The sequence below is a fragment of the Acidobacteriota bacterium genome, from assembly GCA_038040445.1.
Taxonomy (GTDB): Bacteria; Acidobacteriota; Blastocatellia; order UBA7656; family UBA7656; genus Onstottus_A; species Onstottus_A frigus.
In genome coordinates this window covers 114,973-156,304 of record JBBPIG010000015.1, presented here as the reverse complement: position 1 = coordinate 156,304, position 41,332 = coordinate 114,973, and the positions used below count along the sequence as shown (strand labels likewise).

40 protein-coding genes (1 of these 40 cut by a window edge) are annotated in these 41,332 nt (G+C 57.1%); 15 read left to right on the top strand and 25 right to left on the bottom strand.

What is annotated here, in order from left to right:
- Window positions 1–139: 139 nt before the first annotated feature.
- Entirely contained in the window at window positions 140–1,807 is a 1,668-nt protein-coding gene (locus AABO57_17195; protein MEK6287481.1) for a CocE/NonD family hydrolase, read from the top strand.
- Between the two features lie 45 nt (window positions 1,808–1,852).
- Here AABO57_17195 and AABO57_17190 read toward each other — a convergent pair whose 3' ends face one another.
- Both AABO57_17190 and AABO57_17185 read right to left on the bottom strand, forming a co-directional pair.
- Window positions 1,853–2,770: a hypothetical protein gene (locus AABO57_17190; GenBank protein MEK6287480.1), complete on the bottom strand. Its 918-nt coding sequence runs from the start codon at window positions 2,768–2,770 to the stop codon at window positions 1,853–1,855.
- A 150-nt stretch (window positions 2,771–2,920) separates the two neighbouring features.
- Complete coding sequence (locus AABO57_17185) at window positions 2,921–4,210, bottom strand: AsmA family protein (GenBank protein MEK6287479.1); 1,290 nt, start codon at window positions 4,208–4,210, stop codon at window positions 2,921–2,923.
- A 391-nt stretch (window positions 4,211–4,601) separates the two neighbouring features.
- On the opposite strand from AABO57_17185, the gene AABO57_17180 reads away from it, so the two are divergent.
- Together AABO57_17180 and AABO57_17175 are read left to right on the top strand one after the other, a co-directional pair.
- A complete protein-coding gene (locus AABO57_17180) occupies window positions 4,602–4,937 on the top strand; it encodes a hypothetical protein (GenBank protein ID MEK6287478.1) in 336 nt (111 codons plus the stop codon).
- A 240-nt stretch (window positions 4,938–5,177) separates the two neighbouring features.
- Window positions 5,178–5,555: a hypothetical protein gene (locus tag AABO57_17175; GenBank protein MEK6287477.1), complete on the top strand. Its 378-nt coding sequence runs from the start codon at window positions 5,178–5,180 to the stop codon at window positions 5,553–5,555.
- Window positions 5,556–5,625: 70 nt separating this feature from the next.
- Here the strand turns inward: AABO57_17175 and AABO57_17170 are convergent, their stop codons facing one another.
- Window positions 5,626–8,316, bottom strand: coding sequence for a SpoIIE family protein phosphatase (locus AABO57_17170; protein ID MEK6287476.1), 2,691 nt, complete (start codon window positions 8,314–8,316; stop codon window positions 5,626–5,628).
- 394 nt (window positions 8,317–8,710) lie between these two features.
- Between AABO57_17170 and AABO57_17165 the strand changes: the two genes are divergently transcribed.
- Window positions 8,711–9,907, top strand: a complete 1,197-nt coding sequence (locus AABO57_17165; protein ID MEK6287475.1) for a M24 family metallopeptidase — start codon at window positions 8,711–8,713, stop codon at window positions 9,905–9,907.
- 31 nt (window positions 9,908–9,938) lie between these two features.
- Here AABO57_17165 and AABO57_17160 read toward each other — a convergent pair whose 3' ends face one another.
- The 8 genes from AABO57_17160 to AABO57_17125 form a co-directional block, all read right to left on the bottom strand.
- Complete coding sequence (locus tag AABO57_17160; protein MEK6287474.1) at window positions 9,939–10,208, bottom strand: CopG family antitoxin; 270 nt, start codon at window positions 10,206–10,208, stop codon at window positions 9,939–9,941.
- Window positions 10,209–10,260: 52 nt separating this feature from the next.
- Window positions 10,261–10,497, bottom strand: a complete 237-nt coding sequence (locus tag AABO57_17155; GenBank protein ID MEK6287473.1) for a hypothetical protein — start codon at window positions 10,495–10,497, stop codon at window positions 10,261–10,263.
- Between the two features lie 5 nt (window positions 10,498–10,502).
- Window positions 10,503–10,736, bottom strand: a complete 234-nt coding sequence (locus tag AABO57_17150) for a hypothetical protein (GenBank protein MEK6287472.1) — start codon at window positions 10,734–10,736, stop codon at window positions 10,503–10,505.
- A 76-nt stretch (window positions 10,737–10,812) separates the two neighbouring features.
- On the bottom strand, window positions 10,813–11,028 hold the full coding sequence (locus tag AABO57_17145; GenBank protein ID MEK6287471.1) for a DUF2283 domain-containing protein: 216 nt from the start codon (window positions 11,026–11,028) through the stop codon (window positions 10,813–10,815).
- 91 nt (window positions 11,029–11,119) lie between these two features.
- On the bottom strand, window positions 11,120–11,326 hold the full coding sequence (locus AABO57_17140; GenBank protein ID MEK6287470.1) for a type II toxin-antitoxin system HicB family antitoxin: 207 nt from the start codon (window positions 11,324–11,326) through the stop codon (window positions 11,120–11,122).
- Between the two features lie 150 nt (window positions 11,327–11,476).
- A complete protein-coding gene (locus tag AABO57_17135; protein MEK6287469.1) occupies window positions 11,477–11,887 on the bottom strand; it encodes a nuclear transport factor 2 family protein in 411 nt (136 codons plus the stop codon).
- A gap of 7 nt (window positions 11,888–11,894) precedes the next feature.
- Window positions 11,895–13,070 (bottom strand): agmatine deiminase family protein, encoded by a 1,176-nt coding sequence (locus AABO57_17130; GenBank protein ID MEK6287468.1) that lies wholly within the window; start codon window positions 13,068–13,070, stop codon window positions 11,895–11,897.
- The gene (locus AABO57_17125; GenBank protein ID MEK6287467.1) at window positions 13,067–13,975 is read right to left on the bottom strand and encodes a carbon-nitrogen hydrolase; all 909 of its coding nucleotides are present in this window, start codon (window positions 13,973–13,975) and stop codon (window positions 13,067–13,069) included. Before AABO57_17125 ends, AABO57_17130 begins: the two co-directional genes overlap by 4 nt.
- Before the next feature lie 268 nt (window positions 13,976–14,243).
- Between AABO57_17125 and AABO57_17120 the strand changes: the two genes are divergently transcribed.
- Entirely contained in the window at window positions 14,244–15,803 is a 1,560-nt protein-coding gene (locus AABO57_17120; GenBank protein ID MEK6287466.1) for a radical SAM protein, read from the top strand.
- A gap of 185 nt (window positions 15,804–15,988) precedes the next feature.
- Window positions 15,989–16,531: a peroxiredoxin gene (locus AABO57_17115; protein ID MEK6287465.1), complete on the top strand. Its 543-nt coding sequence runs from the start codon at window positions 15,989–15,991 to the stop codon at window positions 16,529–16,531.
- A gap of 223 nt (window positions 16,532–16,754) precedes the next feature.
- Here the strand turns inward: AABO57_17115 and AABO57_17110 are convergent, their stop codons facing one another.
- The 13 genes from AABO57_17110 to uvrA all read right to left on the bottom strand — a co-directional run bounded on the left by AABO57_17110 (window position 16,755) and on the right by uvrA (window position 29,136).
- Entirely contained in the window at window positions 16,755–19,922 is a 3,168-nt protein-coding gene (locus tag AABO57_17110) for a glycoside hydrolase (protein MEK6287464.1), read from the bottom strand.
- Between the two features lie 47 nt (window positions 19,923–19,969).
- The gene (locus AABO57_17105; protein MEK6287463.1) at window positions 19,970–20,245 is read right to left on the bottom strand and encodes a hypothetical protein; all 276 of its coding nucleotides are present in this window, start codon (window positions 20,243–20,245) and stop codon (window positions 19,970–19,972) included.
- Window positions 20,246–20,250: 5 nt separating this feature from the next.
- Window positions 20,251–20,499 carry a hypothetical protein gene (locus AABO57_17100; GenBank protein ID MEK6287462.1) on the bottom strand — a complete coding sequence of 83 codons (249 nt, stop codon included), beginning with the start codon at window positions 20,497–20,499 and terminating at the stop codon, window positions 20,251–20,253.
- Window positions 20,500–20,589: 90 nt separating this feature from the next.
- Window positions 20,590–20,826 (bottom strand): YlcI/YnfO family protein, encoded by a 237-nt coding sequence (locus tag AABO57_17095; GenBank protein ID MEK6287461.1) that lies wholly within the window; start codon window positions 20,824–20,826, stop codon window positions 20,590–20,592.
- 27 nt (window positions 20,827–20,853) lie between these two features.
- On the bottom strand, window positions 20,854–21,255 hold the full coding sequence (locus AABO57_17090) for a type II toxin-antitoxin system HicB family antitoxin (GenBank protein ID MEK6287460.1): 402 nt from the start codon (window positions 21,253–21,255) through the stop codon (window positions 20,854–20,856).
- A gap of 10 nt (window positions 21,256–21,265) precedes the next feature.
- Entirely contained in the window at window positions 21,266–21,514 is a 249-nt protein-coding gene (locus tag AABO57_17085) for a toxin HicA (GenBank protein MEK6287459.1), read from the bottom strand.
- 97 nt (window positions 21,515–21,611) lie between these two features.
- Window positions 21,612–22,391, bottom strand: a complete 780-nt coding sequence (locus tag AABO57_17080) for a DUF1444 family protein (GenBank protein MEK6287458.1) — start codon at window positions 22,389–22,391, stop codon at window positions 21,612–21,614.
- A 9-nt stretch (window positions 22,392–22,400) separates the two neighbouring features.
- Entirely contained in the window at window positions 22,401–22,721 is a 321-nt protein-coding gene (locus AABO57_17075) for a YbjQ family protein (GenBank protein ID MEK6287457.1), read from the bottom strand.
- 316 nt (window positions 22,722–23,037) lie between these two features.
- Complete coding sequence (locus AABO57_17070) at window positions 23,038–23,868, bottom strand: secretin N-terminal domain-containing protein (GenBank protein ID MEK6287456.1); 831 nt, start codon at window positions 23,866–23,868, stop codon at window positions 23,038–23,040.
- A 14-nt stretch (window positions 23,869–23,882) separates the two neighbouring features.
- Window positions 23,883–24,614, bottom strand: a complete 732-nt coding sequence (locus tag AABO57_17065; protein ID MEK6287455.1) for a zf-HC2 domain-containing protein — start codon at window positions 24,612–24,614, stop codon at window positions 23,883–23,885.
- A gap of 4 nt (window positions 24,615–24,618) precedes the next feature.
- Window positions 24,619–25,269, bottom strand: coding sequence for a sigma-70 family RNA polymerase sigma factor (locus tag AABO57_17060; GenBank protein ID MEK6287454.1), 651 nt, complete (start codon window positions 25,267–25,269; stop codon window positions 24,619–24,621).
- Window positions 25,270–25,522: 253 nt separating this feature from the next.
- A complete protein-coding gene (gene rpiB / locus AABO57_17055) occupies window positions 25,523–26,158 on the bottom strand; it encodes a ribose 5-phosphate isomerase B (protein MEK6287453.1) in 636 nt (211 codons plus the stop codon).
- A 134-nt stretch (window positions 26,159–26,292) separates the two neighbouring features.
- Window positions 26,293–29,136 (bottom strand): excinuclease ABC subunit UvrA, encoded by a 2,844-nt coding sequence (gene uvrA, locus AABO57_17050; GenBank protein MEK6287452.1) that lies wholly within the window; start codon window positions 29,134–29,136, stop codon window positions 26,293–26,295.
- A gap of 350 nt (window positions 29,137–29,486) precedes the next feature.
- On the opposite strand from uvrA, the gene ribH reads away from it, so the two are divergent.
- The 4 genes from ribH (at window position 29,487) to AABO57_17030 (ending at window position 33,292) form a co-directional block, all read left to right on the top strand.
- Window positions 29,487–29,951 (top strand): 6,7-dimethyl-8-ribityllumazine synthase, encoded by a 465-nt coding sequence (gene ribH, locus AABO57_17045; GenBank protein ID MEK6287451.1) that lies wholly within the window; start codon window positions 29,487–29,489, stop codon window positions 29,949–29,951.
- Between the two features lie 50 nt (window positions 29,952–30,001).
- Window positions 30,002–30,451: a transcription antitermination factor NusB gene (nusB, locus tag AABO57_17040; GenBank protein ID MEK6287450.1), complete on the top strand. Its 450-nt coding sequence runs from the start codon at window positions 30,002–30,004 to the stop codon at window positions 30,449–30,451.
- Window positions 30,452–30,629: 178 nt separating this feature from the next.
- Window positions 30,630–32,750 carry an ATP-binding protein gene (locus tag AABO57_17035; protein ID MEK6287449.1) on the top strand — a complete coding sequence of 707 codons (2,121 nt, stop codon included), beginning with the start codon at window positions 30,630–30,632 and terminating at the stop codon, window positions 32,748–32,750.
- 20 nt (window positions 32,751–32,770) lie between these two features.
- On the top strand, window positions 32,771–33,292 hold the full coding sequence (locus AABO57_17030; GenBank protein MEK6287448.1) for a chemotaxis protein CheW: 522 nt from the start codon (window positions 32,771–32,773) through the stop codon (window positions 33,290–33,292).
- 27 nt (window positions 33,293–33,319) lie between these two features.
- Here the strand turns inward: AABO57_17030 and AABO57_17025 are convergent, their stop codons facing one another.
- Complete coding sequence (locus tag AABO57_17025; protein ID MEK6287447.1) at window positions 33,320–34,606, bottom strand: rhomboid family intramembrane serine protease; 1,287 nt, start codon at window positions 34,604–34,606, stop codon at window positions 33,320–33,322.
- A 172-nt stretch (window positions 34,607–34,778) separates the two neighbouring features.
- On the opposite strand from AABO57_17025, the gene AABO57_17020 reads away from it, so the two are divergent.
- The 5 genes from AABO57_17020 to AABO57_17000 form a co-directional block, all read left to right on the top strand.
- Window positions 34,779–36,467 (top strand): S41 family peptidase, encoded by a 1,689-nt coding sequence (locus AABO57_17020; protein ID MEK6287446.1) that lies wholly within the window; start codon window positions 34,779–34,781, stop codon window positions 36,465–36,467.
- Between the two features lie 274 nt (window positions 36,468–36,741).
- Window positions 36,742–38,394 carry a S41 family peptidase gene (locus tag AABO57_17015; GenBank protein ID MEK6287445.1) on the top strand — a complete coding sequence of 551 codons (1,653 nt, stop codon included), beginning with the start codon at window positions 36,742–36,744 and terminating at the stop codon, window positions 38,392–38,394.
- Window positions 38,395–38,622: 228 nt separating this feature from the next.
- Window positions 38,623–39,807, top strand: a complete 1,185-nt coding sequence (locus AABO57_17010; GenBank protein MEK6287444.1) for an AI-2E family transporter — start codon at window positions 38,623–38,625, stop codon at window positions 39,805–39,807.
- Between the two features lie 27 nt (window positions 39,808–39,834).
- Entirely contained in the window at window positions 39,835–40,584 is a 750-nt protein-coding gene (locus AABO57_17005) for a ParA family protein (protein ID MEK6287443.1), read from the top strand.
- Between the two features lie 44 nt (window positions 40,585–40,628).
- Window positions 40,629–41,332 carry the beginning of a toll/interleukin-1 receptor domain-containing protein gene (locus tag AABO57_17000; GenBank protein ID MEK6287442.1) on the top strand. 871 nt of this gene lie beyond the right edge of the window, so 704 of the gene's 1,575 nt are visible here — the first part of the coding sequence; the start codon lies at window positions 40,629–40,631; the stop codon falls past the right edge of the window.

Genomic DNA, 41,332 nt, shown 5'->3' with positions numbered 1-41,332 from the left:
TACGCGGTCGCCCGATAGTGTCCTAGTCGACCAACACAAGATTAGGACACTACCCAACCGAGTTGACCCGAAGAGTAAGGCCTGCTATCAATCATGCGTCGCGGCTGCCCATTCTGAATTGCGAGAAGAGTGTGTCGTGATGTCGAAGTCAAAGCTGTTCAGCCTCGTCGTAATATCCGCTCTGTTGATTGTTCCTGGCGGGCCTTCTGCCTCTCGCGCTCATGCAATTGAGCTCGTAGATGTCTCCACCCATTTCATAGAAGTACCCGCAGGCTCCTTCGGTTCGGGAACGATCAAGCTTGCTGCTACGCTGTACCAGCCGCGTTTTTTTCCGCTTGCGCCCGCGGCTGTCTACATCCATGGGTGGGGCGGGCACAGGCTAACCGGCGAAGACAACCTCGCCTACTACATCGCGGCAGCCGGCTACATCGTGCTCTCTTACACCGCTCGCGGGTTTGGCGATGGTGAATCGGGAGGGCAGGCAACACTTGCCGGACCGGATGAGCTGAATGACTTGCGTCGAGTCATCGATTGGCTGACCACCGACCCCGATCGCGTAATCGGGCCGCGAGTGGCCAAGGTAGGAGTGCTGGGCGGTTCATACGGAGGCGGACATTCATTCCAGATCGCCTCTGATCCACGCGTCTCGGCGGTGGTGCCTCTCGTGGGGTGGACTGATCTCGAGCAAGCCCTCTATCCGAACGGCGCGATTAAATACGGGCTGGGAATAGCGGAGTTTAACTCGGGCCTCAAACGACATGTGGGCCAGGCTCCTTTCTTCAACTACAGCGAGCTTCAGTTTGATTTGTTGGACGCCGCCGCGGAAGGCCGGCTCCCGGACAGGAGCGTCAGGAAAGCGCTTCGGGAGCGCTCGATCTCCGCGCGCAACGAGAACGGGCAAGATATTCTGGAGTCGTCGAAGCAGCCTCGGGTTCCTACTCTCATCATTCAATCCTGGGACGATTATCTGTTTCCCGCCTCCCAGGTGCTGGATGTGTTTTCTCAGATCACCGCGCCCAAGCGGATTTATCTGGGGCGTCGTGGTCATCCGCCCGGAGGAAACCAATTCGAAGGTGAAGATCTCTACATCGCGACCGAGGTCCTGCGCTGGTTCGATCATTACTTGCGCGGCTTCGGCCCGACTGACCCGCTTAAGGTGATAAGTGCTCCCGCCCCGTTCTCAGCTCTTCCATTTACCGACACGGATTTTCCATCGGATGATATCGCTTCAGTCCCGTTGTTTCTGAAGCCCGGCGGGATCCTGTCGCGTAAGAAGAAGGGGCCGGTCGAGCAGGAAACGGCGGGCGGCATCTTTCGCCCCGAACGCATTCGAAGCTCACATCGCGGCGCCGACATACCCTCGACGAGTGACCTGCTCAGCGGCCACGCCGAAGCGCTTGCAACGGCGCCTCGTCAGTTTCAGTACACGTTCGCGCCGTTCGATGTACAAACCGAGATGATCGGTCTCAGCGAGTTCAGCCTCTTCGTCAGCAGCACAACATCGTCTGATATCGATCTGATAGTGCGAACCTACGACGTCGCTCCCGACGGAACCGAGACTGAGGTAACGATCGGTGCGATGCGGGTGCTGGGCTTATCACCGGGCGAAGTGCGCCGCGCCTCGTTTTACGACTTTGGAGACGACTGGGTATTTCAAGCCGGTCACTCGCTCAGACTCAGGGTCTCGAACATCGACTTTCCCGCATTCAGACCGCCGGGCGCTAATGACAACCTCCGATCGGAGTTCACGATCCACACCGGCAAAAAGTTTCCGTCCAGCATGCGAGTTCCGGTTCGCCAGAGATAGAGTCTCTCGAGCAAACCGAAGTCTCGCTCGCCGGCGATCGCCCAATCATCTACGGTTGGCGTTGCCGTTTGCCGGCGCCGGATTCGAGCTTGAAGAAGGTTGGCCGCCGGCGGCTGGCGTGGGCGCCGCCTGCTGCCGGAGATATGCGGCAAGGACTCGAACGGTATTGGCGAAACCCTGGACCTGTTGTTTCAATTCGGCTGAGGTGACCTTCTTCATCGTTGTGGGAACCTCAAACAATGATGGATCAGGAGAGAGTTGCAGACTCTCGGCAGCGGTTACGATTCGCGCGCCCGCGCCGCTTGAAGTGGTCGTCTCAATTTCAGAGCGCACAGGCAGCCCGGTTTCCTGATCCACATAAACGACGCTGTCCGCCTGAGCCGTGCCGGCCTTTGTGTGAGTATCAGCCGCGCCTCTGAACCGGTACTTGATGGCCGTCCTGCCATTCACCGTTTCAGTGCCCATTTGCTCGTATTGCGCGCGTTCCTTTAGTCGCTGGATAGCCGACGCAGGGCTCATCACCTCGCCAAGCTGGAATCCGAGTTCATTCGGATCGAGTTCGACATACTGATTGCGAGCCGGAAAGATCAGATATTTGAGCGGCGCCTTTTCAAGATAGATCACCTCGCCAACTGGATCGGGCACCTTGAATGAGATTCGACGATCCGTCCCTAACTTCGCGAACGAAAACTGGAGCGGAGGTATGTTAGCCTGAGGCGCATTGCCGGTCGGCTGGATGGTGATGGTCGTCGTCAGGCTGTAACGCTCGGGCTCCCGTGCTTCGAGAGCGGAAGCAGGCGAGGTCGGGGCAGCGGTGTTAGCGTTGGTGGTCGCCGCTGCATTTGAGTTCGTCGTGGTGACGGTCCCGGTATTGGTACATCCAATCGAACCAGCCACCGTGAGCGCTATCCCCGCGACGAAGACGTTCACCTTGTGTTGGTTGATTATTTCTGCGTATCTCATGGACTCCTCCTTTGAATGAAGTAACAGCGAGTCCTGTACGGGCGGTCCTCCGTGGCCGCCCCTTCTCACGTAGTCGTATCATTCGCGGCAAAGAGGGGCGGCCACGGCGGACCGCCCGTACAGGACTAGCAATTTCATGTTTACACTCCACTAGAAAATTCGGCTGACGTCCACCTGGACTTCCGGGTTGCGCACATCTCCACTGATGTTAATCGGCACCGAGACTCGGTTGTTCGTCTCGAGGATCGTGACAACAAGCCCAAGAGTCGAGCTCACCGACTTTACGCGTAAGGTCGCCTCTGGCGACAAAACGACCGTCGCTTCGTAGTTCACTGTTAGCGCGGACTCGATCTTGAAATAGCCGGTTGGTACGGTTGCATCTCCCAGCCCGTCGAGATGTTGTATGCGAAGCCCGGTCGTATTGAACGTACCCTCCGAAATTTGGAAGGCAGTTTCAAGGCTCGCCACCGCGGTGCCCGGGCTCATATCTCCGATCTGGTCGAGCTTCAGCGCTTGCGCCACTCGCTCGCTGAGGTTAACCGTGTGGATGACCAGGCCAGTAGCCCACATCTGGCCGTTGCCGGTCAACGGCGCCTCTCTGTTCGAATTGATCTCGCCATTGATAGCCAGCGCGCCAATACTGACGTTCTTCGTCTCGATCGGACCCGGACCGACTGAGCCGGTAACCGACAGCTTGGAGGCGTCGAGATCGTCTATCCTCAGGTCGAACGGCAGAGTAGCGTTGAAGCGATCGGCTTCGCCGTCTTCCTCCGACTGTACAACCAACTCGCCCTTGACCTGGCTGCCGCCTCGAGCGTCTCCACCAGCGTAGGGATTTAACGACGCATTCAAGACGATGTTCTTGTAAAGCACCTGTGAGGGTTTCGACCCAGTGTAGTCGATCATCTTCACAGAAGCGTTCTCGATCTTGATCTTCCGGAATGTCGGTTCCGATAGGTTCGCTCCCGGCGCGAGCGATAGAATTGACAAAAAGGAAACAGCCTCGGAAACCAAACGCGAAACCGGTGATTGTTCCGAAGATTGTCTTCCCAGAGTGGTCCAGCTCCAAACACCACCGGAATTCTTTACCAGATCAATCTGCGGCGACTTGAGCGTTATTGAATCGATGAAGATCTGACGAGTTCGCAAGTACTGAATGACGTCGAGGTCGGCGCGCACCTCGTTAGCTTTGAGAAAGGTACCTTCGCCAAATTCCGGGTCTTCACCCGCAGTCATTCCGGTAAGCGTAACGTAAGGACCGCCTATGAGGGTGAGCCTCGCCGAATCGATGATAACCCTGCGCCCGAGCGCCTCCGAGAGCTTGAGTTCAACTGCATTTTTCAGCGGAGCAAGACGCAGTAGCGGCGTCGCCACAGCCGCTGCACCGATGATTACCATCAGCAGCAACAGTTTGCTTAAACACCCTCTTGGTTTGGCCATTTAGTCTCCAGCGGAAGCTAAAGCGTCTCGTCGTTAGAAGAACGCCTCTTCCTTGCAGCGGTCGGCATAAGCTGGATCAGTCTTCATCCGACAAACCGGGTATGGGCGAAATCTCATTGATGAACAACACTGATGCAGAAACTTCATGTCGGTTTTCAATACACAGCGCTCTCCCGCCAGGTCAATTAGGCAACTCGCGGGCCAGCAAACAGCTTGTTCTCTGTAGACGTGAATCAATCCTCGCACCCGCTCGGAGGCATCCAGTTGCGAGGTGAGTTGTCTTGCGCTTTGCTTTGAGCTTTACACCGGCTGAGCTTTCCTCGTAATATCAACCGGCGATCCGGACAAACGACAATTTCAATCGGAGTACTCTTTCCAACGGGAGTAGTAGATGAATGAAACCAAGATCGCCGCGCCCGCCGATGCGTTAATTGCTCTGCTCACATCCTCACTTAACGCCAGCGGAGCGCAAGCCTTCGGACAACTGGTTGTGTACACCTCGTTCGGGGTTGTGAGGGGCCGCATCGGGCTCGCGTTTTCTCAAGGACTGATCAGCAAGGAGGGTGGCGGAACGGAACCAGGCTCGGCCGATGCGGTGGTCGAGATCAACGATGTATCCGTCGAGCACTATTCGAATCATCTCGCGAGCGCAAACTTCGATCGATTGTACGTGAGGTTGTCGGACGTGCTGGGCTTCGCGCTGGTTGGGACTCAAGGGCAGGGATAACGAACATTCGTCTCTCGCTTCTGTCTCGTCTTATCGCTGGGTTCCTAGTAGTTGGGTAACTGATTAACCTGTACGAGCGCACCATCTTCCTGCGCCGTCTGTTGGATGGTGACCCTGAGCGGCCGCGCGGGGACGCCCCGTACAAGTAGCGGCGAACTGAGTTAGATTGACGGACGCGCGTAAGGTTGTTAGGTTTGTTGCCGCCGAACCAAGATTAACGACAAAACGCAGGAGGGAAAAATGGCTCGAAAGATTTCTGTTTTAGGACTCGTACTTTTGCTTGCTGGTGTCGCCCTGGCGGCTCGAGAAGGCAAGAGCGTTAAGCTTACTGGCTACATAATCGACAACATGTGCTCTGGTCGTGCTGCCACTGAGAACGGCGCCGACAAGGTGAAGAACCATACGGTTAAGTGCGCGCAGATGCCCAACTGCGCCAAGAGCGGCTATGCTTTGTTCTCCGACAACAAGCTCTACAAACTCGACGAAGGCGGGAACACGAAGACCGCGGAGATCCTCAAGAACACCAAGCTCGAGAAAGGCTTGCAAGTGGAGATCGAAGGCACGCTCGACGGCGAGACGCTGACAGTTAAGAGCATCAAAGAAGTAGCAACTAGTTAGACTAGATTCAAACACTAAGGCACAAAGTCGCAACGAATCCTAAAGCCGCTTTGTGCCTTTGTGTTTGGGTTCACCTCACCCGCATCACCACAAGAGTAAGATCATCGTGCGGCGGCGTGTCCCCGCACCACTCACGTACGCTGTGTACAATCTGCTCGCTCAGCTCGCGCACCGGCACATGAGCTGAGGCATCGATTATCCGCCGCAGACTGGCCTCGCCGAACTCGATGTCGTGGGCGTCGCGAGCTTCGGTCACGCCGTCGGTGTAGGCTACCAGCAAGTCTCCGCTCTCCATCTGAATCGTTTCTTGTTCGTAGACGCAATCGTCAAAGGCGCCGATGATCGGCCCGCCTTTTGTCAGAAACCTGACTTCCGGTTGCTCATGATCGGCTCGCATCCCTTCGGCCGGGATCAGGCTTTCTTGTGCGCCGGCGCCCACGCTCTGAACCTTGACGCTCTTTGCCGCTCGCACGATCATCGGCGGATTGTGGCCTGCATTGACGTAAGTCAGCAGGCCGGTCCGCTCATCAAACTGAGCGTAAAAGAATGTCGCGTAGCTGCTCGCGTCAGTGGAAAAGTGCAGCAACTTGTTCATCGACGACACCAACTCGGTAAGGTGCCCGTTCACTGTTTGAGCCTGGCTCCTCAAAGACGCTTGCACTGTGCACATCAGCAACGCCGCCGATATTCCCTTGCCTGCCACGTCGGCTACCGCGATCCCTAACTTGCCTTGACCGAGCGCGATGAAGTCGTAATAGTCGCCGCCCACCCCGCGAGCTGGATAACAGACTCCTGAAAGTTCCAGCGAAGCCATCTCAGGCGGACTCTCGGGGAACAACCGCTGCTGAACCGTCGTCGCAATCGCAAGCTCGTGCCTGAGCCGCTCTTCAAGCGCGATCTCCTGCACTAACTCGGCGTTCTGAATAGCAAGAGCCATCTGCAGCGCGACTGCCATCAGCAGGTGTCTGTCATCCCGAGAGAATGGAAGATCACCCAGCCGAGGACCAAGCGAGACAATGCCCAGTAACTCGTCCTTGGTGGCAACCGGAAGCAGCAATGCCGACCTTGCGACACGAAGCGTCGCGTTCTCGCGCCTTCGCGAGTCGTTCATCGCGAGTTCCGTCGACAGCAAGTTTTGGGTCCACGGGTTGTACCTGTCGAAATCCACCGGCAGCGGCGTTGCGAACCTGCTCATCCGCTGCACCAGCGCTCCATCCGGGGAGAGCGTCAGCGTCGGGTCTCGACGCGAAGTGCTCATACCATCAATGTTGAGCTGAGACGAGATCGCGCACGTATAATCGCCGGTCTCTTGATCGCGCAGGAATATCGTGACGTTCTCGACGTGCAGGGCATCTTGAATCTTGGCTACCGCGCGCTCGAGCAACTGCTCGACCGTCGAGACCTTGCGCATCTCGATCCCGAGCTCTGAGAGAACTTGCTGCGCGTCATAGGATTCGCGGAAGAACCTGCGGTCGATCATGGGCATCACTTGCTGATTCAAGAAAGTGAGCCCGGCTATCGCGAGCGCGGTTGCGGCCATTGTCACGATTATGTCGGCCCGGTCGCCGAGGCTATCGATCGCGGCCAGCCGGCTCCCGGTCAACAGGAAGCTCAATACTGCGAAGACTACCACTGCTTGAATTATGATGAATCCACGCGAAACCAGCAGGTAGCGGACGCTGCGGCGGAGGATCAATCGGACCGGAATGACTTGATGGCGAACGATGGCATAAGCGAATGACAACGGAAAGAGCGGAAACGCAAACAGCGCTATGACTAGGAGCCACTGTCCCAGTCGCGGGCTCGTCCCGCGCAGATCGAAGAGCATGTGCAAGCCTATGGTCAGGAATATCGGCAAGAAGCCGGCGATGCTCCCGGCGACGACTACGCGCATCTTCCGCTTGGAAGCCCGCCCGGCCTGGCCATAGTTGATGAACAGCGATACCAGCCCGCCCGCAATATACGCTGTAGCGATCACAACGCAGATCCTCGTGAGCACCGGAGAATTAACCTCCGGGTAACGGTCGGGCGCGTATGCCGCAAGGATTTCCAGCAGTCCTAAGTAAGGAAAGATTGTCACCAACTGCGGCAAGTATAGATAGGCTTCGAGCCGTGGAAACCGTCTAAGCAACGGCGAAGGCTCGGGAAATATCTGGAAGAAGTGAAAGAACACGGGCCATAGAAACAGCGAAGCGAGATGAACAGCCAGCATCGCCGTCACCATTGAGGCTGACTCGCCCGAATACACGGCGGTTAGAGCGAAGATAGCGCCGGTGAACATCCCGAACATGAGTGCGAGCAGCAACGCTTGCTTGTCGTCGGGCTTGAGCAGAAACACTATCAGCCCAGTCAGAAGAAAGATGTTCGGGATCACAAGGCTTGCGGCGCCGTTCACTATCCAGGTGATCAGCGGAATGCCCTGCGATAGCAGCGTGGTTTCGAAAGGGATACCGCCGCGCCTGATTAGAATCGTATATGGCCTTCCGGGATCGACACTGTGGAAGATTCTCGCTACCTCAGAAGTCTGCTTGATCGGTTGGCCGTTTATCGCGACAACCTCATCGCCGATTCGCAGCAATCCCGCAGCCTCGTCGTTGCGAAACCGGTCGACACGAACCTGATTCCCAACCTGCCGAGCAACCCACCCGGGGTCGCTCTCCATACCCAGCAGCGCTAGGGATCTGAAGAAGCGCGCGCCGCCATACATCAGGAGCAGAGCGAAAAAGATCGCGCCCAACGTGAATTGTAGCCGGCTCCTCATAACGCCATTCCTCGAAAGAAGAGGGTTCAGAGTTCAGCCTTCAGGCTGCCTTGACTCAAAAAGACTCAAGACCAGCAAGCTAAAGCTTGTACTCTGAACTCAATTCAAAGGAGTCAATATAGCACAGCGGCCATTCTCAGGCATTCACAGTTTCTGGTTTGTAGTTTATGGTTTCTGGTTTCATACCCTGCAACGAATCTAGAAACCAGAAACTAGGAACCAGAAACCCCTATTCCCTCTGCTTTCCTCTACGGCTTGAGTTTGTACGCGGATGCAAGAAGTGTTGTTGCGTCGCGGCGCGCCGAACCGAGGTTGAGGCTCGCGAGTGCAGATTGTAGAATGAAAACTCGTTAACAGTTGTATCGCGAATTCAAGTGACGTATCGGAGGAAACTTTGATCGAACCAATACAGCAAGCTCTCAAAGAGGCGAATGTCGATGGCTGGTTGTTTTACAGCTTTCGCGGCAGCGATCCTATTGCGGCAAACATCCTGGGGATGGTCGAAGGAGGTCACATCGCGACGCGCCGCTGGTTCTACTTCATCCCGCAATCCGGCGAACCCACGAGGATAGTCCATTCAATCGAGCGCGACGTGATCGACCATCTGCCGGGCAAGAAGCTGATCTACCTTCCGTGGCAACAGCTTCACAGCCACTTGAAGAGCGCGCTCATCGAGTCAACCGGAAAGCCGAACCCGCGAATCGCGATGCAATACTCACCGAACGCGGCCATCCCGTATCTCTCGAGAGTGGACGCGGGAACGATCGAGTTGATCCGCTCGTTTGGTGTCGAGATCGTATCATCCGCCGATCTTGTTCAACGGTTTGAATCAGCCTGGGGAGATGAGCAGCTCGCGATGCACGACGAAGCGGCGCGTGGTCTCTATGAAAGCGTCAAGAGCGCCTTTGCCGAGATCGGCACTCGAATAAAAGCGGGAACGCCCACCACCGAATACGACATTCAGCAGTACATACTAAAGTGCTTTGCCGATCGAGGTATGTTCAGCAAGGACCCGCCGATTGTCGCGGTCAATGCCAACAGCGCGATGCCTCACTACGGGCCAACTCAAGATCATCACTCGCCGATCAACAAAGGTGACTTCGTGTTGATAGACCTGTGGGCGAAGCTGGATCGCCCTAACTCGGTGTACGCCGACATAACGTGGACTTCGTTCGTAGGCGACAGGGTGCCCGAGGAGGTAACAAAAGTCTTCAACGTAGTCCGAGACGCTCGCGATGCTGCTACGAATCACGTCAAAGAGGCGTTCTCAGCAGGCCGCACGATCTACGGCTGGCAAGTCGATGATGTCTGCCGCGAGGTGATTCAAAAGGCGGGCTACGGCGAGTACTTCATTCATCGCACGGGTCACAACATCCACACCGAAGTTCACGGCAACGGAGCCAACATCGACAACCTGGAGACTAAAGACGAGCGGGTGTTGATTCCGCGCACGTGCTTCTCGATCGAGCCGGGGATTTATCTGGAAGGGAAGTTCGGCGTGCGAAGCGAGATTGACGTGTACGTCGGCGAGAGGGAAGCTCGCGTGACCGGCGGCGAGCCTCAGAGGGAAGTGGTCGCGATCCTGGCGTGAGTGGCAGTGATGGGTTAATAGTGAGGCGTCATTATTTTGCCGCGGTCTCTTCGCCCAGCTTCTCTTTCAACCACAGATTCAACAGAGTCTCCGCAGGCACGCCTCGTTTTTTCGCTATGCGGGAAATCTTCGCTGACAGGTTCGGTTCTATTGGGTAGTAGACTGCCTCAGATTGAATATCTACTTCGAATTCGACCGGCGTAGTCTGGTCCCAATAATCGCCAAGGTCATGCGTATCCCAGAATTCGCCCATCTCTTTGTAAGAGCGCGCCTTTGAAATAGAGCTTCTACTTCTTGGCATGTCTTCTCCGTTCGGAGTCTGTCATGTCACGGGCTGACCGGTTAAGAAAATATCAGGATGTCTGTAGTATCGCGCGTTCCACTTCACCGGGCACTTTGATCAAAATGAATCGGTCAGCAGAGTACAAATAGTCTTCTCCGCTCTCATCGACGATTCGCAGATCGCCATCCTCCGCAGCATCTTCGTCTGGCAACACGCGATAGATTTTGCACAATTCGAGCGAAGCGGGATAATCCGAGTTATCGATACAGACGGCGAACTTTGGTTCAGGCCTCGCGGTGGTTTTCATGGCTCTTAGTCCAAATAACGCTTGCGTTTTATTTCTTTTCTGCCAATGCCATGAGCTTCATACCAATGTAGCTCAGCTAAGCGTATCCTACCACTGCGAAGACGTACCTGCGCAACACCCTTCAGCTTTCTCCATCTGCCCTTGCCATATAGTCTGCGCAACCTTGCGATGTCTCGAATAGAACTTCCGGTGGCAATTATCTCAATGCTTTCGATAGCAGTGATGATCTCAACATCCATCAGCAAGGCATAATCTCAAGCGAAGATGGGGAAGGCAAGCGAAACCCCAACAGTCTCTGGCGTGATTGTGGCGGTCTTATGCGACGTGCTTCACTTCAGCAGGCAGCTTGTTGAGAATTAACTCCCGAATGTCCAGCTTCGTGCTTGCTTCATCGATGTCTATGCCGGCGAGATTGCCATCTTCGTCATAGTCTAAAACAACTCCATTCGACACCTCACGGCTATCCGCGCTCGGTTTAGAAGATAAGTCGATGTAAAGCGAATCGGTGTCCGAGTAATAACTTATTCTCATCTCGTGAATCCTCTATCGGGGAACGTCTGTCCGGCTTCCTTAAATCCCGCCGCTTCCAGTTTGCGTTTGACTTCCCGGAACGGCAGCGGCTTCATGCGGCTCTGATGTCTATTTCGATATCACGCACGCGCGGTATGATCGTAGCGACAGGCGGTGTGAAGTGAAGTTCGAGAGCGTCTCGCAGGTTGTCTAGGGCCTCATCTTCCGTCGCACCCTGGCTCGCAACGTCAACTTGCATGCATTGGGCTATGAACCACTCGCCTTCTTGCGAAATGCTTGCGGTGAATGATCGTTTTATAGCTTGCTCGCCTCTCGTGACCGCTAATCGTTTTGGTTAGCTTAGCTCCAGAGGCCCGGCTGCACAACGTCGCGCATCAGACTCAGCGGGCCCCGCGTAACATTCAGAGAGTCAGCAATTATACAACCGTCAAGCTAATCTAATCGAGACTCAGTTCACGCTTTCCGGTTGAGAGACGATCATCGTTCGCCATACTGCTTGCCACCGATCGGCGTCGCGCACGAACACAAAGATGTCGCGGCCCTTGTCGTTGAACCGCTCCCCGCCCAGTTCGTAGCTGATCTCGTAACCGTAGCTCGCGACCGCGGTGTCCCCGAATACGTCCACGCTGATCTCGCCTAACGCGAGTCCCGCAATCGCCGCCTGGTTGCAAAAGTCCACGTAGCTCGCCACGCACGCTTCTCTGCCTCCCGTTCGTTGCTGAAAGCCTGGCAGCACCATCACGATGTCTTCGCGGAAGAAAGACCCAATGTCTTCGGGATGCCCCATCGCCCATGCGTTGTTCATTCCTTTGATCAACTCACGAATTTCGGCTTCCGCTGATGAATCCTGAGAGCTCACGGGTCAGTCACTCCTTTCTCGGTTGTTGTTGAGTCATACAGTGCATGGTGCCAAGTCCCCACACCAGATCGACCGCATGGATGCCTACCACGGGACGGTCAGTGATCAACTCGCTCAGGATCCCCAACGCGATGCGATCGGTTGGATCATTGAACGTGGGCACGAGCACTCCCGAGTTCGCGATGTAGAAATTAGCATAACTAGCGGGGAGCCGCTGGCCTTTGAACGACAGCGGCGCGGGCATGGGAATCGGAACGACTTCGATCTTTGAGCCATCCTCGAGGCGCATCCCTTCGAGTTGTTCACGCGCATCCGCTAGCACGCGATGGTTCGAATCGCGCGGGTTGTCTTCACTGCAAATCACAACCGTTCGAGGACCCACGAAACGGCAGAGGTCATCGACGTGACCGTGTGTGTCATCGCCGTCGATTCCGCGGCCCAGCCATAACACGTTCGTAACACCAAGGTAGTCGCGAAACACCGATTCGACTTCCGCGCGTGACAGGTCCGGATTCCGTGCTTGAACGTTTCTGTCGAGCAAACACTCTTCTGTGGCAATCAATGTCCCGCGCCCGTTGACATCGATGGCTCCGCCTTCAAGCACAACATCACGGCTGTTCACTTGACCGCGGATGAGCCGAAAGCCCAGCGCCTTTGCCGCGCGCTCCGGTACCTGGTTGTCCTTCTCCCAATCGCGATACTTCGCCCAAGCGTTGAAGCGAAAACGAACGATCGCGACTTCGCTTTGTTTGCCGTCGCGCTTGACGAACATCGGCCCGAAGTCCCGTGTCCAGCCGCGATTCGTAGGGAAGCGAAAGAACTCAACTCGCGAGAGGTCCACACCGGCTCGCGATAGCAGCCGCCGGGCTCTAGCTTCGTGTGCCTTGTCGGTGACGATGATGCGAACAATCTCGCCGGGCGCGAGTTTGCGTGCAACCTCTCCGTAGACCCAGGGAATAGTCGCAAACTTGCCCGGCCAGTCGGTTCGATTGTGAGGCCAGCCGATCCATGTCGCTTCGTGAAGCTCCCACTCGGCGGGCATACGAAACCCCGCCGCGCTATCCGACCTTTGCGTCGACTCTGCGTCCTCTGCGCCTCTGCGGTGAGCGGGCTTCGAACTGCCTCTCACCGCAGAGACGCGGAGATCGCCGAGGTCGCGCTGAGGTCCGTCTAGGGAGGTCATTCGTTACCTTCGATGACGTCAAGAAATCGCTGATCGATCCCGGCGTAAGCGTCTATGCGCCGGTCGCGCAGGAAGGGCCAATTACGCCGCACTTCTTCAATTCGAGCAGTATCTACTTCACCGATCAAAACCTCTTCGCGGTCAGTCGAGCCTTCCGCAATCACGATCCCGAACGGATCGCACAGAAAAGACGACCCCCAAAACTCTATCCCCGCTCCGCCATCTGAAGGCTTCTCGTGGCCGACCCGATTCACCGCGGCGACATAGACCCCGTTGGCGATCGCATGCCCGCGCTGAACCGTTCGCCAGGCATCGTGCTGCGCCGTCCCGTAGACTTCCTTCTCGTGGGGATGCCATCCGATCGCCGTCGGATAGAACAGTATGCTTGCGCCTCGAAGCGCGGTCAGCCTCGCGCCTTCGGGATACCACTGGTCCCAGCAGATCAACGTGCCGATCTTTCCCACCGGTGTGTCGAAAGCCCGAAAGCCGAGATCGCCCGGCGTGAAGTAGAACTTCTCGTAATAGGCAGGGTCGTCCGGAATGTGCATCTTGCGATAGATGCCCGAGACGTTCCCTTCAGCGTCAATGATCGCGGCGCTGTTGTGATATAGCCCGGCCGCCCGGCGCTCGAAGATCGGCGCGATGACTGTGATATTTCTCTCGCGAGCGATTCTTCCAAGCGCTTGCGTCGAAGGCCCCGGCACAGTCTCCGCGAGATCGAACAGCGCCGCGTCTTCACGCTGGCAGAAGTACTGGGAGCGAAAAAGCTCGGGCAAGCATACAACTTGTGCGCCGAGTTTGGCGGCTTCTTCAACAAATGAGACGGCGCGACGAACGTTTTCATCGGAGTCCGGGGTCGCGGTCATTTGGACGAGGCCAACGCTAAACTTGCTCGCTAAGTTCATGGCCAAAAGCTTACACAAACGCTTGTCGTTGCTCCAGGCACAGAGTTGGGCGTCGTCAACTTTGGCTTGAGGTACGCACTGACTACTCGACTCCCTCGTAACCGCTTTCCTTCGTTCCTGCTTCGTGATACCCTTCGGGTTCGCTTCACCCTGTCATTACGGTTTTTGCCTCGCGGTACTGCTTCATTGACTTCAGCGCCGCTCTCGCAGAAACATCTGAGAAAGCGCTATCCCCATTTCGAGCCGCCTCGAAGGACGAAAGGAAGCTATGAGAATACTGCTTTTCAATCCCGACAACGGGGTCACGCGCAATTTTATGCCACATCTGTGGATGTTTCTGCTTAAGGCGCTGACCCCGCCTGAACACGAGGTGTTGCTGATCGATGGAAATGCGCAGCGCATGGATGAAGACGGAATTGCGCAATACGTACGCGAGCAAAAGATCGATCTGGTGGGCATCGGGGCGATGACCAGGATGATACAGAAGGCCTACCGAATGGCCGACGCTATTCGCGCGGTCGGGGTCCCTGTTGTGATGGGCGGGCCTCACGTGACCGAAGTGCCGGACGAAGCGCTCGGGCGAAACGGCGGACCGCAGCACGCTGATGCGATTGCGCTCGGTGAGGCCGACGAGACCTGGCCACGCATTGTCGCCGATGCCGCGCGAGGCGAGCTCAAGGACATTTATCTGCCGGTTGATGAAGCGGGCAAGGATAAGAAACCGAGTCTCGATCACTATCCGTCTATTCCCTGGGAGTCGATGGACCTGGATCAATTCAACATGGTCCCGAAAGTCGTCTCTCCGCTGCTCAAACGCGTCTTCGGCGGGTGGGGAAGCTTCCGGCTAATCCCGGTCGAATCCGGACGCGGGTGTCCGTATGGTTGCGAGTTTTGCACGGTGACCGGCTTCTTCGGCGACTCGATACGGTTTCGCACAAACGAAAGTGTCGTCGACGAATTGCTGCGCTTGAAGGCCCGGTGCCGCAACGAGAAAGGCCAGATTGCAGTCTTTTTTATCGACGACAATTTCGCGATCAACATCAAGCGCACGAAGTCGCTGCTGCGGGATATTATCGCCGCCGGCGCGCAGATGAATTGGATTGCGCAGATCAGCGCCAACCTGTTGCGAGACGAAGAACTCGTCGACCTTATTGCGGCCTCGGGCGGAAAATGGATATTCATCGGCATGGAGTCGATAGACACCGCCAACCTCGCAATTGCGAATAAGAGCTTCAACAAGCCGAATGAGTATGGACCGGTGCTGAAGCGGCTGGCCCAGCGCAACGTTCACGCGATCACATCGTTCATCTTTGGCTTGGACAACGACACCCCCGGCGCGGCTGATCGAACGCTCGATCAGATTAAGACCTGGCCGCCGGGACTGCCCGTGTTCGGCACGCTCATACCATTCCCATCGACTCCGCTGTACAAGCGGCTTGAAGTAGCGGGCCGGCTGACGCGCCCCCAGCACTGGCTGGATTTCCAGCCCTACAAGATGGCGCACACCCCGCTGAAGATGACCATCGATGAGACTCATGCTGAGGTCCAGCACGCGTGGGCCAGTTCGTACAGCGCCGAGGCCATCGAGCGAGCCGTGGATGCGATCGATGAGAAGTCCATCGGTTATCGAATAAACATGTTCATCGCGAGACTATGCTTTCGCGGAATCTATTTTCCGCAGATGGGCAAGTGGGAATGGATGAAGTTGATTGGGCAAAACCGGCGGACGATCTTCAAGCTCATCGCCGAGGGATTTGGCAAGCGGAACGTGGCAGCGGAGCGGCGTGCGGCTACAAGTCAGATACCCGATCCCGAGATGACCGTTTGACGTGTGCATGCTTGAGCCGTCTTCGTCGTTTGGACCGGATGACAAATTGAAGTACGTCGAATATCAGCGAGATCGCAAATCACCCTGATTACGACGCCGTGCTCGCGGCAGCAAAGTAATTGTTTTTAGAATGGGTAAGAGCCTTCGCTCTCAGAGGATCAACCCCCAATCGTGAAGGAGAGAAAATGGTCAGGAAACAAATCAAGATCGGAAGTCTTTCGCTCATAGCATTGTTGTGCCTTGCGGGGCTGGCGCTGGCTTTCAGCACGCCGCCCGAGGTAGGCAAACCCGCTCCGGAATTCACGCTCAAGAGCAACGAAGGCAAATCAGTCAGCCTCAAGGACTATCGAGGCAAATGGGTTGTGCTGTACTTCTACCCGAAGGACTTCACCTCCGGCTGCACGATTGAAGCTCAGAATTTTAAGCGCGACCAGGCGGCCTATGACAAGGCCCACGCGGTCATCCTCGGCGTCAGCGTCGACACAGCGGAATCGCATAAGAGCTTTTGCGAAAAGGAAGGGTTGAGCTTCAAGCTTCTGGCGGACACGGAAATGACGGTCTCCGAAGCATATGGCTCGATGATGGACCGCCCCGGCGTCAAGCTATCGGCTCGCAACACGTTCATCATCGATCCGAAGGGGAACGTCGCGAAGGTGTTCATAGGCGTCAAGCCGATGCCGCACAGCGAAGAGGTGCTCGCTGCTCTGGCTGAGCTACAGAAGAAGTAGTTGAAACGACTGCACCTTCAGAAGACAGGGACTTGAGGATCAACAATACCTTTCGCAGGATCACAGGTTGGGAAGGGTGGCTTGCCCCCGCTTTTGTGTAGACCTCACGTTGATTAACAAGCGCGGGGGCAAGCCACCCTTCCCAACCTGTGATCCCAGTGACTGGCTCGATACCGCCAGTCTTCTGGTCGTCTGGCTGCTCTGAATACGCGTAGGCGCCGGTTCAGAACGTGAGAGCGGGCAAGCCCGCCTTTGTTAGCTGCTCATTGAGCGACTTCACGTCCTTGTCTTTCATCTCGCTCCATCGCGACAACACTCCTGCGAGTGTCTGCTGCGCCTGCTCGGACGCGGCGACTGCCTGAGTCGTTGGCGTCACGTCGGCGCCTTCGACTAAGCCCATAAGTCCCAGCAGCTCGCCGCTTACTCGCGAGAGGCTCGGCTCGCTTGATCCGCCGCCCGCGCCTCCGCCTCCGCGACCGCCGCCGCCCGCTCCTTCAAGCGCGGCTGCTTTTCTTTCGAGCGCGGTGATCGCATCTGCAAGCGCGCCCTGGCCCGCTCGATCACGTAAGCTTCTGAGTTGCGTTCTGAGCTTGCGAACTTGCTCGATCGCGTCGCGAGCTTGCTTCATCCCGTCATAGCAACGTATCGCGATCGCGTGTTGCTGAGCCAGTCCATTCGCCGGCGTCTTCACTCGCGGGTCCATCTTCACCGTCATTGGCTGTGTGTGGCTTCGGCCGTTGACCGTGAGCTTCACAGTGTAGTTGCCCGGCAGCACCCACGGACCAAGCGGATGACGAGGAGTGTCACCATAGATCGCCGCGATTGGATACTGGGCCTGTGCAGCCTCGAGCCGCGGATAGTGCAGGTTCCAAACGAAGCGTTGCATGCCGGCTTCAGTCGAGAGAATTTGTGACGGGCGAATCCAGTAGGTTGGGATGTTGACTTCTTTTCCGATCGCTTCGATGTCGTCCGGCTTATCGGCGTTCGAAAAGCGAGCCACCAGTTTGTTCGATGAGTCGGATATCTCGAGCACGACCGGGCTTCCAGCCGCGGACTTCAGATAGTAGTTCATGATCGCGCCGTCCGGAGGGTTCTTACCTGCGGGTTCTTCGGGCGGAAGCGGCGTGTCGGTGTTCATATTCCACCGCACGCGATAAGCGAGTTGCGGCTTGAAGAGGAAGGCTTCCGCCACGGCGACCTGCTCGCTAATCTGCCGGAGCGGCGTGATGTCATCGAGTATCCAGAACGAACGGCCGTGAGTCCCGACTACTATGTCATCGTCTTTGATCACCAGGTCGCGTATCGAGCTCGCAGGCATGTTCAACCTCAACGGCTGCCAGTTATCGCCGTCGTCAAACGAAACATAGACGGCTCGCTCACTGCCGCAAAACAGCAACCCGCGCCGGACCGGGTCCTCGCGCACGACGTTTATTGGTCCGCTGTCGCCGAGCCCGTTCACAATCTCCATCCACGTCTTGCCGCCGTCGTGCGTGCGATAGATGTGCGGGCGCTGATCATCGAGCCGTATTCGATTGACCGCCGCGTAAGCGGTGTTCGCGTCGAATCGCCCGGCGTCCATAATCGAGATCTTGCTCCACGCAGTCACTCCGGGCGGAGTCACGTTGCTCCAGTTCTTGCCGCCGTCGCGAGTGACGTGAATCAAGCCGTCGTCAGTGCCCGCCCAAATCACGTTCGCGTCTTTGTATGAAGGCGCGACGGTGTAGATGACTCCGCGCCGCGGCTGTTTAGCCATCTCGGGCGTGCGGTAGACGCCGATGCTTTCGGGAACCGCGGGTTGTTCGGCTGAAAGATCGGGGCTGATGATGTCCCAACTGTTTCCGCCGCTAGTAGTCTTGAACAGCACGTTGCCGGCGAAATACAGAACGCGCGGATCGACCGGCGAGAAGATCACCGGCGCAGTGCGCAGGAAGCGATACTTGCCGCTGCGCGTCGCTTCGGGAGAGACGTTCTGCACCTGTCCAGTGCTGTAGTCGAAGCGAGTGATCTTGCCGCCGTAGATGATACTCGGGTTCAGCGGATCGGGCGCGACGTAGCCGTACTCCTCAACGCCGACCGGACGCCAGTCGCGAAACGTGATCTGGCCGTCGTTGCCTCGGCTGGCGATTCCCACCGAGCCGCTCTCCTGCTGGCCGCCGTACACCCAATACGGAAATCGATTGTCGGTGATTACGTGATAGAACTGCGCGGTCGGTTGGTTATACCACGAGCTCCAGGTCTGCCCGCCGTTGACTGTGATGATCGCGCCCTGGTCGGCGGCGAGCAAGATGATTTGCGGATTGTCGGGGTTGATCCAAATGGTGTGATAATCGTCGCCGCCCGGCGCCCCGCGAAACCCGGTCCAGTTCTGGCCGCCGTCCGTCGAGCGCCACGTGACGACGTTTCCACTGTAAACAATATCCGGGTTCTTTGGATCAGCCTTGATCTCGGCGAAGTCGCTGCCTCGTCCCCACGGGCGCGCGTCGTTGCTCATGCGCCGCCAGCTCTCGCCCGCGTCGTCTGATCGGTAGACTCCGCCGACTTGTGGCGAAGCATCGACCGTCGCGTACATGCGCTTCGGGTCGCTCGGCGCGATGCAAAACCCGATTCGCCCTAAACCCTGCTCGAACGTCGGAAGCCCTTTCGTAAGCTTTCGCCATGTGTTGCCGCCGTCAGTTGATTTGAAGAGTCCGCTCTCGGGGCCTTGCCACGCGCCGTTTTCCCAGGGTCCTTGCCGGCCCGCCCATAGATCGGCATAGACGGTCTGCGGGTTCGACGGATCGAATGCGAGCGCGATCGCTCCGGTGTTCTCGTCTTTGTAAAGGACCTTCTGAAAAGTTTCGCCGCCGTCCGTCGAGCGAAACACTCCGCGTTCTTCATTCGGGCCGTAGGGATGTCCGAGCACCGCGACGAACAAGCGATTCGGATCGCGCGGATCGACTATGATCGCGCCGATCTGTTGACCGTCACGCAGACCGAGATGCTTCCACGTCTTTCCCGCATCGGTCGATTTGTACATGCCGTCGCCGGTCGCGAGGTCCGGACGCTGCAAGCCTTCGCCGCAACCGACGTAGACGATATCTGGATTGGATGGAGCGACGGCGAGCGCGCCAATGGAACCGGTGGGCTGATCATCAAAGATCGGCTTCCACGTATGTCCGTAGTCGTTAGTCTTCCACACGCCTCCGTTGTTGACGCCGATGTAGAAGACATTAGGCTGACCGGGCACTCCGGTGGCGCCAACGGTTCGGCCTCCGCGATGAGGGCCGATGCATCGCCAACGGAGGCTCTGATAGAGGTTAGGATTGAATTGCTGAGCTGTTGCGGACGACAGAAGCCCGAAGACCAGGGCCAAAGCACAGACGGGCAGAAGAATTTTGCGGCGTGCGCCCACGTTTCACCTCCGGGTAAGACAGGTTGGAGAATTGTTCCTGGGAGCAGCTACGATACTCGCGTCGGATGGCGGGTGACAAGCTTATCAGCGGTCGCCAACTTGAGAGCCTTCTGCAACGCTAGCGGTACTTCGATTGGGAAGAACCGATTCGCAGAATAACCGTAGTCCTCGCCGCTCTCATCAATCACGCGGCGGTAACCGTGTGAAGCAGCTTCCTCGTCAGGAATCGAGCGAAACAGTTTTCCAACTTCGAGAGAAGCCTCGTAGCCTATGTTGTTAATACAGACCGCAAACCTAGATCGTTGGTTGCCTTCACTCTTCATAGCACTCAAGGCAGAGCGGAATCGGGGAACTGAGTACTTACTGGCGCAGCTTCATCCTGAGTAACCTCGCTGGGGAGCAACGAAAAGTAATCGCGGACCTCAAGATTCATTCGGTCGATCTCCGCAAGATAGCCTTCCGCCGAGAGTCTGTAGTTGGTTGGATTCGTCTCCACCTGACGCAGTCGGATGACTTGTTGTTGGAACCTTCCAATTCGGCTCAAGGTCACTCGGAGTTCTTCATCGTTGCTAATCACCGCCTATCACCTCGACGATTCATCGACAGCTTCCATCCGCTTCTCTCTTGCCGGTCTTCACGCCCGGTCTCAGCAGCCACCAGTACCTTCTCAAAGCCGATCAGCAGCATGGGGCTTGACCTTTCGTGCCTTCGCCAAAGCCCGTTCGAACCTTTTCCTGCTGCCGCGCTTTGCCCGCTCCTCGAGATAGTCTTCCGTTAGCAAGGCCGACATCTTTTCCGCAAGCGCCGTTGCAATGAACTGGTTTATCGAGACGTTTTCCTGCTTTGCCAACGCACGCACGCGCTTGTGTAGTGAATCTGGCAATCTCAGGCTGATCGTGCTCATTTGTTCACTCCTATCTATGTGCGCGGCCTAATCCGAGGTAACGGCCATTTCGAGCGGCGCTTCGAGCTTGAGGTTGATGAGCTGATTCAACGACACGCTCTGTTGTGCGGCCTCGATAGCGAGATAGCGGTGCAAGTAGCTCGGCATTCTCACGTTGAGCCGGCCGCTGAACGAACGCTTGCCGAGGGGCTGCGGTATCGGCTCTTTGGACGCGGCCATGTCCTTCAATACTACGGTAACTACGTGCTGAATTGAACGCAGCGCAGCCTCCTGCGAATCGCCGTGGGCTGCAAGGGACGGGAACTCGGCTACCCGCGCAACATAGGCCTCGTCGTCTTCCGACCAGCCGACCGTGTACAGATAGTGTTCAGCCGCCGGGCGCGAGCGCTTGGTTGGCTTGTTGCGGGCAGTCGTGATCCTCTTTTTCATCGATATTCCCCTAACTCACCGCTTGGTCCTTCAGTCGCCGAAGGCAGCGGAGTACCTGGCGGACCTGATAGGGCTTCGCACTTCCTTTGTCCTCTTGCAAGTTGATTCTCGGGTCGCCGGTCCAAGGCGTCTTGAAAATGTGATGACTTCCCGCGATTCGCGGTCTCCCGAAAAAGTACTTGCAGATCGCCAGAAGCCTCGAAAACCGGACATGACTCTCGCTGCCCTCAAGCTCGCGAATAGCCTCTTCGATTGTCATCGCTGGTTATGGTACTGCATTCGGTACCGTAAGAAAAGTGGAGATAGGCATCTCGGTCACTCTGTCGGGGTCCGAGGCAAGCCGCAGACTCGACAGTTTACGCTACATCCGGCTTCACGTCCGCCTCGGTGACCACGAAGACGGTCGAGGTCAGCGGGTAAGGCTGGCTCTCGCAGTCGTGCCGGACCTGGGCCCGAACCAGCGTTTGAAACTCCTCAGGATTTGACCGCGACCACATGATGAGGAAGTCGCGATTGGGGACCGCCGCGTAGCAGGGCTCACCCAGATGCTCGACCGCCAGCTTCCGCATCGCCGGGAGCAGCAGCCGCGCAGCGTCATAGCCGTCTCCAGTCTGAATTGCGAGCAGGCGCTGCGGCGCTTCGGTGGCGTGAATCTGAATTCCGGCCGATGCCTGCTCGAGATTCGAGAGCGCTTGCTCATAGGCCAGCTCCTCGGTGACTTTCCAGCGCTCGAGATTCGCAGGCGACACGTATGAGTACGCGTGCGTGAGATCAATCGCTATTGCGACCACGACCTCGCGGGTGAATGGAAAGGTGATCACTGGCGCGCGCAAAGTGTGTTCGGTTCTCATGAGCTGGAGTCGCAGTTTGTCGCGCGCGTCTATCCAATCGGGCGGGCTCGAGTCCTGGGTGAGGTGCAGGGCCTCGAGTATTCGCCAGACGTGCTCGCGAATATGGGCGTCGCGCTCCTCGGGCTCAAACTGTTTCTCGGTGTGAAGCGCGTAGAGGTTGCGGAGCCCGAGCTCGGCCGCCCCGTGCTTGATGAGGAAGGGGTCCGGCGACCCCTCGAACTCCTCATCCGGGAACGTCGTCGCAAGCAGGCCAAGCACGTGCTGTTGGTATTGTTCCGGAGTCACCTGAGAATCCTACTCTATCGGCTCAACTACTACAGCCGTTCCATACGCGAGCACCTCGGTCACGCCGTTCATGATCTCGTTCGCGTCGTAGCGCATGCCGATCACCGCGTTTGCGCCGATCTCGCTTGCGTGCTGAACCATTATCTCGAATGCCTCGGCACGCGCTACCTCACACAGCTTGGTGAAAGCGGTGATGTTCCCGCCGACTATCGTGTGCAGCGTTCCGCCAATCGTCCCAAAGATCGAGCGCGAACGCACGGTGATGCCTCGCACGACGCCAAACGTACGAACGATGCGAAATCCATCGAGCGTGAACGCCGTGGTCACCATATGAGGCGAGAGCCTGTAACCCTGAGACACCGCATATGGCGCATTCGCGCTAACGCTTTGCTGCGCCTGTTCCAACTCATTGAGTTTGTCTCTCATTCTTAGACGCGCCTCCGTAGTTTGGGTATTCGCCGAATCGCGGACGCCGGAAAGATAAAGCGTTAAACGGAAATCTGCAAGAAGAAGCAACACTCGCTGCAAAAGAAGGATAAAAATGAAAACGCCCCGTAGCTTTTCTCTGCGCCTGTTCTTTTGCGAACAGCGCCGAGTCGCTTCGGGGCGTCACAACGTTTTGGTGGATGCTGAGGGTATGTCCCGACTACTTGATGATTCGCGCGGACAGCACGAGTATCAACCCTTTGTTGCCCAGCGTAGCGGTGCCCACAACAACCTTCTCTCCGTTTCTGAGGTTGAGGTCAGTCCGGATGTCGGCCTGTCCTACGCCGTCTCCTTTGGGGCCGTTGCCGCGGAAAGTAAACTGGTTTCCACTCAATTGCACCACATAGCCACCGGAAGAATCAGTGCCGAGCGTCATACTATATGCGCGGTAATCGTAAGAGGCGGGGATTGGTTCCCCTGTCCCGAGAATAGTCGCCGGCACCTCAGCGGTGCCATTGATCCCAAGATTGCGAGTGCCTACTCTCACTCTTTGAACCACGGTTGCGAGATTGGTGTAGTTCTTGTAGTTGAGCATGGCTTGCATCTGCTTTACCACGTCCCCCAGATCGTTTGGGTACTGACTGGCGACGCCTTCAACGTTCGAAGCTATCAGGACATTCAACCGCAACTCGATGTCGGGCTGAGCAGCCTGCGGCGTATCGAGCCGCTTCAACGCCTCCTCAATGGCTGCTATGTTCTCCGGAAAATCGCGAACGGTTAGCGTCTTGAACTCATCGCTGTACGCAATGGTCGCGCCTTTGAAACCGCTTCCGAGCGGACGAACCGCCTCGATCAGCGACCGAGGGTCGCGATGTTTTACGTCGAATACTTTTCCCTTGAAGCCGGTGAAGTCGACATAGTCGGGCGCGCGGCCAACGTTCGGTTGAGGCGCCGGCGTAGTTTGGGCGGCCTGAGGCTGCTGCGCATACACCGACGTGAGCATCGAGAGGACCACTCCTACCACTCCTGTAGTTATTCTTGATTTGGACAAAAACATGAGACCTCCTAGTCTGTTGCTGGTTTTGGTTGTTGTAGATCAGAGCCTTTCGGCGCAAACCAGATTATCCGAATGCTGGGATCGCCGGTTTGAATTTCGATACGCAGCATTTCTCTCGAACCGTCGGCATTACCGGAAAGCGCGCGCGTCTGATTGGCCGGCGTAATGGCTGTGTTGTTGATGCCGGCCATCGGGGGAACAACGGCGCGCGCAAATGTCTCGCTTGCATTTGCCCGATTCGGGTGTCGCGGTTTGAAGTGTGGACGACCCTTGCTAACGAGGTGCTGTCCCGTCGAACCGGGCGCCGGTGACGGATTTATTCCATAGGGTCCCACATTAGGTGGTTGCTTCACACCTTCAGAGATCACGTCCGGGTTAACTTTCACCCGGGCCTGATAGAGGTAAAGAGCAACCATTCCCAGGACGACCAAGAAAGCAGTCGATAGGGCCAGGATCTGTCTGCGGCTCCATTGCTGCGCTATTGAGGCGAACAGCGAAGGCCGTATACTTTCTTGCGCGACTCGTTTCATAACGCCGCGCTTCAAGTCCTCAAGGCATGCTTCGTCTAACTCGGGCGGCTGGGATGTGCGCAACCAGCTCTGGCTCTCCTTGTACTCGTCAGCCAGCCAGTTGCATCGCCCACACCATTCGAGATGTGATGCGATCTGATTTGCAATGCTCGACCGAAGATCGCCTTCGACGTGAAGCGGTATTAACTTTTGAACGCGCCTGCAATTCATCTCTTCACCCTCGCCGCGACCGATTGAGAACGCGGTCTCGATACAGTTTTATCTTCGCGCGAGCCGAGCTGATTTGTGACCGCACGGTCGCCTGACTCGAACCAAGTACTCGCGCCACTTCTTCGGTGCTCAATCCTTCAAGGTCGCGCAGGACGATTGCTGCTCTCTCTTTCTTCGACAGCGTGTTCAGCGCCTGAGCGATCATAGCCTTTTGCTGTGACTGGATTGCCGCTGCCTCGAGGTCTTCACCGCTGGAAAGCGCTTCAAGATTGCCAAGCTGCTCTTCCATCTCAAAAGAAATAAACTGATCGCGGCGGCCGCGTTTTCGCGCTTGATCGTGGCATACGTTGATGATGATCCGATACAACCACGCGGCGAAATCCTGATCCGCCCGGAACCGGCCCAGGTACTTGTAGACTCGCAGGAAAACTTCCTGCGCCGCGTCGCGAGCGTCTTCCTGGTTGCCCAACATGCGCCACGCGGTTGAGAGCACTTTGCGCTGATAGCATTCGACGATCTGCTCAAATGCCGCAACGTCTCCTGCTTTTGCGCGCGCGATGACCGGAGCGAGTGACGACGCGGCGGCCTTCGCAGAGCTGTCGGGCAACCCAAGGCTGTCGGTCATCAGAGCTATTTCAGCAACCTCACCCGGCATTCGTTGTCATCCTCGCTCCTCTATTCATATCTACCTGGGTTGAGAGGAAACCGTTGAGAGTCTTCTTAGGTGATAAGACTGTGCGGGTGTTTAAACGCGGACGCACCAGGTGGGTTCGAGTATCCACGAGAAGAAGGTCAGTGGTCCGTAGTCCGTAGTCCGTAGCCCGTAGGCACTAGTCAGCAGATAACATCACGAACTCCGAAGCACGGACGGACTACGGACTACGGACTACGGACCACTGACCTGCCTATCACTTCTCACCGACATATTCGCGCTCGATCTCGGTTATCTTATCGACGCGACGGCGATGGCGGTCTTCGGTCAGCTCTGTTGCGAGCCATGCGCGCACTATCTCGCGCATTCGATCCGTCGAGATCATCTTGCCTCCCAGCGTCAGCACGTTAGCACCGTTGTGCTCGCGGCTGTTGCGCGCCGAAGCTTCGTCGTAGCACATAGCCGCGCGCACCCCTGGCACTTTGTTGGCAGCCATGCAGGAGCCGATCCCTGCGCCGTCCACCATGATTCCAAGATCGCAATTGCCGCCCGCGACCGCGCGCGCCACCAGATGCGCGTAGTCAGGATAGTCGACCGCTTCGGTCGAGTGAGTACCGAAGTCCTGGTAGTCGTGACCGAGATCGGCGAGCACGCGTTTTAGTTCTTCCTTCATCTCAAAGCCGCCGTGATCAGCGCCCAGCGCAATTCTCTTTTTTAGGGCGGCGCTTCGATGGCGTACTCGTTCAATCTGGACGCCGCGCTCGCGCACCAGGTCCTGGGCGAGCGGAGTCAGGATCGCGGCTTCATCGATTCGCAGCGTGTCGCCGGCCGCGGCCCCGCGTATCTCAAGCTCGGTAATTACGCCCTTGCCTCTCTCGTCGATTAGACTCATCACGACCTCATATTCGCGGGAATTGAAAATTGAGAATTGAAAATGGAAAACTGCAAATTGAGGCATTGTGTTCAAGTTTTCAATTTTCAGTTTTCAATTTTCAATTCTCAATTCCTTCCCAATGCTACGTTGGGTTACTTACCCAAAACCTTGCGAAGGAACCGTCCGGTGTATGAGCGCTCGCACTCGACGATTGCCGAAGGCGGACCCACCGCAACAACGTTGCCGCCTTCGTCGCCGCCTTCAGGACCCAGATCGATGATCCAGTCCGCGCTCTTGATGACATCCAGATTGTGCTCGATTATGATGATCGACCCGCCGGCCTCGATCAATTGCCTGAACGCCGCGAGCAGCTTGTTGATGTCGTCGAAGTGCAGCCCGGTGGTTGGCTCATCGAATATGTACAATGTGCGCTCGCTCGACCGCCTCGACAAAAAAGCCGCCAGTTTCACGCGTTGCGCCTCGCCGCCCGACAGCGTCGTCGCCGACTGCCCGAGCCTCAGATAGCCCAGTCCCACATCGTCCATCACTCGAAACTTTGAAGCGATTCGATTCACGCTGGCGAAGAACAACAACGCTTCGCGCACTGTCATGTTCAGCACGTCGTGGATCGAACGGCCTTTAAACTTCACATCCAACAGGGCCGGCTTGAAGCGCATGCCTTTGCACTCTTCGCAGATCAATTCCACGTCGGCGAGAAATTGCATTTCTTTTATCTCGACGCCGTTGCCCTCGCACCGCTCGCAGCGGCCGCCGGGCACGTTGAAGCTGAAGTGCGATGAATCGAACCCGTGCGCCTGTGCTTCGCGAGTTGAAGCGAACAGGTCGCGAATCGCATCGTAGACTTTGATGTAGGTCACCGGGTTCGAACGCGGCGTTCGGCCTATCGGCGATTGATCCACCAGCACGACGTCATCCAGATACTGAGCGCCGTCGATCTTTCTGACCGCGCCGACCGGACCTGTCCACTCGCCCCGCTGTTTCTTGATTCCCGCATAGATGATGTCGTGGACGAGCGTCGACTTGCCGGAACCCGAGACGCCGGTGATGCACACGGTCATCCCGAGCGGAATTTCCAGGTCGATGCTCTTCAGGTTGTGTTCGCTGGCGCTGTGGATCTCCAGAGAGCGCGGCCCGATCAGCCGGCGATTCTTCGGCGGCTTGATCTCCATCTCGCCGCGCAAATATTTGGCGGTCAGCGATTGGCCCCTGTGAATCAGCTCCGCCGCCGTACCTTGAAAGACCACTTCGCCGCCCAGTTCGCCGGCGCCCGGACCTATGTCGATGATCTTGTCCGATGACATCATCATCTCGGGCTCGTGTTCGACGACCAGCACGGTGTTGCCGATATCACGCAGGTTTTTCAGAATGCGAATGAGCTTGGCGTTGTCGCGAGGATGCAAACCGATCGACGGCTCATCGAGCACGTAAAGCGCGCCCACCAGCGAAGCACCCAGGTTCGTGGCGAGCTGTATGCGCTGGGCCTCGCCTCCCGACAGCGTCGACGCCAGGCGGTCGAGAGTCAGGTATTGCAGCCCTACGTCGATAAGAAACTTCAACCGGCTGCGAATCTCCTCGAGCAAGCGTCCGGCTATCTTCATTTCCGAGACGCTCAACGTCAGATTGTCGAAGAAGTCCTCCGCGTCGGCTGCGCTCATCGCGGAAATCTCAGGCAGGGTCTTGCCGCTCACTCGAACAAGCCGCGCTTCGAGCCTCAGCCGCGAGCCACCGCAGTCGGGGCACAACGTGTAGCCGCGATACTTGGAGAGAAACACTCGTACGTGGAGTTTGTACTTCTTTGTTTCGAGCCAATCGAAGAAGCCCTTCACTCCATCGAATCCGTTGCGGCCCTGCACGACGGTCTTCTGCTGCTCGCGGGTCAACTGTCGGAAGGGAACCGATGTCGGGATGCCCGCCTGTTTGCTGAAGCGGAGCAGTTCTTTCTGCGCCCATTCGTACTGCGGTTTCATCCACGGCTCGACGGCGCCCTGGGCCAGGCTCAACTCGCGATTGGGGATCACCAGGTTCATATCGAGCCCAATGGTGTTCCCGAAGCCCTGACAGGTCGGACAAGCGCCGAACGGGTTGTTGAAGCTGAACAGTCGCGGCTCGGGGGCGGCGTACCGGACCTGGCAGGGCTTGCACTCGAAGCCCTCAGAGAACTGCAACCGGGTGCGAGGCTCGGCCGCCGTCTCGATGATCGCCTGCCCGTGGCCTTCCTGATAGCAGACCTCCAGCGAATCAACCAATCGGGTTCTCGTATCCGGACTCACCGCCAGCCGATCGACAAGCACGAACGTGTTATCGAAGCCGGCTTCGGTGAAGCTATCGGGCGTCGCAAGCTCGATCGTGCGGCCGTCTTTGTAGAGCCGGGTGAAGCCCCGCTGCATCAGGCTCATCAGGTGAGCGTTGATGCGAGTGCGTTCGCTTGAAGCTGCCTGTCGCGCGCTTCGCTTCTTGGTTTTGCCGGCGCCGTTTGAACTCGAGAGGGTTTCATCCGTTCCCGCCGACGCCGGAAACAAAACATAGAAGCGCGTGCCCTCCGGAAGTTTCAACACTTCACCGGCTGCTGATTCCGGCGTATCGCGTTTGACTGCTTCGCCGCAATTGGCGCAAAAGGTCTTGCCGACCCTTGCGAACAGCAGCCTCAGGTAGTCGTAGATTTCCGTCTGAGTCGCGACAGTGGAGCGGGGGTTTCGAGTCGCGTTCTTTTGACGGATGGAAATCGCAGGGCAGATGCCGAGGATTTCATCGACGTCGGGCTTATCCATGCGTTCGAGAAACTGGCGCGCGTATGCGGAAAGGCTCTCGACGTAGCGGCGCTGCCCTTCGGCGTAGATGGTATCGAACGCGAGACTCGATTTGCCTGAGCCGCTCACGCCGGTGATGACGGTGAGCTTGCCGAGCGGGATGTCGACACTGATGTTCTTCAGATTGTGGACTCGGGCGCCTCTGACGCTGATGACTTCTTCGAGCATCGTTCCTTGTACGTTGTCGGTCGAGTGAACCGCATGTGAGCGGCGGGGCTCCCATGCGAATCCTAAATTCTAGCATTCCCCGCTCGGTCGAATCAATTTGCGCGACTCCAATCGTCCCGTGTCCAGGCCAGTCGAGACTATGCGGCGAAGCGCTCCGAGTAAACTCTAAACTTTGTTTGATTGATGACGCGCGCAGATGACCGTAGCTTGACATGCCTCAGAGCCAAACCTATACTCGTTTTCAGTTTGATAATTGAAAAAGATGACCGGGAGTGAATGAGTCGATGATTGGACTCGCGATGCTCGAGTGAGCGACGAAGCTCCGGGTCAATGGAAGAGGAGAAGGCTGATTGGCTAAGACGATCCAGGGACGGCTGAGCGCGGACGGGATCAGAGTGGCGATTGTCGCCAGCCGCTGGAATGATTTCATTGTCAGCCGATTGATCGGCGGGGCTACCGATGCGCTCGAACGACTCGGCGCTTCGAGCGACGCGATCACCATCATCCGAGTCCCAGGTTCTTTTGAATTACCCATGGCGGCAAAACGCGCGGCGCTGAGCGAGGAATACGACGCGGTGGTCTGCCTTGGCGTCGTGATTCGCGGAGAGACTCCTCACAATGAGTACATAGCCGCGGAAGTGTTCAAAGGTATTGCCCAGGTTTCTCTTGAAACAAACCTCCCCATAACGCTCGGAGTAGTGACGGCGGACAATCTCGAACAGGCGATAGATCGCGCCGGGGCGAAGTCCGGCAACAAAGGATTCGACGCGGCGATGACCGCGGTCGAGCTTGTCAATCTGTATCGTGAATTCTGAAGCTGGACGCTTCACATCATTAACATCTGATCAGCAGCAGGGTGTGAATTATGGGTGCCAGGCGTAAGGCGCGCATCTGTGCCTTACAAATGCTCTTTCAATACGACATCGCGCAGCCGGGCGTTGACGAGTTAGCGAACAGCTACTGGGAGGCGTTCGGCGAGGATATGGGCAATGTCGCTCGCGATTTTTCCAACAACCTCGCGCTGGGCGCGATCTCCCACCTCGACGAAATAGACGCCCTGATAAAACGCCGCGCTGAGCATTGGCGCATACAGCGAATGGCCGTTGTAGACAGGAACATCCTAAGGCTTGCCATCTACGAATTCCTCTACGAAGCCGACACGCCAAAGACCGTCGTAATAAACGAAGCGCTGGAAATAGCCCGGCGCTTTTCGACTTTCGAGGCGACTCAGTTCATCAACGGCATACTCGACGCGATCAAGCGCGACCTCGAGGGTAATCAGACGGCCTCGGCAGCTAATGCCCAACAGTCATAGCTGAGCGGACCGCGATCGGAAGGCTCTGCAGTCAAGATCGAAGATGGAACATTGAAAATTGAAAAATGCAAATTGAGAGGTGTATAAGGTAACGCAGACGGTTCCGGTTCAATTTGAGATTTTCAAGTTTCATTTTTCAATTTTCAATTCTCCCGTTCCTCAATTCCGGGGCTTGCCTATGATCGATGACAAGGCGCTTTTGAATGAGTACCTCTCCGAGTCGGAAGAGTTGCTGGACTCGCTTCTTGCCGACCTGGACTCGCTGGCCTCTCGCGGCGGCGAAAGTCCCGATACCAACCTGATCAATCGAGCCTTCCGAACTGTTCACTCGCTGAAAGGCCTTTCCGGAATGATGGGTCTGGCTGAGGTGCAATCGCTGGCTCACGACTTCGAAGACATTCTGGACGATCTGAGGCTAGGTCAGCTCGCGCTGAATGAACGAACCAGCGCCGCGCTACAAGAAGCCGCGAGCGGACTGGCGGCGCTGGTGGGCGGCGCCGCGCGCGGAACCGCAGGCGAAGAAGACTTCGAAAGGCTCCGTCTGCTTCTGGCCGCGGTCGCATTGAAGTCTCGCGAGCGTGTAAAGAGAGAAGATAGCGGGCTGGAGTCGCTCAACCTATCCGATCGCGAGCGGACGCTGCTGACCGATTACGAGGCGCATCGCATCAACGAGAACGTTCGCGCGGGCAGATCATTCTACGCTATCACGGTGACGTTTGATGTCGGCAAACTCGACACTCAATATCGAGCGCTCTCCGCCAGGCTCGAAGAGGCCGGCGAATTGATCACAACTCTGCCTGAGAAAACAGCGGAGGCTTCGCTTGTCGGGTTCAAGCTGGTGTTCGCGGCCGGGCTCAAGGAAGCCGACGTAAAACGAATAGCCGGCTCGTTTGGCGGGCGCGTCGCGCGCCTCGAACGCTCGACCTGGCGCAAGGCCGGGGCCGCGCTGAGGGCCGCGGGCCGCATTATGCCGGGAAGGGGCGCAACCACCAAGGACGCGACCGGGGATCTTGACGCTGTTCTACCACCGAGTTTCGCTCAAGAATCATTGCAGCCCCTTTCTCCGAGCGTCCGAGTCGACATGTCGCAGATCGACGAGCTATCGGGTCTGGCTCACGAGCTGTCGATCGGGATGGAAAAGCTGACGTCAATGGCCGAGACCTTCCTGGGGGCCGCCAACCTCGGCGCACGCGAAAGGTCTGACCTGAGGTTCAGCGCGCGCCGTATGAAGCGCGAATTCCTCGAATTGGAAGAGCGGCTTGTCGAGCTTCGAATGGTTTCGCTTGCGCAGACGTTTACGCGCGCGGCACGTTTGGCCGGGCGACTCGCTCGCGAACTTGGCAAGTCGGTCTCGGTAGACCTGACCGGTCGCGAAACGCAACTGGATAAGGTGATAGTCGATCGCGTGGCTGACTCGATCTATCACGTTCTGCGCAACGCGGTGGACCACGGGCTCGAGACTGCTGAAGAGCGAAGAATGACGGGGAAGAGCGCTCGCGGAAAGATCAAGCTCGAAGCAAGACTCGAAGGCACGCGCGCAGTTATATCTATCACCGATGATGGGCGCGGAATAGGTCAAGCCGAGGTGCGGCGCCGGGCCATCGAAGCCGGACTGATCGCTCCTGATGAAATCCTCAGCGAAGAGGAGACGTTGCGATTGATCTTGCGCCCAGGCTTGTCCACGGCTGAGCGCGTCTCGGCCGTATCCGGCCGCGGCGTTGGGCTTGATGCGGTCGAGAGGACCATATACGAGCTTGGAGGAGAGGTTCGAATTGCCTCCGAGGAAGGGAAATGGACCACCTTCGAGCTGGCAGTTCCGACGACGCTGGTGATGATCTCGGCGTTCATCGTTCGAGCTAGTGGTTGGCGATACGCCGTCAATGTCGCTCAGATCATCGAGCTTCTCTATGTCCGTCCGGAGGAAATACTTGGCCGCGATGGCAGAAGGACCATCGGTTGGCGGGATGCGGCGATTCCGCTGGTCGAGCTTGGATACGTGCTCGGGCTGGGAGGCGCGCGCCTGCTTCATCAACCGGACGGCGGTCAAAATGGTGGCGGGAAACGGGCAGCGGACGCCGGCTCGATCAAGGTACCGGTGTTGGTCATATCAGCGGCGGACAGAAACGTGGCGGTCGCAGTCGAGCAGTTCGATGAGCAACGTGAAATCATAGTGAAGTCGCTCGGCTCGATCGGACGCCGGCTGAAGGGAATAGTTGGCGCAGTCGATCTGGAAGGGGGCGATGTCGCCCTCGTATTGGACCTGCCGAGCTTGCTTGTTCTCAGAAGCATTCGGTCGTGAAAGCGGAGTCACAAAAGCAAATGCCGGAATCACCCAGGGACAAGTACGCGAGCGCTCGCCGCACAATAGCTGCTTTGCCGCTGGAGTTCGGCTCGCCTGGTGGGGGCGACGGCAAGACGGAGCTTGTCTCGGTGTTGATGTTTGAAGTCGGCGGCGCGCCGTACGCGATCGGCGTGGAGAGCACTGAAGGAGTCGTTGACTGTCCGCGAATCACTCCGCTGCCGGGTCCGCCGGATGGTGTTGCAGGGCTCGCGAGTGTGCGAGGCCGCATGACTGTGGTGATGGATCTCGGCCTCGAGGTGAGCCAGGAGCCGGCCAAGCGGCGTTTGATTCTGGTGAAGGGCGATGCGCAGTTGGGCTTATTGGCGGATCGCGTGGAAGGGGTCCTTGCACTCGAGCCAAACAAGGTTCGTCCTATCGCTCACGGCAAGGACAGCCTCACCGCTCAACGCGCGAAGTTCGGATGGCCCGCGAAGACTTACTTCAAGAGCGGGAGACGGCGCGTACCCATCCTGGACGTCGAGCGATTGTCCGAGCCGTGATCCCGCCCATTCCGTCTGCGAACGGACTCACCGATCATTTGCTTCGCCGAGCTCGTACCCGTGTTCCTTCAAAAATCCCGGTATCCATCTACCATAATCCGCCAGGAACTGATTGTAGCGATTCTTGAGCATTTCCTCTTCAGCAATCAGCGAGTTGCGGTTCTTTGAGTTCGTCCGCGCGAATCGATCCAGAATTTCTTTCTGCCCGACTAACAATTCAAGTAATCGCTTGCGGTATTGATCGGCGTCGGAGTCCATCTGAGGTACCGCATTGACGGCCCGGATTCCTAGTTCGACCGCGGCGAGGGCCGGTTTCACGCCAGCCGCCTCGCTCCCGGAGTCGAGCGGCGCGGCGCCAAACTCGATAGACTGGCTTAACGATCTGGCGGCCTCTTTCATTTGATCGAAGTACTTCACAACGCTCGAGCCGGGACGCCGGGTAAGGTTCGAAAAGCCCAGGCTCGGTCCGTTGTATGCTCGGAACGCGCTGACGAACGAGATAAGAATAACCGCAAGGCAGATGATATGCAGCGCGCGCCAGACCGCTGGGGTGATTCGTTCGTGTGGCCGTTTGTATGGGACTGCCAAGGCGAGCGCGATTCCAGTCAGCAGACCTCCGATGTGCGCCGCGTTATCGACTATTCTGACTGAGAAGCCGAACACTAAATTGATTGCGATGATCGGAATCACACGCCGCTTGATCTCGCGGCTCAGCAACTCGGGGATTTCTCTCCTGTACTTGAACGCGAAGGTTGCCATCACCCCAAACAGCCCGAAAATGGCGCCCGAAGCGCCGGCCGATGTCGCCTCGGGATTGAAGACGTAGCTGCCAACTGAACCGACAATGCCTGTGGCCAGGTAGAGAACCACAAAACGAGCCGAACCGTAGATGCGCTCGATCTCCTGGCCGATGATCCACAACGCGTAGTTGTTGAGGAACAGGTGAATGAACCCGATGTGAATGAAGATCGAAGTGATCAGCCGCCAGTATTGATGCTGGCCGGCAATCAAGCTGTTTTGTTTTGCGCCGAATCCCAGCAACACCGCGGGATCGGATGAGGTCACGGCGAAACCACCTGCCAGGCACATCAACACGAAGATCCCAACATTGATCCCGATGAAGATCATCGTGAACGGATTTGAGCGAGTGAATAACGCCTGCAGGAAGCGGCGCTCCGAATCAGCCTTGCGGTCGGCGAACACCACATCGATTGAACTGAGACCGCAGTGCGCGCACCGAGGGTCCTCAGCGGGCGTTTGAGTGCCGCAGCCAGGGCAAGTGCGAAGAGAGGGTTCGTTGACGGCTTGGTTCAATGGTTGTCAGATGACATTCACGATGCACGAATGAATCGCTCTTAAAACTAACAGAAGCAAAGCGCCCGTTCAATCAACGACGCTTTCCAGCTTACGGTTGTTTTCCAGTTATCCGTCCTGTAAAATCGCCAAGTATCTTGCGGCGTAACATTCGTTTTGGGGCGGCCCGCGGATGATGATCACTCACACGAAAGGGCTCGAGATGAGATTCAAGAAGCGACACTGGCTGTTAGTCTTGACGCTTGTGCTGCCGCTCACGTTTGCCGGTGCGCACACTGGGCAGCGTTCGACGGGGCAAAGCCCAGCCGATATGGCAGCTCGCCAGCGAATCGCCGAAGACTTTGCAAATGCCATCGTCGTCGCGAAGGACAATTTCGCGGGCCAGGTTGAGTTCAACAAGGTAACCAAAGCATCCATCGGGGGGATGCTTCGCACGCTCGATCCCCACTCGGCATATTTCGACCGGCAGCAATGGGAAGACTTCCAGAACGATCAGAGCAGCCGATACTACGGCATCGGTTCGACGATCATTCAACACTACGGGAAGGTGTATATCGTCTCGCCGACCCAGGGGACCGCGTCGTACAGAGCCGGGCTTCGTTACGGGGATCATATTGCCGGGATCAACGGCGAGTCGACCAACGGTTGGACTCAGGCTCAAGTCAGAAGCAAGCTGCTTGGCCCGGAAGGCACCACGGTAAACGTCAAGATAGCCCGGCTGGGCGTCGATAAGCCGATAGACTTCAAGCTGACGCGCGGACCCGTTCCGCTGCCATCGGTCGCGAACTACTTCATGCTCGCGGGCGGAGTCGGCTACGTCAATCTCGAGCGGGGATTCAACACAACCACCTACGATGAAGTGAACAGGGCTCTCCGAGAACTGCGGCAGCAGGGGATGACCTCACTGATACTCGACCTCAGAAGCAACCGCGGCGGGCTGGTCGACCAGGCACAGCGCGTATCGAACCTGTTCCTGTATAGCGGGCAGAAGATATTGTCCATGCGCGGACGCCCCGGGGTCTTTCAGTCCAGGGAATTTGTTGCCAACAACACCGCTCCGGAGGAATATCCGATCGTCGTTTTGATTAACAGGCTATCGGCTTCGGCGGCTGAGATCGTTGCCGGCGCGTTGCAGGACCACGACCGCGCACGGCTTGTTGGCGAAAACAGTTTTGGCAAGGGTCTTGTGCAGAGCCCGTTCCCGCTGGCGGACGGATCGGCGCTGATATTGACGACTGGTCACTACTACACGCCAAGCGGGCGGCTGATTCAGCGCGACTACAGCGGGCGCTCGTTCTACGACTACAGCCTCAAACGCGGCGACGACAAGAACGGAACGCACACTGATGCGAAGCGAACCGACTCGGGCCGGCCGGTCTACGGTGGCGGAGGAATCGATCCAGACGTCGAGGCGAAAGTAAGAGTTTCCCAGCGCGACATCGAGCTTCAGCGCGTATGGTTCGACCCCGTCTTCGAGTTTGCGCACCAACTTGCAGCAGGGCAGATTCAGGGGTGTTTGGAATTCAAGCTGGATCGGCAGGCTGATCATCGCCACCATCTCGCGGCGAACGAGTATCAGATCACCGACAAGGTCCTTCCCGCGTTCAAGAGCTTCCTGCGAGACCACAAGGAACTCAAAGTGGACGACTCGCGTGTGGACAAGGAAGCTGACTTCATCAAGCGCCAGATCCGCTACGAGATGGTGACCGCGGCGTACGGAGTCGAAACGGCGTATCAGGTGCTGTTGGAAACTGACCTTCAGATGCAGCGAGCGATCACCGAAATACCAAAGGCCAGAACGATGGCAGAGGACCTTCATCGCTTGCGGAGCTCGCGCGACGTAGAGCCGCGAAGGAATTAGCCAACTAGACAGTCTGGGATACACGGCGGCCCGAGCTCATAAGGCTCGGGCCGCTGCTTTTGCTGAGTTCCTGTGTAAACCATCCTTGCTGGAGACTTCCCACCAGTGAGACTGAGCGACCGATCCACAGGCGAAGTTTATGCTACCTCGAAGCTCCAGTTGTTTTGGCAATCCCTTTCCGCTAAGATTTCTTCTGGACGATTGCTGAAGGCGTACTGGCGAAACTTCCAACTGCTGTGACTCGAGTGAATCGTTTTCGAGGTGAAAGCTCACGATGAAATCTAAGAAGCGCTACTGGTTGCTTGTTGTCGCTCTCATCATCCCAATTACATTTGCAGGCGCGCATCCCGCTCAGAAGCTTCTCGGACAGAGAGCGGACGTCTCTACGGCGCGGCAGCAGATTGCCGAAGACTTTGCTAAGGCGGTTCTGGTCGCGAAAGACAACTACGCCGGGCAGGTTGATTTCAGCAAGCTGACCAAGGCTTCGATCCTTGGCATGCTTCACACGCTCGACCCGCACTCCAGCTATTTCGACGCTAAAGAGTGGGAGAAGGTCCAACAGGATCAGCGCAGCCGTTATTCCGGGATAGGCTCGACCATAGCGCAGCGAAACGACAGGGTCTATATCATGTCGCCGTTCGATGCGACTCCGGCTCATCGTGGCGGCATACGCTACGGAGATCAGATCGTCCAGATCAATGGAGAATCGACTGAGACTTGGAACTCCCAACAAGTCTCGCAAAAGCTGATCGGGCCGGAGGGCACATCTGTTACGGTGAAGGTGGCGCGGCTGGGCGCAAGTCAGCCGGTCGAGTTCAAGTTCGTTCGCGAAGCTGTGAAGCTGGCGTCGGTGACCAATTCCTACATGGCCGCCAATGGCGTTGGCTACATCAACTTCGATCGAGGATTCAACTTCACGAGCTACGACGAGATTCGCACGGCGCTGGCAGACCTGCAAAGACAGGAAATGACGTCGCTCATTCTGGATCTGCGGAACAATCCCGGCGGTCTGGTGGAACAGGCGAAAAAGATCACCAATCTTTTTCTGTATCGTGGGCAGCCCATAGTGACGCTGCGGGGGCGTCCGCAAACGTTTCCGACCCGCGAAGAAGTTGCCAGTAACAACAATCCCGAAGAGTTTCCTATCGTTGTCATTATCAACTCCAGATCGGCGTCGGCTTCTGAGATCGTTGCGGGTGCGCTTCAAGATCACGACCGCGGAGTAATAGTCGGCGAGAACAGCTTCGGGAAGGGATTGGTGCAGAGCGTGTTCCCGTTGTCGGACGGCTCGGGTCTATGGCTTGTTACCGGGCACTTCTATACGCCGAGCGGACGTCTGATCCAGCGCGAGTACAACAACCGCTCTTTCTACGACTACTATCTGAAACGGGGCGACAAGGACGCGGTTCAGCGAACCGAAGAGAAACGCACCGATACCGGCAGAACGGTCTACGGCGGCGGCGGCATTCAGCCGGATGTACTGGTGAAGTTTCCGTCGGCTGAGTTTGAGCTCCAACGGGTATGGGTAGAACCCGTTTTCCAATTCACTCGCGCTTTAGTAGCCGGGCAGATTGCCGGGCTGTCGGAGTTCAAGGTCGATCGCCCGTGCGATCACAGACACCGGCTCGCGCAAGGCGAGTACGCCGTGGGCGACAAGGTTCTGGCCGCGTTCAAGAACTTTCTCCGCGAGCACAAGGAATTGAAATCCGACGACTCGCGCGTTGACAAAGATGCGGACTGGGTCAAGCGCCGAGTTCGCTACGAGGTGGCCACGGCGGCGTTTGGCGAAGAGAATGCTCGCGCCGCGCTCGCCGATGGGGATGTCCAGCTACAACGCGCTCTGGGTGAAATGCCGAAGGCGAAGGCGCTGACCGACGACATTCGGCGTATCCGCGCTGCGGCTCGCGGGGATATTCGAAGGAACTGAGTTCGTGTCTCCCTTCAGTGTCTTATCAAAGCACGCCGCTTGTGACATAAACAGTCAGAGATTGGGAATTGGAATTTGCTCAAGGGCGCGGCAACGCGGGGCGGATTTCAATTCTCGATCTTCAATCCTCTGTTTACGACTCCTCTGAATCCCGTAGCAGCAACGTGCTCTGCGCGTGTGTTATACTCCGCCGCATAGAGGATATCCTTCACCCTTTTGGAGGCCTCGTTGAAGGAAAGGCAGCATCAAAACTCGGAGATGATTCGCATGTGGACGACGGTGATCGTTCGCGTGATCTTCCTCTTGGCGGGTCTGTTCATCGCGAGCTGGCTGCTTTATGAGATACGCACTCTGCTGTTGTTGCTGATCGTATCGATCTTCTTTTGCTACTTGATTGCGCCGATTGTACACCTGCTCGAGCAGCCCGTGTACGTGGCCAGATATGAGCTTCGACTGCCGCACAACGTCGCGATATTGTTAGTGTATCTGCTGATCGGCGTCGTTCTGTTTGTCGGCGTGCAACTCATCTGGCAACCGCTTTCTCAACAGGTGGCAGACCTGGCGAAGAATCTGCCGGGCTATACTAAATCGGCAGAGGGCTGGGTTAACAAAGTCTTCAATGATGCCAATAGCTGGATGAGGCACGTGAAGATCCCGCCGCAGTGGCGGGAGGCGATTTTCAGCCGCGCGAGCGACATGACGAACGCGGTTGCTGGATGGATGACCGAGTCTGTGGCCGGCGCATTAGGCTACCTGCAGTACTTAACGTGGCCGATACTGGTTCCGATACTCTCATTCTTCCTGCTGAAAGATGCGGCGTACTTTGAGCAGAACCTGATAGCGCTTTTGCCAAATGAGCGGCTGCAGAAGCGCGCTCACTGGCTGCTGATGGACGTCAGCCGAACGCTTGCCGCTTACATCCGCGCGCAGATCACCGCGTGTCTTGTAGTTGGCATTCTGGTAATGATTGGGCTGAGTCTGATCCGCGCGCCGTATCCGGTAGTGCTGGCCACGATAGCCGGCTTGCTGGAATTCATCCCGCTGATTGGTCCGTTGATCGCGGCATGCATTATCGTCGGTTTGACGCTGACCGTCTCATTCAAAACCGCTCTGTTCGTCGCGTTGTTCCTCGCAGTTCTTCGACTGATTCAGGACTATTTTATCTATCCCCGGATTGTCGGGCATGGCATCAAGATGCACACGCTGGTGGTGATCATCGCTATTCTAGCGGGAGCGGAGATCGGCGGACTTGTTGGCGTATTTCTGTCGATCCCGGCTGTTGGGCTGCTGATTGTGTTCTATAACCACTACCTTGCTTATCGAGGGATACAGAATCTGCGCGTAGTCGTTCCTTCGGAACACGCGGGGAGCGAAGCTGACCCCCAGCTTTCCGCTTCAGCTCTCGAAAAGTAGGTTCTTTCCCTCAGGCTGGTCAGCGAGATGGGCATTCACATAGCGATCGCGGCGTCGAAGGGCGGGACAGGCAAGACTACGACGACCTGGAACCTTGGACACGGTTTAGCTTTCGCTGGCGCGCGGGTGCTGCTGGTGGACTGCGATCCCCAGGACAATCTTCGGTTCATTGCCGGTACGGATCACGCGCGCGGCACGCTGGCCTCGGCGATCGAGCAGGGAACGTTCAGCGCAAATCGTATCGGAGAAAACGTGTGGCTGTTGCCAAGCGGCGGCAGACGTCTGTGGCATGCAACTGTTGCCTCCGACGGTCTGGGGCACCTGACGGCGCCGCTCAGACATGCTTTTCGAGCGAGGGATGACGACTACGATTTCGTGTTGTTCGACTGTCCGCCGGAGCTTGGGCGAATGACTTCAGCGGCGATCTCGCTTTCCGATTATCTGTTGATACCTTGCGTTTCCACCTGGCTGGGCTTGCGGTCGATCGCGCAGATGATCGAGTTCATAGACACCCACACCCGGGACGCGCGAATCGATAGCGAACGCACCGGCATCGTGATAACGTTTTACACGACACGCCGCGCTGGTCCCGAGACGGTCCGCCACGAAGCGAAGAAGCTGTTTCACGGTAGAGTGTATCGAACAGTCATTCGCGAGCGAACAGAACTGGACTACTCGCAACAAGAGCACAAATCGGTATTCGAGTACGCGCCGAGAAGCGATGGCGCCGAAGACTACAGCGCTTTGGCGAAAGAGATGTTGAAGCGGCTAGCCTAACTGGACACAAGGGAGTCTGAAAATCAGAGGGTCTGGAGAACAAGATGAAACTCTTCCTTAGCTACTCACGGCACGATATGCTACTAGCCGACACGATCGTGGCAACGCTGCGCGACGTCAGCGGCGTAGTCGTCGAGCGGGATCTTGATCGGTCCTCCCCAGGGGCACCGCTTGGTGATCGACTCAGAACACAGATTGCTGAATCTCAGGCCTGCTTCTTCTTGATTACGAGTGCCGGTGCGAAATCCAAGTGGGTTAATGCAGAACATTCGTGGGCCCGGCAACTTGGCAAGAAGATCGTCCTTATCGTTGAACACGGAGTCAAGCTTGAAGAGATTCCCGATGTAGACCCGACTGTCGAACACATTCAATACGACCCGACCCGATACGCCGAGTTGCTCATTTCGGTGAAAGAGACCGCGCTGAAAATTTGCGCTCACTACGGAAGCGACGGTACAAAGCAGCCATTGGCGGGCGAAGAACAGTTGCCGACTGGAATCCAGGACCTGCGAAGTGAGGAAATAGAGAGGTTACTATCGCTCTCGCCATCGAAGGTTGCCGAGTCTCTTCAGCCGTATCTCGCGGATGCGGCCTATCGTGCAGTAGAACAGTTCTTTGGTAAACCTGAGTTCACCAGATTCGTCAACATTGGGACACTGGAAACTGATGCACAAGCATTAGTGATTAGAGGCGAGACACTTCAGGCACTCATGGCGGCCGCCGCAGCAGGCACGCCAAAGGAGTACGG

Bases quoted from the DNA above. Each gene is read 5' to 3' on its own strand.
- AABO57_17060 (MEK6287454.1), bottom strand. From the start codon at position 25,269: ATGCCGGGTGAGGTTGCTGAAATAGCTCTGATGACCGACAGCCTTGGG.
- AABO57_17075 (MEK6287457.1), bottom strand. From the start codon at position 22,721: ATGGTGACCACGGCGTTCACGCTCGATGGATTTCGCATCGTTCGTACG.
- AABO57_17090 (MEK6287460.1), bottom strand. From the start codon at position 21,255: ATGAAAAAGAGGATCACGACTGCCCGCAACAAGCCAACCAAGCGCTCG.
- AABO57_17005 (MEK6287443.1), top strand. From the start codon at position 39,835: ATGGGCATTCACATAGCGATCGCGGCGTCGAAGGGCGGGACAGGCAAG.
- nusB (MEK6287450.1), top strand. From the start codon at position 30,002: ATGGGTGCCAGGCGTAAGGCGCGCATCTGTGCCTTACAAATGCTCTTT.
- AABO57_17125 (MEK6287467.1), bottom strand. From the start codon at position 13,975: ATGAACTTAGCGAGCAAGTTTAGCGTTGGCCTCGTCCAAATGACCGCG.
- AABO57_17195 (MEK6287481.1), top strand. From the start codon at position 140: ATGTCGAAGTCAAAGCTGTTCAGCCTCGTCGTAATATCCGCTCTGTTG.
- AABO57_17065 (MEK6287455.1), bottom strand. From the start codon at position 24,614: ATGAATTGCAGGCGCGTTCAAAAGTTAATACCGCTTCACGTCGAAGGC.
- AABO57_17120 (MEK6287466.1), top strand. From the start codon at position 14,244: ATGAGAATACTGCTTTTCAATCCCGACAACGGGGTCACGCGCAATTTT.
- AABO57_17115 (MEK6287465.1), top strand. From the start codon at position 15,989: ATGGTCAGGAAACAAATCAAGATCGGAAGTCTTTCGCTCATAGCATTG.
- AABO57_17085 (MEK6287459.1), bottom strand. From the start codon at position 21,514: ATGACAATCGAAGAGGCTATTCGCGAGCTTGAGGGCAGCGAGAGTCAT.
- AABO57_17145 (MEK6287471.1), bottom strand. From the start codon at position 11,028: ATGAGAATAAGTTATTACTCGGACACCGATTCGCTTTACATCGACTTA.
- AABO57_17170 (MEK6287476.1), bottom strand. From the start codon at position 8,316: ATGAGGAGCCGGCTACAATTCACGTTGGGCGCGATCTTTTTCGCTCTG.
- AABO57_17160 (MEK6287474.1), bottom strand. From the start codon at position 10,208: ATGCCAAGAAGTAGAAGCTCTATTTCAAAGGCGCGCTCTTACAAAGAG.
- AABO57_17150 (MEK6287472.1), bottom strand. From the start codon at position 10,736: ATGGATGTTGAGATCATCACTGCTATCGAAAGCATTGAGATAATTGCC.
- AABO57_17030 (MEK6287448.1), top strand. From the start codon at position 32,771: ATGCCGGAATCACCCAGGGACAAGTACGCGAGCGCTCGCCGCACAATA.
- AABO57_17095 (MEK6287461.1), bottom strand. From the start codon at position 20,826: ATGAGCACGATCAGCCTGAGATTGCCAGATTCACTACACAAGCGCGTG.
- AABO57_17105 (MEK6287463.1), bottom strand. From the start codon at position 20,245: ATGAAGAGTGAAGGCAACCAACGATCTAGGTTTGCGGTCTGTATTAAC.
- AABO57_17035 (MEK6287449.1), top strand. From the start codon at position 30,630: ATGATCGATGACAAGGCGCTTTTGAATGAGTACCTCTCCGAGTCGGAA.
- AABO57_17015 (MEK6287445.1), top strand. From the start codon at position 36,742: ATGAAATCTAAGAAGCGCTACTGGTTGCTTGTTGTCGCTCTCATCATC.
- AABO57_17175 (MEK6287477.1), top strand. From the start codon at position 5,178: ATGGCTCGAAAGATTTCTGTTTTAGGACTCGTACTTTTGCTTGCTGGT.
- rpiB (MEK6287453.1), bottom strand. From the start codon at position 26,158: ATGAGTCTAATCGACGAGAGAGGCAAGGGCGTAATTACCGAGCTTGAG.
- uvrA (MEK6287452.1), bottom strand. From the start codon at position 29,136: ATGCTCGAAGAAGTCATCAGCGTCAGAGGCGCCCGAGTCCACAATCTG.
- AABO57_17180 (MEK6287478.1), top strand. From the start codon at position 4,602: ATGAATGAAACCAAGATCGCCGCGCCCGCCGATGCGTTAATTGCTCTG.
- AABO57_17020 (MEK6287446.1), top strand. From the start codon at position 34,779: ATGATGATCACTCACACGAAAGGGCTCGAGATGAGATTCAAGAAGCGA.
- AABO57_17130 (MEK6287468.1), bottom strand. From the start codon at position 13,070: ATGACCTCCCTAGACGGACCTCAGCGCGACCTCGGCGATCTCCGCGTC.
- AABO57_17190 (MEK6287480.1), bottom strand. From the start codon at position 2,770: ATGAGATACGCAGAAATAATCAACCAACACAAGGTGAACGTCTTCGTC.
- AABO57_17155 (MEK6287473.1), bottom strand. From the start codon at position 10,497: ATGAAAACCACCGCGAGGCCTGAACCAAAGTTCGCCGTCTGTATCGAT.
- AABO57_17185 (MEK6287479.1), bottom strand. From the start codon at position 4,210: ATGGCCAAACCAAGAGGGTGTTTAAGCAAACTGTTGCTGCTGATGGTA.